We start from the raw sequence: 57671 nt of genomic DNA on the forward strand, positions 1-57671 counted from the left end.
CCAAAGACCTGTCTTCATTCCCGAGGCATAATTTCCAAAAACGGATGGTTCGCCGGTACTATGGAATTCCACATATTCTCCTACAGGAATCCCTAACTCAAAGGTTTGCCTTTTAGAAAGGCTTTTGTTTGGGAAATATTCTTCCCAAGTTCCCTCTGCAATCCCATTTTTATATTTTTCCAATCTAGCCATCCGGCCATTTTCATAAAAATAGGTCCAATCACCTGTCTTTTTCCCATATTGATCATAGGTCTCTACAGCTTCAAGTCTATTGTTTTCAGGGTAATACCTTTTCCAAGTTCCAACTTTTACTCCATTGGAATACTTGCCTTCCTCTATGGGTCTATTTGGATAGAAGTAGCGTTTAAAATCTCCGTCTAGCTGCCCATTTTTATAAGTAGCCTCTATCATTAATATTCCTTCTGGATCATATTCCAGGTAAGGGCCTTCTCTTTTGTTTTCTTTGAAATATTCAACTATGGCTGTTTCACCGAATTCATGGTAAGTAACCCACTGACCGGTTTTCATTCCGTTTTCATAGGAGCCTTCTCTTTTGACCTGTTTAAAAGGAATATATTCGGGATTACCTGTCTTCCCATAATATTCAGTGAATTGTCCTACCAATACACTGTCCTGAAAAATCATTTCTGTAATTAAAGCTCCATCCAAATCATATACTTTGGCGGGACCAAACAACTTTCCATCCTTATAGTCTGCCACGACTTTTTTCAGCCCCCTGGCATTATAGGAAGTCCAAGTTCCCTCTTTTTGTCCATTTTGATAATTTCCTTCAGAAAGTATTTGGTTTGTTTTAGGGTTGTAATATTTCCACAGCCCTTCTTTGCTAGTGCCTTCCATTACCCCTGTTGCCATAATTGTAGAATCAGAATTATATAGCTTCACTATTGAAGATTGTTGGGCAAAAAGGGAGAATGAAAATAAGGTTGCACCTAGAATCAGGATAAATTTCATATATATACTATTCTTTCAGGAAATTGTGAATTGTAGGTAATAACTCAAAATAAGAAAATAAAACCAGCGATTTATCGATTGTGATAAGTTTACGTCAATCTCAAATTTCAGGTTTGTTTTGTTCACTAAATCGTAGAAAGATAATTGACAATCAATTGTATTTCTTCTGCGATTTTAGTGGTGATTTCATGGTTGTTTCCCTCAACTTCAATTTCTTTTATCCAGACATTTAAAGATCCGGGCTCAATCATTTCAGGATGTTGGGACTTTATTTTTTGGTTTTCAAGAATTAATCCTGGGTAATCCCAGGGACTTTCTGTAGTTCCAAAATAAAAATTATTCTCGTAAAGAAACGATGAAATCTTTTGGTAATTTTTCTCTCCAGCAAGAATGATCAAAAATAATCCATTGCCAAACCAGTTTAAAACTCGAATATTTAGACCTGTTTCAGGGTCGAAATTCCGGATGATGTCTAATACATGATAAGGCATCCCCAATAAGTCATTTCCTCTGGAAAGTTTTTTTGATTTATGTTTCAAGGAAATTGCCCTCAAGTCTTCATCAGCAATGGTCTCGGCCACTTGGGAGAATATATCCCAAAATTGAAGTTTAAGACGATGAAGCTTTTTTAATAACTGTTGGTCTTTCCAAAGCTCCAGGTCAGGATGTTGGTCAGGTTCGTTCATGTTACCATGTTAATAATGCTGATGCCCATGTGAAACCTGAACCAAATGCTGCTAAACAAACTAAGTCACCTTCTTTGATTCTACCCTGTTCCCAAGCTTCACTCAAGGCAATTGGAATGGTTGCGCCAGTGGTATTTCCATAATACATGATATTGTTGAACACTTTTTCATCAGGGAAGTCCAATTTTTGCTGGATGTATTGGCTAATACGCAAGTTGGCTTGATGAGGGACCAGTAAATCTATTTCTTCTTTGGTTTTACCGTTTGCCTCTAAGGCTTCATTGATCACTTCTATGAACCGGACGATGGCGTGTTTGAAAACCACATTTCCATTCATCTTTAAAAAGAAACTACCGGAATCAAATAATTCTTTGGAATAACGATCTTCTCTGGAACTGCCTGGGTCTTTGCAATAAAGTTCCTCCGCAAAATTTCCGTCAGCATGTAAGTGCGTGGAGAGAATACCTGAATCTTCTTGATCAGTTGCACTCAAAACCACAGCACCAGCTCCATCAGCAAAAATCACCGCACTTGACCTGCCTTCATTGCTTTTATCCAATCCTGAAGATTGAATTTCTGCTCCCACTACCAATATGTTTCGGTACATGCCGGTTTTGATAAATTGGTCTGCTACTGACAAGGCATATATAAATCCTGAGCAGGCATTTCTGATGTCTAAGGCTCCAATACCGGGGATTCCCAGTTCACGCTGTAACAGGACTCCATTCCCTGGTACATAATAATCGGGTGTAACTGTCGCAAAAACGATGAAATCCAAGTCTTTTGCTTCTAACCCAGCTCTTTTTAATGCCATGATTGAAGCGTCTTTGGATAAACTGGTGACGGTATCTACTCCTGGTGTAAACCATCTTCTTTGTTCAATTCCCGTACGTTCTACAATCCAATCATCATTGGTATCCATCATACCTGATAATTCCGTATTGGTCACAATCCTTTCAGGCAAGGAATGGCCCACTCCTAAAATTTTGGATTTCTTCATCTCTCCTTGGGTTTATTAAAAATGAGTTCAAATATGAGGATATGATCGCTCTCTTACAAAATACTCAGATGAACAATAAAAAGTTTAGAATTAGCCAAACAAGGTGTAATTTCCATGTTGGTCCATCGGAGATGTTTTTCGCATGACCGCAGGGGTATCATTCTGAACAGAATTCACCAAAGGTGAGACAGTGTAGCTTAAGAGGAAATCGGAAGATATCGGCTCAAAAAGGCTTTTTAGGTCTTCAACTTTGGAGTAACTATCCAACCATTTTTTTTCACCTTCTTTGTTCAAAATGACTGGCATTCTATCATGCACATCGGAAACAACCTCATTTGGGGTGGTCGTCAAAATTAAGAATGTATGTTGGGTTTCTCCATTTACAGATTCGTACTCCTCCCAAATGCCTGCCATGGAGAACAATTCTCCTTCTCTCATGGTAAAGCGGTAAGGGATTTTTGTTTTTTTACCGAGTTTTTTCCATTCATAAAAGCCGTCTGCAGGAATTATACATCTTCTTTTTTGGAAAGAACTTTTAAAAGAAACCTTTTGATCTACAGTTTCGGATTTGGCATTGATCAATTTCAATGCGACAGGTTTGTTTTTACCAAACTCTGGTGTAATTCCCCAATAAAAATAAGAAAAACCATTTGGGCTCGCCGAGGTGATGACTGGTACCAACTGGGTAGGGGCGATGTTATATCTGGGATGAAAATCAGAAAGCATCTCAGCCTGGAACCTTTCTTCCAATTCAATTTTACTTTTGCTTAATGAATAACGTCCACACATATAGAATATAACTTGATTAGCAAGCTGGAAGTTAGATATCCTTGGTTATAAATTCAACAGCCCGAGACTCAGAATAATAAGGTTTTTCAGAATTTGCTACTGTGAAACCCACATGGCCTCCTTGTTTTGGGAATTCAAAGTATACATTGTCCAGATTTTTGGCAAGTTGGTAAGGGTAGCATAAATCACTAAGAAAAGGATCATTTAATGCGTTTAGAACGAGTGTGGGCACTTTTATGTGTTCTAAATAAAAGAGGGAAGAGTTGATAAAATAATATTCTTCGGCATCGGCAAATCCATGAAGTGGTCCTGTTAAATAATCATCAAAATCTGCCAAAGTTTTTATGTTTTTCAACATTTCGACAGGGATTTCACCTGGATGGGTCTTTGATTTTAGAATAACCTTTTCTTTTAAGGTTTTTAGAAAACGCTTGGAGTACAAGGTGTTTTCTACTGAGGAAATTTTTTTACTTGCACTGCTTAAGTGCAACGGAACTGAAATGGCTACTCCTTTTCTTAGTTTATCAGAGACCATTTCTTGTTCACCTAAATATTTTAAGATAAGATTTCCTCCCAAAGAAAAACCTACCAGTGAGATTTCATCATAGTCATGTTCAGCATGCTTGATGACTGTGTTTAAGTCATAGGTAGCACCAGAATGGTAGAAAATAGGCTGTTGGTTGAGTTCTGCTCCGCAGCCTCGATAATTCCAGGCAAGCACGTCAAAACCATTTTTTATAAAAATTTTACACATTCCCAGGATGTAGGCACGGGAACTATTTCCTTCCAGGCCATGGTTTACGATTATCAATTGGGAGCTGCCTTGTTTGTACCAATCTAAATCGAGAAAGTCTCCATCTATGGTAGTAATTCTCTCACGAATAGGCTTTTCTAGCTCTACTTTCCTGAATATGGCAGGATAAATAGTTTCCAAATGACGATTAAAAAGCCATCTTGGTCTTTGGTAAATGCTGTCTGTAATTAAAGGCATATCAGGGGATTGGTGAATAAAGGCTGAAATGCAGGGGGAAAATACTAGTTTTAAATTTGAATAAAGACATTATAAAAACTATTTTTGGACACTTTAAAAACGAATAGAGCGCAATAACTCATGGCCGAAATTATTAGAATGCCTAAAATGAGCGACACCATGGAAGAAGGTGTGATCGCTGCATGGTTGAAAAAAGTAGGGGATACTGTTAAACCAGGAGATATTCTGGCGGAGGTTGAAACTGACAAAGCAACAATGGAGCTTGAATCCTACGACGAAGGTGTGCTTTTATATATAGGAGTAAAAGAGAAAGATTCTGTACCTGTCAATGGCGTTATAGCTGTGATAGGTGAAAAAGGAGAAGATTATGAACACCTTTTGAAAGGTGCTGATAGTTCATCCGATAAAAAAGAGGAAGCTCCTAAATCAGAAGAAAAAGCTCCAGAACCAGCAAAAGCTGAGGCTCCTAGCGAAAGCATTGATACTTCAAATATTAATGCGACGGTAATTACCATGCCTAAAATGTCCGATACTATGCAAGAAGGTACGATTGCCTCTTGGCTGAAAAAGGTTGGTGACGAAATTAAGTCTGGTGAGATCATCGCTGAAGTGGAAACTGACAAAGCAACCATGGAGCTGGAAAGCTATGACGATGGAACGTTGCTTTACATCGGGGTAGAAGCTGGAGATAGCGTGCCTGTAGATGGAGTAATCGCTGTGATAGGTGAAAAGGGGGCCGACTTTGAAACTCTTTTAAAAGCTCAACAACAAAGCTCATCAGAACCTGCGCCTGCACCAAAAGAGGAATCCGCACCTGCACCAAAAGCAGAGCCAGTTGCTGAAACAAAATCTGCACCTGCTTCAACTGCACCTGCAGCCACTACTGCAAATGGAGAAAGAGTAAAAGCTTCTCCGTTGGCTAAAAAGATTGCTGAAGAAAAAGGATTGGATATTCGTCAAGTGAGTGGGTCTGGTGAAGGAGGAAGAGTTGTCAAAAAAGACGTAGAAAACTTCGTTCCAGCTGCAGCTCCTCAAGCAGCACCTGCAAGCGCAGGGGCTCCAGCAATTGGACAGGAAAGCTATAAAGAGGAAAAAGTTTCTCAAATGCGTAAAGTAATTGCTAAGAGACTTGCCGAAAGTAAATTTGGTGCTCCTCATTTCTATCTGACCATGGAAATCAACATGGATAAGGCGATAGAAGCTAGAAAGAGCATGAATGAAATCGCATCTACCAAGATTTCATTCAATGACATGGTAATCAAAGCTACTGCAGCAGCTTTACGTCAACATCCAAAAGTAAATTCAAGTTGGTTAGGCGATAAAATCCGATACAACGAGCATATCCATATCGGTATGGCAGTAGCGGTAGAAGAGGGATTATTAGTTCCTGTGATCAGATTTGCTGACAACTTATCTTTATCTCAAATTTCTGCTCAAGCAAAATCTTTGGGAGGAAAAGCGAAAAACAAAGAATTGCAACCTAAGGACTGGGAAGGAAACACCTTCACTATTTCTAATCTAGGGATGTTTGGTATTGAAGAATTCACTGCGATTATTAATCCACCAGACGCTTGTATTTTGGCCGTTGGAGGAATTAAGGAAACCGTTATTGTGAAAGATGGTCAAATGCAAATTGGAAATGTCATGAAAGTGACCTTGTCTTGTGACCATAGAGTTGTGGACGGTTCAGTTGGTTCAGCATTCTTGATTACCTTAAAGAATCTTTTAGAAGATCCTGTTAGAATCTTAGTATAAAAATCTAAATACCTGTCAAAAAGTCCTGTTTTCAGGACTTTTTGCTTTTTGTATGGTTATTGTCAGAAAGCAACCTTAAAAATGCTATTTGCTTTGAAAGTGATTTTTCCAAGTGAAGCATTTTGAATCATCGCTTTGTTAATGAATAGAGAATCATGGAAAGAATTAAATCAACCACAGTCGTAGCAATTCGCCATCATGGAGAAGTAGTGATCGGTGCCGATGGCCAAGCTACACTAGGAAATACCGTTGCAAAAAGCACCGTAAAAAAACTGAGAGTGCTTCAGGGAGGTAAAATTGTGACTGGCTTTGCCGGGTCAACTGCTGATGCCTTCACCTTGTTGGAGAAATTCGAAGAAAAGTTGGGCGCTTTTGGCAATAATATGAAAAGAGCAGCTGTGGAACTTGCTAAAGAGTGGAGAACGGACCGGATGCTGAGTAAGTTGGAAGCAATGATGATTGTGGCAGATAAAGAAGATATTTTGATTATCTCTGGAACAGGCGATGTGATTGAGCCAGATATGGAGATTGCTACCATAGGCTCAGGAAGTATGTATGCCCAATCTGCCGCTAGAGCAATGAAACAATTTGCTCCTCACTTGTCAGCTGAAGAAATGGTGAGAGAAAGCTTAAATATTGCTGCAGATGTATGTATTTATACCAATCATAATTTGGTGATTGAAAAAGTAATTTGATCACTTGAAAATAGGAAAATGAGGCCGGAGTGAATTCTCCGGTTTTTTTGTGCCTAATTTTAAACCTGTTGGCTCGTTTGTCTGTTATCTATAAGATAATTAGCTACAACTTATGACAACGACCGCAGCAAAAAAGAATACAAAAAAAGATTTTAAAAAAATTATCCCTGATGCATTTAAGGAATATGTCTTAGAACATGGGGGGTCACCGAAATCGGTATTCAAATTTTCTAAGGACTTAAAAATGAAAGAGGAGGAGTTTTATACCTATTTCACCTCTTTTGAAGCCATTAAATCAGCCATTTGGGTAGAGATGTTTGCAGAGACATTATCCCAAATCGAGGCTCAGGAAGTGTTCAATGAATACTCTGCGAGAGAAAAATTCTTGGGATTTCTATTTACATGGATTGAAGTTTTGAAAAAAAACCGATCCTACCTGCTTAGCCTTTATGGAAGCAACTCTTCCCAAATTACCTCTTTGCCAAAAGAAGCATCTGAATTTAAAGACAAGTTTAAAGATTTTGCCAACGAGATCATTTTGGAGGGAAAAGAGACGGAGGAAATTGCAAATCGTCCATTTATTTCCGAGAAATATGATGAGGCAATGTGGATTCAACTTTGGTTCGTTTTTCAGTATTGGTTGAAAGATCAGTCACCAAGATTTGAGAAAACAGACGCAGCCATTGAAAAGTCCGTCAATTTAGCTTTTGACCTAATGGGTAAAAGTGCTCTTGACTCCTTTCTTGATTTCGCAAAATTCATGTATCAATCCAAATAAGTCATGACAGGAAATTTAAACGAACAGGAGTCTATTCCAGTTTCCAAAGTTCAGAGAGCGGCAAAATTCATCTCTACAGGCGCAAAAGTAGGAGGGAATTATGTGAAGCATTATGCAAAAAAGGTAGTGAGACCTGGTTTGGATAAAGAAGAGCTTCATCAGAATAATGCCTCAGATATTTATAATTCTTTGAGTCAATTGAAGGGTTCAGCGTTGAAAGTGGCTCAGATGATGTCCATGGATAAGAATTTATTGCCAAGAGCATATCAAGACAAGTTTACGATGGCTCAGTATTCGGCTCCCCCACTTTCTTATCCTTTGGTGGTAAAAACTTTCCAGAAGTATTTCGGGAAATCTCCTGACCAGATGTACGATACTTTTACCAGGTCAGCGGTCAATGCAGCTTCTATTGGACAGGTTCATCAAGCTACAAAAGATGGCCAAACCTTGGCTGTAAAAATCCAATATCCAGGTATTGCAGATTCGGTAGGTTCAGACTTGAAATTGGTTCGGCCATTTGCGCTTCGATTATTAAACATGAATGAGCGGGAACTGGATCATTACATGGAAGAAGTGGAGGAGAAGCTCTTGGAGGAAACGGATTATCATTTGGAAGTACAGCGATCGAGAGAAATTTCTTCAGCATGTGCCCATATTCCAAATCTCAAATTCCCTAATTACTATGATGAGTATAGTTCCGACCGAATTATCACCATGGACTGGATTGAAGGGAAACATTTGAAGGAATGGTTGGAGACAAATCCTTCTCAGGAGGCCAGGAATAAAATTGGTCAAGCCCTGTGGGATTTTTACCACCACCAAGTCCATAACCTCAAGCAAGTACATGCAGACCCACACCCTGGGAATTTCATTGTCCAGGATTCGGATCAATTGGGAATCATTGATTTTGGATGTGTCAAAGTGATACCTGAAGATTTTTATTCAGGATACTTTGCATTGATTAAAAAGGATTTGTTAATAAAACCACAGGAGTTGGATCAAATCTTTTTTGATCTCGAATTTATTTCTGAAAAGGATACCAAAGAGGAGCAAGCGTATTTTAAAGGAGTCTTTAGAGAGATGATTTCATTATTAGGGAAGCCATTTCATGTGGATCGTTTTGACTTTTCAGATGATGGATTCTTTGAACAAATTTTTCAGCTAGGAGATAGAATTTCCAATGATAAGATGTTTAAGAAATCCCGTCAGGCAAGAGGATCCAGACATGGGCTCTATATCAACCGCACTTATTTTGGGTTGTATAACCTGTTGAACCAATTGCAAGCAGAAATTGATACGACCAAGCCAGATTGGCTGAAATAAAAAAGGGAAGCAATTTGCTTCCCTTTTTGGTTTATTCCGCAGAGTTGTAGGTGACTCTATAAATAACTCCCGCCATATCGTCTGAAATCAGCATGCTTCCATCTGGAAGCTCCTGAACATCGACTGGTCTGCCCCAGGCTTCTTGACTGGCCTCATCGAGCCAACCTTGGATAAAGATTTCCTCTCCAGTTACATTGGAGTTTCCGTCTAATTTCTCCACTGCAACCACATATCCTGATTTTTTGCTTCGGTTCCAAGAACCATGCTTTGCTACAAATATGGAGTTGTCATAGCTACTAGGAAACATTCCTGCTTCATAAAAACGCATGCCTAGGGGAGCATTGTGGGGTCCCATTAGTGCGGCAGGAGCGATGTAGTCAGATTGAGCACCTCCGGCATCTCCAAACTCTGGATCTTTGACATCACCTGCATGCCAATAAGGATAACCAAAATGCTGACCAACTGCTGTGATTTTATTGAGTTCGCAATTGGGAATATCATCGCCCATCATATCCCTTCCATTGTCGGTGAACCACATATTTCCTGTTTGGGGATTCCAGTCAAACCCTACCGTATTTCTAACTCCATGGGCATAAACTTCCGGCTCTGGATTAGCTGCATTGACATCTAAACGGGTAATACTTGCAAAAATATCCTCTTCTGGGTCACAAATATTACATGGAGCACCCACTGGTACATAGAGTTTACCATCAGGCCCGAATGCAATGAATTTCCATCCATGATGTGTTTCTGTTGGGTAACCATCATACACCACCTCATAACTTGGATTGCCCAGATTATTTTTGATGTCTTTGAATCTTAAAATTCTACTTACTTCAGCCACATACAAATCCCCATCTTTATAGGCTACACCATTTGGCATTTGTAAACCTTCTGCCAAGATGAATTTTGAATCAGCTTTGCCATCGCCATTCTCATCAATCACGGCATAAACTTTATCTTCTTGCCTGTTTCCTACAAACACAATCCCTTCCTCTGTAATGGTCATGGCTCTGGCATTTGGAATATCCGCAGCCCAAACATCGATTTTAAAATTGGGAGGCAGGGTAAGTTTATCCAATTGTACTTCCGCCGTTGCCTGAGAAATATCTCTTTTATTGGCAGAATTTACAGTTTGTATGGGTTCAATTTTCACTTCCTTCTTTTGTTCACAGCTCATCGTCATCGAGGCTGTTGTCAAAAGCACAGATAATGTTAATGTTGAAATGGTTTTCATGATATTTTATTTTCTACAAGTTAAGTAATCTAAACAATTTCAGAATGTTCAACTTTCAAAGGTATATGAACGGGTTAATCTTTATTTTTGGGGCATGTTATCGATTAGTAATCTCTCTTATTTCATAGGCGGACGTCCTTTATACGAAAATGCCAACCTTCATATCAAGCCAAAAGATAAAATTGGACTGGTAGGACAGAATGGTACAGGTAAATCTACTCTCTTGAAAATTATTTCCGGAGACTATCAACCTACATCAGGAGAAGTCCAAAAAGCCAAAGATTGTTCCATTGGGTTTTTAAATCAGGATCTGCTTTCTTATCAATCGGATGAAAGTATTTTAAATGTGGCCTTGGCAGCATTTAAAGAGACCTTGGATCTTCAAGATGAAATTGATCAAGTTCTCAAAGAAATGGAAACCGATTATTCGGAAGAAATCATGAATCGGTTGGCAACCTTGCAGGACCGCTTTGAGGCAAACGAAGGGTATACCATCAAAGCAAAGGCAGAGGAGGTATTGGAGGGAATTGGTTTTAAGACCTCGGATCTTCAAAAGCCACTTCGAACATTTTCCGGAGGTTGGAGAATGCGGGTCATGCTAGCCAAACTTCTATTGGAAAAGCCATCTCTATTGATGCTAGATGAGCCAACAAACCACTTGGATTTACCATCCATTCAATGGGTAGAGAACTACCTGAAGACTTATGAAGGTGCAGTGGTAGTGGTTTCTCACGACCAAACCTTTTTGGACAACTGTATCACCAGTACGGTTGAAGTAGCCAATCATACGTTGACGCTTTACTCTGGGAATTACTCTTTCTATAAAGAGGAGAAGAAAGAGCGGATGGAGATTCAACAGAATGCGTATGAAAATCAGCAGCAAATGATCAAACAAACGGAAAAGTTCATTGAACGATTCCGTGCAAAAGCCACCAAATCCAATCAGGTCCAATCTAGGATCAAGGCGCTGGATCGGATGGAACGTGTGCATGAAGTAGTCAATGACGAAGTGTCTGTAAACTTTAAGTTTAAATTTTCAAAGCAATCGGGAAGGGACGTCGTAACCTTGGATAACATCTCAAAAGCCTATGGAGATAATGTTATTTTGAAAAATACTTCAGCGCGAATTGAGAGAGGGGATAAGATTGCTCTGATTGGAGCGAATGGGAAAGGAAAGTCAACCTTACTAAGAATCATAGATGGCTCAGAAAAGGGAATTACCGGAAGGACTGAAGGCTATAATGTCATCAAGTCATTTTTTGCTCAGCATCAACTAGAAGCCCTGACTTTAGACAATGAGATCATTCAGGAAATGTCCCAGGCAGGTAGCGCAAAAACTGAAATGGAACTTCGAGGGGTTTTAGGCTGCTTTTTGTTTTCCAATGAGGAGGTGTTTAAGAAAATCAAAGTCCTTTCCGGAGGGGAGAAGTCCAGGGTGGCTTTGGCCAAAACACTGATTTCAGAAGCGAACTTTTTGCTGTTGGATGAACCTACCAATCACCTGGACTTTCAGTCTGTCAATATCTTAATCCAAGCACTGCAGCAATACGAGGGTACTTTTGTCACTGTTTCTCACGATCGGCATTTTATTAAAGGGGTGGCGAATAAGATTTGGTATATTGAAAATTATGAGATTAAAGAGTACCCTGGAACCTATGAGGAATATGAGTTTTGGAAATCTCAGCAAGTAGAGGAGAAAGAAGCTGATACTCCCAAACCAGCCAAGAAAGAGAAACCTGCTCCCACACAAAGCCAAAATGAAATAAATCAGGCCAAAAAAGAGTTGAAGAAGTTGGAGGAAAATCTATCTAGGGTTGAAAAGGAAATAGAAAAGCTGGAGTCTCAGAAAACGGATGTGGAGCTGAAAATGGCTGATCCTGCATTGTATGCCAATGAAGATGAGTTGAAAAAAGTGCAGGATCTTCATCAGTCTATTCATCGAAAAATGGATGATTTGAATTCAGAATGGGAGGTATTGGTAGATGAAATATCGGCTCTTCAAGAAGTCCTGGCTTAACAATTAATAATTACATACCAAAAAGGAAAAACATGAAGTATGTCCCTGTTTTATTTTTAGCGATTTTATTGGTTTTTAGTACCTATGTGGATGCCCAAGTGGAGGATAAGGTATATAAAGACCATATTCAATCTGTAAGAATATTTCCTTTGGGGCCGACTACTGGGAGCCAATTGGATGCACCTGTTGTTTCAATTTTGGGAGGAAAACAACTTGTTCTGTTATTTGATGATTTGGCTTATGATCCTGAATTGTATTCAGCAACTTTGATTCATTGTGATGCAGATTGGAAACAGTCAGATTTAAAAAACAATGACTTTCTGGTTCCTTTTAATGAATTTAATATTCAAGATTATGATTATTCGATAAACACCCGAATACCCTATATCCATTACAAGTTTCTCATTCCCCAAGTGACCAAATCGGGGAATTATGTGGTCAAAGTTTATCGCAGAAGAGATCCGGATGATGTGATCCTAACCAAGCGATTCATGGTTTATGAGGATTTGTTGACAGTAGGGGCGGGGATAGTACCTCCATCTCAAACAGCCAATATCCGGGGGCAGCAGCAAATCAACACAGTGGTAAATTATTCAAAGGTGGAGGTTATGAACCCCGAATCACAGGTTAAAGTGATTATTAGGCAAAATCAGCGCTGGGACAATGCCAAATACCTGACTAAGCCTACTTTTATCAACCAGAGCTCAAAAACGCTCCGATACGAGGATTTTGATGGCGGGAATGCATTTGATGCCAGTAATGAGTTTCGATTTGTGGATCTCAGGTTTATGAGAGCCACTGGACAGAATGTTGGTGCCATGAGAGTAGAGGAGGATGCAGTTTTTGGCGAATCCTTGGCAAATAAACCAAGGCGGAATGAGGCTTACTCCCAATATTTGGACTTGAATGGCCAGTATATTGTGGATACAAATGATCGGCCAGGGGGAGACCCAGAACTGGAAAGTCAATATGTTTACATGACTTTTAATGTAGATGTTCCCAAAGGAACTGAGCCCATCTATTTGTTAGGATCTTTGACCAATTGGGGGAAAGCTCCAGAAGCTAAATTTGAGTGGGATGAGAAGTTTCAGATCTATAGAACCTCCTTATTGCTCAAACAAGGTTGGTACGATTATCAGTTAGGTTACCTGAAGAATGGCGTATTTGTAACGGAATCATTCGAGGGGTCTCATTTTGAAACTGAAAACGTATATGAGGTCTTTGTGTACCTCAGAGCATTAGGATCAAGATATGATCAATTGGTAGGCTATTCAGTATTGCAGCCTAATCGAAGGAGGTTATAAAAAAAGCTCCCAGGTTTTGGGAGCTATAGTATATTAATCTTCAGATTCAGTTTCCGAATCATTCTCTTCTGCTGGAGGTGCTACATTTTGCCTTACTCGCTCATTTGGCTTATAAGGGACGAAGCCTTCTCTTTTAAATTTGTAAGTTTTTGTTCTTGCTCCAGGAGGATGAGTCGCCAAATCCAACATGCCAAAACCTTTATGGGTAAAGGCACCAAGACCACATTTGAAGACGAAATCCTGTACCTCAGGAGCTGCATATAAAGTAAATGGTAGGGTGTAACCACGTACTTCATATTTTACATCCATGTCGTACACTGCATAGATTCTTGCAAATTTCTTCTGCTGTTCTTTCAGTTTATTCACATAAACCATATCAGGAACCACTTGAAATTTGAAGAAAGACTCCATTTGTTCCGGAGTATACCAACCAGAACGCTCCATACGAGTCAATGTAGATTCGTACAATAGGTCAGAGAACTCATCACTGTCTGGACTGATAAATCGTTTACCAGCTTCTTCATTGAATGCTGGGATGATCAGTACCAAAGGTGAAATACAAACAAACTTATTCGAAGTCTCCAATTCTGGTTCAACTTCAATTTCAGTATACTCAGGGACTAAGATTAAGTTTCCAAGCTCTACTTTTGGAGTAGCAAAAACTTGCTCTAATAGATAGTCCATGAAATCCTCACTTTGCGAAGATAGTACAAGAGTGACAAGACTGGAATAATAGTGAAGACCGCTTCTGCTTACTTTGGTCTGTCCTTTTAGTCCAGAAAAGTTAAAGAAGTTGTAATTGTAAAATTCTTCTCGTCCACCTTTTACGATCAGTCCCTTTAGGAATTGGGCAAGGATATACTGATGATGGAAAGGCAAATAGGAGCCTTTGTTTTTTAGGGAAAATATAAGTCTAACTCTCACGGTGATTTAAAAATAAATTGAGACAATAGATAAATTAAAATATTTACGTTTTTGGGTGATTAAGAGGCAAAATTACAATTTTTTTCAAGAAAATGTTAAACATTGAATCTAAAATGCATGATATCGCCATCTTTGACCACATATTCTTTTCCTTCTATGGAAATTTTTCCATTTTCACGGCACCCTGCTTCTGTTTTGAATTGTTGATAATCAGCTAGTTTAATGACTTCAGCTTTAATAAAACCTCTTTCAAAATCCGTATGGATTACCCCTGCGGCTTGTGGGGCTTTCCAACCTTTGACAATTGTCCATGCCCTCACTTCTTGAACACCGGCAGTAAAGTAGGTGATTAGGTTCAATAACGAATAAGCGGCAGCTATTAGTTTATTGAGTCCACTTTCTTCTAAACCATATTCACCTAAAAACAGTTCTTTTTCTTCCAAATCTTCAAATTCTGCAATCTGAGATTCAATAGCTGCACAAAGAACGATTACTTCCGCATTTTCTTCTTTTACATTTTCTCTTAACTGATCCACGTATTTGTTACCAGTGAGAATGCTGTTTTCATCCACATTGGCTACATACAATACAGGCTTGATAGTCAATAAATGTAGATCTTTAACTGCCTCTAAGTCTTCTTTCTCTACTTCTACTGAACGTGCATTTTTACCAGAGGTTAAGGCTTCTTTGAAAAGTGTCAGGGTTTCTAACTCTTTTTTAGCTTTGGCATCCCCTGATTTGGCAATTTTCTCAGTCTTTAAGATTTTCTTGTCGATGGATTCCAGGTCCTTCAACTGAAGCTCCGTGTCGATCACTTCTTTATCAAAAATCGGATCAACACTTCCTGCTACATGGACGATGTTTTCATCCTCAAAACATCTGATAACGTGAATGACAGCATCTACTTCACGGATGTTTGCAAGAAATTTATTTCCTAGTCCTTCCCCTTTACTAGCCCCTTTAACAAGGCCAGCTATATCCACAAACTCGATAACAGTAGGGAGTACTTTTTGAGGATTGACCAGTTGTTCTAATATTTTAAGTCTATTATCAGGGACTGTGACTACTCCTACATTAGGTTCGATGGTACAAAAAGGGAAGTTAGCAGCTTCTGCTTTTGCACTGGAAAGAGCATTAAATAAAGTGGATTTTCCAACGTTTGGAAGTCCTACGATGCCACATTGTAAGGCCATTAATTAATTATTTAATTTTAAAGATTCTATAGGATTTATACCCTTGATAGAATTCTAAGATAGATACTCTAAAAATGGTATAAACTGGGATGGCAAAAATCATCCCGGTTACCCCGGCGATTTTTGCACCCGCAAAGATAACAACAAAAATTTCAAGGGGATGCGCTTTTACAGATTTAGAAAAAATCATGGGTTGTAAGAATACATTGTCTGTCATTTGTACGACCCCAAAAACCGATATAATTTTTAATAAAAGGAAATTCAGTTCATGGTTTTGTGTGTAATCTCCAGTTGATATCCCTACGATAATTCCAAATGATGCACCGAGGATAGGGCCTGCATAAGGAATAAGATTGGCTACAGCTGCAAATAAGCCTATGGTCAAGGCATAATCTACCCCAACTAAAGTAAGTCCAAAACTCGCGATGGAAAAAATAGCCAGCATTTGGAGTAAAAGTCCAGATAAATAATTTGAAAGTAGTTTTTCAACCTTTGTGAACGTGGCTACAGATAATTCGAAATAGGGATTCGGGATTAAATTGAGCAAGTTTCTTCTTAAAAGCCCATTTTCTAAAAGGAAGAAAAAGGTGATAAATAAGACCGCCATCAAACCGATGAATAAACTACTGGTAATGTTTAATACATTGGATATAAAGGCTCCAAAATCAATTCCTTTGATGGTTTCTAATAATTGGGACCTTAGTTCTTCAAATAAATAGCCAGGTTGACTTTCGATAAGCTGATATCGGAATAGGAAATTTTCAATTTTTGAAACAGGGCCTCGGACTTCCTGATAAATAGTATTTAAATCCAGATCACTCAGGATGATTACTTGGTTATTGATAAGGGGTAAAAACAGAAAACTTAACAATACCAATAACAGGACAATGGATGAATAGGAAACCAAGATGGCCATCCACCTAGGTATATGTTGACCCAAAAGGTGAAAATCATTCAGTTGGTTCGTCATCGGACGAAGTAGTGCGGCCAGGATAAGAGAAATAACCAGGTATAGGGTAATATTTGAAAAATACCATCCAAATAGTAGGAAGATGGCAATAAATAGAATCAGATAAATAAAAAAGCGCTGCATATCCGGTAAATAAAAAGGAGGCAAAAGCCTCCTCTAATATACTATTTCTGTCCTACAAAAACTTTTGTAAAACAGTTTCTATTCCCATTTTAACTCGTTGGAAGATTCTTCTTCCTCTTTTTCATATTGATCAAAATCAACATCTGGCAGTAGTTCATTTTTAACATGGTCTACTGACTCATTCAATGCTTCAACGAATTTGAAAAAATCTTCTTTATAAAGGAAAATTTTATGCTTTTCGTATGAAAAAGAGTCTCCGTTAACTCTTCTTTTACTTTCTGTAATCGTTAGATAATAATCGTTAGCACGGGTCGATTTGATATCGAAAAAGTAGGTTCTCTTTCCTGCCTTCACTTTTTTCGAAAAGATTTCTTCCCTGTCGTAACCTCTTTGATCTTCCACAGTTCTTCTATTAATTAATTTTTGATAAAGATAAAATACGACCTAAGATAAGACAATTCAGAGATAGAAATCAAAGCTATTTTGGACTTTTTTTCTAGAATTGGCCGATTATAGGCGTAATAAGTTAAAAATCAGGGCTCAAATTACCCCTTGAAATCCTAACTTATTACTTTATTCACCATGCATTAATGCTTTTTTTGCAAGCAATTCTTCCTCTGTCTCGACATGATCAGGGTCATCCACACAACAATCTACTGGACATACTGCCGCACATTGGGGCTCTTCGTGGAAACCATTACATTCTGTACACTTAGCAGTTACGATGTAATAAAATTCATCTGAAACAGGCTCCTGTGCTTCATTCGCATCTACAACCGTACCGTCTTCCAAGGTTACTTCTTTAAGAGATGTTCCTCCTCCCCAAGTCCATTCTACACCGCCTTCATAGATTGCAGTATTTGGACATTCAGGCTCGCATGCACCACAGTTGATGCATTCGTCAGTAATCATTATTGCCATAACTCAAATATTTAAATCCAAAAGTAACAAGCCTGACTTGAAGAGACAATAAAAAAATGATATGGTATGGAATTTATATTCATTCTTTCCTGCTCCTTCCTCCTAAAATCGGTAAATTCGCAGTTTTAAAATACCCTTATGATTTTATCCAAGAGAATAGAAGCATTTATCAAATTAGGACGAACCATTCAGAATTTGGATGAAGAGGCGAAAGAGGAGCTATACTGGAGATCCCAAAATGGGAATAATTGGTTTACTCAAGAATCAGTTTCTTCCTCCCTGGAAGGAATAGTATTCATGCTTCAAGAAGATAAGCTGAAAAAATGGCTTGGTGAATATGAGATAAAAGAAGAGGTGGAACCAAAATCAGTAGGAGTTCTGATGGCTGGAAATATTCCGTTAGTAGGTTTTCATGATTTGATGACCGTATTGATTTCAGGGAATAAGGCTTGTGTTAAATTAAGTTCCTCGGATACCATATTGATGAATTGGGTGATTAATCAACTTATTCAGATTGAGCCGGAATTCAAGTCCTTCATTTCGGTAGAGGAAATGCTCAAAGGAAAAGATGCTTATATCGCAACTGGAAGTGATAATTCAGCAAGGTATTTTAATTATTACTTTGGAAAATACCCTAGTATTATCAGACAAAACCGAACTTCGATCGCGATTCTTTCTGGAGAAGAGACTCCTGAGGATTTGAAGAATTTGGGGAAAGATATTTTTAAATATTTTGGACTGGGATGTAGGAATGTTTCTAAGATTTTTGTGAAATCTAAAGAACAACTCGAGGATTTATTGGATGCTTTAGAAGGATATGCTTCCATCGCGAATCATCATAAGTATCACAATAATTATGAGTACAATAAATCCATCTACCTGGTCAATAATGAACCTCATTTAGATAATGGTTTTCTGATTCTTAAAGAATCTAAAGAGCTTGTATCACCTATTTCGGTCCTTTATTATGAGATCTATGATTCCAAAAATGACCTGTTGAAAAAATTGGAATCTATAAAAGAAAAAATTCAGTGTATTGTCGCAGATTCTTCTTATTGGGGTGGTGGAGTTTTTTTTGGTTGCGCCCAGCAACCTGAACCTTGGGATTATGCTGATGAGGTGGATACCATGGAGTTTTTAATCGGATTAAATTAGGAAGGTTTTGTTCCAATAGGGAGTTGAATGCAAAACGTGGTGCCTTTTCCTAATTCTGACTGAACATCCAAAGAGCCATGGTTTTTGGAAATGTATTCATTCACTAAAATAAGTCCCAACCCAGTACCTGATTCATTGTGTTGACCTTTGGTTGTGAAAGAGATCCCGTTTCGAAGTTTAGTAAGGTTTTCTTCAGATATTCCTGATCCATTATCCTCGATACAGATAGAGACGTGTTGATCTTCGATTTTAGTGGACATCTTTATGATTCCATGAAGGCCTGAAAACTTCACCGCATTGTTGAGCAGATTTCGAATTACCAGTTCAATCATGTTTTTGTCGGCCAGCACCCAAGCTTCTGATTCTCCTTCCAAGGTGAATTCAAGTTCTTTTTCCTGAGCAATTCTTTCCAATAGATTTTTTTGCTGAACCAAAACTGGAAGAACATTAAAATCAGATAATTGCAAGAATTCACCGCGGATTTGAGAACTGGTCCATGCCAAGAGGTTTTCAAGGAGTATCGCCACATTCTCCATGTTTTTTGAAATTTCCGGCATCATGGTCATAAACTCTTCCTGAGAAATTACCCCACTTTGGGTGAGGTGAATTAGCTCTTTAACTCCAAAAATTGGGCCTTTAAGATCATGGGAAATGATGCTGAAGTATTTGTCTTTGAGGTCGTTTAGCTGCCGTAATTCCTTTGCCTGTGTCTGCAACTTTTCTTTTGTTAATACTTCTTCACTAATGTCCTCAAAGAGTAAAACGGATCCACTTAAAGATGACTTTCTTTCCAAAATGGGGATGCATTCAATCCTTATCACTTTCCTTTCATCAAAAGTTTCATCTTGAACCTCAATGGTTTTGGCTTCATTCGATTGAATTAAATCAAGAACAACCTGATAATCTTTTAAAATCAGTTTGAGATTTTCTCCTGTCTTTATAGACTCTGGGTTTTTATAAAATGCTTTAAGTGCAGGGTTGAAATCCACTATGTTCAAACTGGAATCGATAACTAACACCCCTCGTGTAATGGTTTCGATAATTCTTTCTTTTGCAATAGGTTTGATACTAAATAAGTTGAATCGAATGATTGCAAAAGCTAAAATCAAATACGTGAACAAGAATGCATATGGGGTCAAATCAATTTCTGAATAAACCCGAATGATGTCCAGCTGGTAAAAAAGGTTAATAATAATTGGAACTATACCAGCTACAAAAATGAATTTTGTCTGAGTTTTGTAAAGAGGATCAGCATTTTGAAATCGTGTCCAAAGTATGATCAATCCTATTACAAATGTGGCGTAGGAATAAAAAATGTTCACCAAATACCAAGGCCCAATAGTAATCTCTAGGACAGGAAAAGGGCCTTGGTCATTAACTGCGGTTTGTGCATAATGTAGATGATGGAAGTCATTGGTTAGTAATATCAAGTAAGAAACTGCTGGAATAGCTCCAATTAAAAAGTAGATTAGTTTTAAAAATTTGGATCGCATTCCTGTATATTTCATACAGAAAATCAGCCAGAAAGCAGGGGTTGATAAAATTCCTAGGTATTCGAATTTTATGAACAATAGCATTGCTTCTTGTGTATTGCTCGATAATTCCAGCCCATAAAATAATCCCCAAATGGAAACAGAAAGCATGGTCAGAGCGATCCACCTTGTAGAATCCCCTAGTTTAATTGCTATAAATGTGGATAGCATTCCTACTAGAGCCCCTGAGAAAAGAAGGGTAATCGAAAATGGATTTAGTACAAGTTCCATCTTGTGAGTCCACTGGAATACCTGTCAGCGGTTTTTTGGGTTTTGGTGGTGATTAATAGATAATATTAAGTTTTAAATTTAAACTAAAAAAACAATCTTAAAATTGAATCAACCTAATAAGCGACATATTTTTCCAACTCCCTTTGTTTTGGTTATTGGACTGACAATATTTTGTTTTAGTTGGGTAGTAATTTCAGAAGGGGAATCGAATCAGACGTTTGGAGAAAAACTATATTCTGCACTAGATTATTGGCAATCTGGATTTTTTGGCCTGCTAGGTTTTACAGTTCAAATGATGATGATCTTGGTCTTTGGATATGCCTTGGCCATTGTTGAACCAGTGAATAGATTTTTAAAAGCAATTGCTTCTATTCCTACAAATTCTACTCAAGCTGTTTTTAGTACTGGTCTGATCACCATGTTAGCAGGTTTATTTAACTGGGGCTTTGGTTTGATTATAGGAGCTTTGTTGGCTCGCTATATGTCTGTTGGATTAGCTGAAAAAGGATTGAAATCCAATACTGCATTATTGGCCTCCGCAGGATATTTGGGAATGGCAGTTTGGCATGGGGGACTTTCTGGATCTGCCCCGCTGAAAGTAGCTGAGCCAACCCATTTTTTAGTGGATCAAATTGGGGTAATTGGAATGGATCAAACGGTGTTAAGCATTTACAACATAGGGGTTACCGCAGGATTGATCATCGTATTCCTTGGAGTGTTATTGGTTTGTGATCAATTTTTTACGGCAAGCCTTGGGAAAACCAAGCCTAAGCCCATGATACCCATCAAACCGGGGAAAACGTATCAACTCGGTGGTGTTTTAGGAGGAGTAATGTTATTGGTTTTGGGGATCAATTATTTTTTAAGTTCTAATCCAGAAAATTCCTCCATCAACTTAAACTTGGTGAATTTTTTCCTTTTTGGATTGACCATGTTGGTATATAAATCATTCAAACAATTTACCAAAGCAGTGGCCTCCGGATTAAAAGTTTCAGCGGATATTTTTATTCAATTCCCGTTTTATGCGGGGATATTAGGGCTAATGACCCAATCAGGCTTATTGGTTCAGTTCTCAAATCAAATTGTTGATTTTTCTAGCTCAGCCAATCTTCCTGTGTTCACTTTTTTTTCGGCCGGATTAGTGAATGCGTTGATTCCATCAGGAGGTGGGCAATGGGCGGTTCAAGGGCCGGTGCTCATGGAAGCAGGAAAAGCCCTTGGAGTCTCTTATGAAAAGTTGATTTTGGCCTTTTCTTATGGAGATCAACTCACGAATTTACTTCAGCCGTTTTGGGCCCTGCCATTGTTGGCTATCACGGGAGTTAAGCCAAAGGAGATGTTTAAATATTGCTTTTTACTATGCTTGGTTGGAACTATTTATCTGACTGTTGTCCTTTATATTATTCATTAATTGAATCAATAAGGTTTATAATGGTTTTAAATTAGGATAAACCCCTGTCTACAGCTTGTCTGTGGCTACCGATTATTGGGCTATATTTCTATATTTGCCTTCGATAAAACAGAACCTTTTAATACAACATAAAATACCTTTACAAATGGCATTTGATATAGAAATGATCAAGGCAGTGTATGCGAAGTATCCTGAGCGTATCGCAGCTGCCAGGAAGGTGGTGGGAAAGCCACTTACTTTAGCTGAGAAAATACTTTATGCTCACCTTTGGGAAGGAGATGCTACACAAAGCTTTGAAAGAGGGAAGTCGTATGTAGATTTCGCTCCTGATAGAGTTGCCATGCAAGATGCAACTGCCCAAATGGCGCTATTGCAGTTTATGCAAGCTGGAAAAGAAAAAGTGGCAGTTCCTTCTACTGCACACTGTGATCACCTGATCTTGGCGCAAAATGGAGCGAAAGCTGATTTGAAGAGCTCTCTTACAGCCAGTGGTGAGGTGTTTAACTTTTTGGAGTCAGTTTCCAATAAATATGGAATAGGGTTCTGGAAGCCAGGAGCAGGTATTATTCACCAAGTGGTATTGGAAAATTATGCATTCCCAGGAGGAATGATGATTGGAACAGATTCACATACTGTAAATGCAGGTGGCCTTGGAATGGTTGCGATAGGTGTTGGTGGTGCTGATGCAGTGGATGTGATGGCTGGCATGGCTTGGGAGTTGAAATTCCCTAAACTGATTGGTGTGAAGTTGACTGGAAAAATGAATGGCTGGACTTCTGCCAAAGATGTAATCTTGAAAGTAGCTGGAATCTTGACTGTAAAAGGAGGAACCGGTTGCATCGTAGAATACTTCGGAGAAGGTGCAAAATCACTTTCTGCTACTGGTAAAGGTACCATTTGTAACATGGGTGCTGAGATTGGAGCAACTACTTCCACTTTTGGTTATGATGAGTCTATGGAGCGTTACTTGAAAGCTACGGATCGTGCAGATGTAGCTGAATTAGCGAATGCGGTAAAAGAACATTTGACTGGAGACGAAGAGGTTTATACCCACCCGGAGAAATACTTTGATCAAGTTATTGAAATTGATCTTTCCACTTTGGAGCCACATATCAATGGTCCATTTACTCCAGATAGAGCAACTCCAGTTTCTCAAATCCGTGCAGAAGCGGAAAAGAACGGATGGCCAACAAAAGTAGAGTGGGGTTTAATCGGTTCTTGTACCAACTCTTCCTATGAAGATTTGTCAAGAGCTTCTTCCATCGCTCAACAGGCGGTAGATAAAAAATTGAAAACCAAAGCTGAATTTGGAATTAACCCAGGTTCTGAACAAGTAAGATTTACAGCAGACCGTGATGGACTATTGAAGATTTTTACTGATTTAGATGCCACGATCTTCACAAATGCTTGTGGACCTTGTATTGGACAATGGGCTAGAGCAGGTGCAGATAAAAAAGAGAAGAACACCATTGTTCACTCTTTTAACAGAAACTTCTCAAAACGTGCGGATGGTAATCCTAATACCCATGCATTTGTGACTTCCCCTGAAATGGTGGCTGCAATTGCTATTTCTGGTGACTTAGGTTTTAACCCACTTACAGATACACTGGTCAATGCTGACGGGGTAGAGGTGAAATTGGATCCACCAAAAGGTGATGAACTTCCAGAAAAGGGTTTTGCAGTTGAAGATAATGGATACCAGGCTCCAGCAGAAGATGGAAGTGGGGTTGAAGTAGTGGTGAAGCCTGATTCCAATCGTCTACAATTGTTGGAACCATTTGCTCCATGGGATGGAAAGAATATCACTGGTGCCAAATTGTTGATCAAAGCTTTCGGAAAATGTACTACCGACCATATTTCTATGGCTGGTCCTTGGTTGCGTTTCAGAGGTCACTTAGATAATATTTCAGACAATTGCTTGATCGGTGCTGTCAATGCATTCAATGAGGCAACCAATTCTGTAAAAAACCAATTGACAGGAGAATATGGTCCTGTACCTGCTACTCAAAGAGCTTACAAAGCAGCTGGTGTTCCAACCATCGTGGTTGGGGATCACAATTATGGCGAAGGATCTTCTAGAGAGCATGCGGCCATGGAACCAAGACACCTAGGGGTGAAAGCAGTTTTGGTGAAATCTTTTGCGAGAATTCATGAAACCAATTTGAAGAAGCAAGGTATGCTTGCCTTGACTTTTGCAAATGAATCAGATTATGATAAAGTTCAGGAAGATGATACCATCAACTTCTTAGACTTGGATCAATTTGCTCCAGAAAAGCCATTGACCCTTGAGTTTGTTCATGCTGATGGTTCAAAAGACATTATTGTTGCAAACCATAGTTATAATGATGCTCAGATTGATTGGTTCAAGGCAGGTTCTGCATTAAACTTGATTAAGGCAAAAGCTAAGTAAGAGAACTTCTAAAAATCCGAAACCGCAACATATCATGTTGCGGTTTTTTTGTGCTCAATATTTCTTATGAAATTAGTTTTTGCTTGTTCCCTTTCTATTTAAACTAAATTATTTCCATTTATCCTTGAATTTTGGTTTCAGATTCTGAAATCAAAATTTTTTATGCAAAAAAATGTATTTATAAGACGATTTATTTGTTATGAAATGCAAATTGATGTATGTTTACGACAGATAAGACTGTAAAAGTCTCAGCTTTGAAAAAAAAGGCATACACCCAAAAAGCGATAAATTATTCAATGCAAGAAAGAGGTATTAATAGCACCTTTAAAAAAATCATTTACGAATCTTCGGAAATGGTGTTTCTTGCTGATGATACATTTCCCTATAGTATTTTCTATGCGAATGAATCATTTGAAACGCTAATTGGAGAGTCACTCCAAGAGAAGACCCTTGCTGGTCTTGGTTTGGACATCAATGCCTATATCTTTAAAGAAGAACTGATTCTTTCCCATGGAGGTAAAGATTATAGCTTCCGGTTAGAACTTCCACATGAGAATGGTTCTAACTATTTTCTTTTCTACAAAGGAAAAGAGGTAAAGACACACGGATTGCCGAATAACCAAGAAGCGCAACAGTTTTTTAAATCCAACCTTGATATCATTGCAATCGGTCAACATGATTACTTTACTTATGTGAATGGATCTGTATTACCAGTATTAGGGTATGAGGTGGAAGGATTGTTAAATACCAGTTTATGCAATTTGATCCATCCTCAAGATTTGGATCTTGTCAAGTCTACTTGGAAAGAAAACGCTGGTCAGGAAGGGAATGCTTTCTTTGAAGTTAGGGTAAAGAGTAAGCAGGGCCTTTATAAAAGTATTGAATGTTCTGTCCAGTTTACGCCGGACAGATTTTTTATTATAGGCCGGGATATTTCTGAAAGAGTAAAAGAGGGAGAAGTATTAAGTCAAATCGAGAAATTGAAAATAGCTTCTCCAACCATGGCTCCATCAGGCTCTTGGAGATATAACAAGAGTACTCGAATCATTCATCTGGATTTAATAGCCTCCAACTTATTAGGCTTTCCTCAAGTTATTGACTTGAATAGAATAGACCTCCATGAACCCATACAGGAATTCAAGTCCGTTTGGAGTGCTGTCTTTGATCAACAGGAGCCTGTACAAGGAGAACTGGAATGTGAATTACCAATCAAAAGTCTAGAAGGGAAGCATATTCAACTTAAAGGAATACAAGTAAGTGACGATAATGACCAATTTGCAGGTGTTTTATGGGACGATTTTGAAATAATTCAACAAGCAAATCGTACAAAGACGCTGGAGCAACTTTTGATGGAATCTCCTGAGCCAGCGATGGTCGTCTATCCAGATGGAGAAGTATACTTAGCAAATGCAGAAGTCAATCGACTTTTTGGTATGGATAAGGATATTACCCATCTGTCTGACCTAGGAGTTTTGTTTGATGATCCAGAACTTTGGAAAGATTGGATCCAAACAGAAGATAATACCAAACATACCCAACGATTCTCTTCCTTGTTGATCAATGGGCAGGGGAAGCAATTGACATTAGAAGTGGCTTCTAAAGTGGTTTTGACTTCCGAAAAAAGTTTGATTAGTCTTTCTTTTAGAAATATTTCCGAGAAAGTAACACTAGAGAAAAACCTAGAGGAAAGCAGTAACTTCTTGATGAACTTAACAGAGCAAGTTCCTGGTGGATTGTACCAGATGTTGCTGGATAAGGAAGGTAAAATGAAGTTTTCATTCCTTTCCAAGGGAATCAGTTCTGTGCTTGGACTGAATCCGGAGGAGATTAAAGACTTTGAGGATATTTCTTCGGCCATTTCCAGAGTACATCCTATGGATTTGCCACAGGTGATCATGAGTTCTGTAGCCTCAGCACGTAAACAAGAGCCTTGGCAATGCCAATTTAGGGTCAAAACCAACTCTGAAAACAACGAATATCGTTGGGTGCTAGGAGCTGCCAGGCCCCAGTTGTTATCTAACGGTGATATGGTTTGGTATGGATATCTGACCGATATCAGTAATCAAAAGGAATTTGAAGCTAAACTGGATGAAGCGAGGAAGACTGCAGAAAAAGCCAGTCAAATCAAATCTGATTTCTTGTCCATGATTAGTCATGAGTTAAGAACTCCTTTGAATGCCATTTCAGGTTCCACCTACTCATTACTCCAAGAGCAGCCTACTGATTCCCAAAAAACAGCTTTAAATACCATAAACTTTGCGGTAGATAATTTGATTATCATGATCAATGATCTACTGGATTTCCAGAAAATTGAAGCTGGTAAACTTACCATTGAGAAAGCACCTTTCCATTTCGAAAATCTGATCAATCAAATTATTAAGGGATTATCCTTCCATGCACGAGACAGCAAAAATAATTTAAACCTGCACACCTCGGAAGGATTGGATAAATGGTTGAAAGGGGATAAAACCAGGTTGTCTCAAATTTTGAATAACCTGATTACAAATGCCCTGAAATTCACAAAAGAAGGGGATGTAGATGTTTCTGTTTTATTGAGAAGTCAAGATTCAGAAAAAGTAAGAATCTATTTTGAGGTGAAGGATAGTGGGATCGGAATTGCTAAAGAGAATCAAGAAAAGATTTTCAATGATTTTGACCAGGTGAAACCTACGTTTAGCACTAAGTATGGAGGGACCGGTCTTGGGCTTTCTATTACTCGTAAATTATTGGGTTTAATGGGAGGGAAGATCCAATTGGAATCCGAGGAAGGTAAGGGAAGTAGGTTCTTTTTTGAATTAGAATTTGAGGTTTCCGAAGATCAACCTTTATCCCATGTTTCTGCTAAAGAAGTACAGAAGGATCCCAAAGTATTAAATCTGTTGATGGCAGAGGATAATGATGTAAATGCATTGGTATTAGGTAAAATTATAAAGAAGTGGGGCTTCACCTATGAACGCGTTTTGAATGGCCAGGAAGCCGTGGATGCTGTCAAGTCGAAAGACTATGATTGTGTACTGATGGATATTCAAATGCCTGTAATGGATGGGTTCGATGCAACCACCGCCATCAAATCATTTTCTACTATCCCTGTAATTGCATTAACTGCTGCCGCAAAGCTTGAGATCATGGAAAAGATAGATCACTGTGGCTTTGATGGGTTTGTAGCCAAACCGATCGATGCAGCAGAGCTATTGAAGAAAATAAGAGAAGTCGTTTCCGGCGAGAGTTATAGTGCCTGAGCTTTTTGAATGTATTCCGCTACCAAATCCATGTCTGGATAATTTTGACTTAGCTCAGCCAAAAACTGCATAGCAGTGACTTTATCCCCTTTCATTACATAATAGATTCCTTTATTTCTTAGGGCAAATGGATTATTTGAATCCATTTTTAGACTTTGGTTGACCAACTCTAGACCTTCTTCCAATTTCCCCAAATACATCAAGTATAGGCCTTTATTGTTGTAATAATAGGCTTGAGAATTATTGATTACAATCGCTTTATCTACTGCATTTAATGCATTTTCGTAATCTCCTTCATCAAAATAGATCATGGATCTCAAATTGTGAAGATTAGGTTCCATTGGATTTACTAATTCAGCTTGATCCAAGATTTCCATGGCTTCAGCAGACTTATTCTCATAATAAAGTAGGGTTGCTTGATTGACCAATAAATCAGAATTCGTAGGGTCTAAGCTTACTGCTTTTTCGAAAGAGGCCAGTGCTTTTGGATAATTGTTCAATTTCTCTTCCACCAGGCCAGATAAGAAAAAAGATTTCCAGGATTGATCATCTAAACTGATGAGTTTCTCTGCATCCTCTCTTGCCTTGTAAAACTCTCCATTGTCCAAGTATGCCAAGCCTCTTTGGAAATAACCTTCAAAATTGGAAGGATCGATTTTTAGGGCATCATCCAATGCATGAATGGCCAAATCAAGTTGATTGATTTTTAAATGAGCCATCGCTTTATTGAAATAAGCGTCAACGTAATTGCTGTCTAGCTTGATGGCTTCTTCGTAGAAAGAGATCGCCGATTTAGGGTCGTTTTCTTCAATTTTCTCATTCCCTTTCAACAGGAACCTACCTTTTTTATCCTCCACGGTGTCGCAGGAATAAATCCCTAAAAAGGCAATCATCACCATGGATTTAATCGCTATCCTCTTTTTTACGCTCAATTTTTGCATGATCTTCTTCTTCACCTAATAGTAAGGCAAATGGGCTAGTCTGGTCGCTTAATTCAAATATTTCTCTTAGAATTGCTAAGGTAGGAATAATCAAAACCATTCCGGCAATCCCCCAAATGGAACCACCAATTAATAGTCCTAAGAACGTGATGAAAGGATTCAAGTTGACATTTCCGCCCACAATTTTTGGAGTTAAGAAATTACCCTCTATCAGCTGTATTATTTGATAAGAAGCTAATACTGCCAAAGGGTAGAAAAGACTATCCTTGGTCAAAAATGAATAAATCATGGGCATCAATGCGCCAATAAAAGGACCTACATAAGGAATGATGTTTAGAAATGCCGCTATTATCCCAAAGAAAATTGCATGCTTGATACCAAGGGCACTAAATGCAGAAACATTTAGGATCGCCAAGATTCCCATCACCTTTACCACGCCTATAATGTAATTTTGAAGCAGTTTCCTGAGGCTGGTAATTCTCATTTTTACCAACTGAGGGTCTTTATCCCGGTAGATTCTGATCATCACTTCTGTCAGGTGATCCCTGTAAAGGAGAAAGAAAAACATGAAAACAGGAATAAGAATTGCGCCGGAAAGGGAGCCAACAGTTCTTAATGCAAATCCAGTAATGTTGGCACCATGTTGTTGTAATAAGGTTTTAATGTAATCATCACTGGCTTTCTCTTCCAGGTTTTCGTCTATTCCAAAATTACTATAAGTCCAATCATCAATTTCTTTCGCATAATTGGAAAGCTTTTCAGAAACATTGTCAAAATCATTGGTAAAATTAGAAACCGTGGTGATAATAAATGATAAAAAACCTACGACCATCGCGATATTAACCAATAAGGATAATATACTAGAAACGGTCCTTGGGATTTTTTTCTTTTCAAACCAATTAGACAAGGGAGTAAAAAGGACTGCGAAAAAACCTCCCATAAATAAGGGGACTAGGAGACTTTTGCCAACAATAAGAAAAAAGACCAACACAATGATGAAAATCAGCACTGACAGGGCTTTTAAATAAGGGGGTAAAATAAAACCTTTCTCTTTCATTTATGTGACTTTAGTTGTTCCTAATCTCTACTTAATATAGGAGATTTTCAATAATATTTATTCTATCATCATTAGGATTCTATTAAACCAGCCCGCTTTAATAAAGCATCTGTTTTAGGCTCTCTTCCTCTGAACCTTTTATAGAGAACAGATGGATGTTCGCTTCCACCTGCTGATAGAATATTCGTTTGGAAAGAAGCCGCCGTAACCTCGTCAAAAACCCCTTTTTCCAAGAATAAATCAAATGCATCCGCATCTAAAACCTCAGCCCATTTGTAGCTGTAGTAACCTGCTGAATATCCTCCTTGAAAAATATGAGAGAACGAGGTTGCCATTAAAGTCTCAGGTACTTTAGGAAGTAAGTCAGTCCTTTTCATGGCCTCTTGTTCAAAGGCTGGAATATCGGTAATTGTAGATGCAGGAGCACTATGGAATGCCATATCTAGCAATCCAAAGCTAATTTGTCTAACAGTTTGATAACCTTGTTGAAAATTTGCTGCCTTTTTTAATTTTTCAATCAGGTCCGATGGAATTTTTTCACCTGTTTCATAGTGGTCTGCAAAGAAGTCAAGGCATTCTTTCTCGTAACACCAGTTTTCAAAAATCTGAGAAGGCAATTCCACAAAATCCCAATAAACACTTGTTCCGGACAGAGATTCATAAGTAGTATTGGCAAGCATCCCGTGAAGCGCATGTCCAAATTCATGGAAAAGCGTTGTTACTTCATTGAAGGTTAGTAAACTAGGTTTGGTTTTGGTAGGCTTTGTAAAGTTGCAGACAATGGAGACGTGAGGCCTATTGTTGATGTCACCTTGCATACTTTGACCACGGTAACTGGTCATCCAGGCACCATTTCTCTTTCCGGGTCTTGGAAAGTAATCTGCATAATATACTGCCAAATGTTTCCCGGATCTATCTGTTACTTCATAGGCTTTCACATCAGGATGATAAACCGGAATTTCTGGATTCTGTTTAAAATCTATTCCAAATAATTTGTTTGCAGTTTTGAAAACACCTGAGACAACTTTTTCCAGTTGGAAATAAGGCTTTAGTAATTCATCGTCAATCGCGTATTTCTCTTTTTTTAATAATTCAGAATAGTAAGCGAAATCCCATTTTTGTAATTCGGATATTCCGTCTAGTTTTTTGGCAAATGCGGTCAACTCTTCTACTTCTTTCTCAGCTTTTGGCCTTGCTTTCTCCAGAAGCGATTCTAAAAAATTGATTACTTCTTTAGGGCTTTTTGCCATGCGCTCTTCTAAAATAAATTCCGCATGATTTGCATATCCCAATAGCTTTGCCCTCTTTTCTTTCAGAATCAATATGTCTTTGATGATTTGCTGATTGTCCAATTCATCTCCTTTGGAGCATTTTGTATTGTATGCTAAGAAAAGAAGCTTTCTCAATTCCCTGTTTTTCGCATAGGTCATCGCAGGAATATAACTTGGATAGTCCAAGGTGAATGCCCATTGGCCGGGCTTATTTTTTTCTTCAGCGATTTGGGCGGCCGCCTCTTTTATTCCTTCAGGCAGGCCTTCTACGGCACTTTCTTCTGTTTCAAAATGAACAAACTTATTGGTTTCTTCCAGCACATTCTCACCGTACTTCAGACTTAACTGAGCTAGTTCTTGATCAATATTTCGCAGAATCTCACCTTCTTCAGACGTTAATTTTGCGCCATTTCTCACAAAAGATTTATAGGTTTTTTCCAAAAGCATATTTTGCTCTGGTGTCAAGGTTAGCGCTGATTTGGAATCAAAAACTGAAGCTACTTTTTGGAATAATACCTGGTCCAACAAAATGTCATTAGAATGCTGTGTTAAAAGAGGGGAGATCTCTCTAGCCAGTTTTTGTAATTCAGGGCTAGTTTCTGCAGAATTTAAATTGAAAAATATAGAGCTGATAATACCAAGCTTTTTACCGGATCTATCCAATGCTTCTATCGTGTTTTCGAACGTGGGTTGATCCGCCTTCTTGATCTCCTCAATCTCTAATTTGGCTTCCTCAATGGCTGTTTTAATGGCAGGAAGATAATCTTCTGTTTTAATTTTAGTAAATGGAGCTGTATCGAATGGAGTGGCAAATTGAGCCAATAATGGGTTTTGCATATACTTAGAAACTATAGTTTTTGGTTTAGCTGATGGATTTCGGTAGGAACCATCAAATGACCTGACTTTTTCAATTCAGCCTCTAATCTACCAATTTGATCTGTAAAGCTCTCTCCGATCCAATAGGGATGTGATATTTTTTGCACTTTAATTTCCCGCAATTTCATTTCAAATGGCTCTATCTCAAACCATTCGAATTCTTGACGCATACAAAGTCACTTAGCGATTTTATAATAGGGAATTTGGGGAATGGGATGGTAAACATGACCTACCAATTCCGATGGCACAAAAATGAAAAAAGCAGCCTTAACATTTAAAGCTGCTTTTTAAGGATTAGTTAATTCGTATCCTTTTAATAATCAAAATCGCAAGACATAGAATCGGAACCAATTGGAGAACCATCAGGAGCCTTTAACGTTTCCTGAACAGTTAATTCAACTGGTAGTTCTAAAAATGCATTGATTTTTTCAGTGAGGTACTCAGAATGTTGGGAAAGCAGTCCAGAAGTTACTCTTCCTGAAAGCTTGTTACTTCCGTTGGCTAGCTCATCTAACTGAGCTCTGGTGATAGCTCTTACCGTATTGGAAGCATTTCCATTCTTGGCTAAAGCAATCATATGATCAACCAATTTTGTTTCAGTCATCAACTTGATTTCTGTTTCCAATCCAGAAGGAATAGTAGATGAGAATACTTGAGAACTAACTTGATCCAATACAGACTGGTAGCTAGGTAAGCCGTTGTCTTGTAGATTTTGAAGATAAACTCTATTCATTCTAGCATCATCCAACAGGAAGGAGAAAGTTAGATCAACCACTGTTTCGGCTGGTGCAATTGGGTCGAAAATAGGTCCAGTTCTTGAAACAAAAGTTTCTCTGGTTCTTCCATACCCATAAGGTCTTGGTGGAATCAAAGCAAGAATATGTGAAGGAACCGCCAATTGGCTTGGGGATACAGTCAACAACAAGGCATCAAGAGCTTCTAATTGCTCTTTGGCAGGTACCCATTTGTGATTGGGTTGATTGTCTCCCTTCACTTTGTAGTTGTAATCCATGCCACCTACCAATTTGGTGGTAGCTTCCACTTGATACCGATGCATTAAGTATAGCGGTACAAGCACCTCCTCCAGCATTGCTTCTGGGGTACCAGTAGGAATCGCATTTAAGCCAAAAGATTGTAATTTATTTGCTCTCAATTCCAACATTCTTTTCAACTCTTCTGGAGAAGAAGCACCGTTATCCCAAAGGTGGGATCGAGGATGAGCTCCACTTGGGTCTCTGGAATCCGAATCAGTAATGAACTCATAGCCTGCTGAATAGGTGTCCTGAAGGGTTTTTTCTAAATATTCTTCTTCGGTCATGCCTGGAGGAACTGTGCCATATCCAAATTTAATCGCCCACTTATCCCATTCTCCAATTTTTTGATCATAAGCCACAGAAAGATCTAATTCTCCATTGGCATTTTGAGTGATTACAGGATAAGGATAGTCCATCACAGAAGATCTGTTTTCTGCAGATGTTGCATAGCTATGGGATATTCCCAAGGTATGACCAATTTCATGGGCAGAGAGTTGTCTTAATCGGTCCAATGCTAATTTCAGCATTTTTGGATCGGGCTCTGTTCCATTTTCATATGGCTGGATTAGTCCTTGAGCAATTAAGTAATCCTGTCTTACACGAAGAGATCCCAAAGAAACATGACCTTTGATGATCTCTCCAGTTCGAGGGTCTCTAACGCTGCTACCATAAGACCAGCCTCTGGTAGATCGATGAACCCACTGCACTACATTGTATCGAACGTCCATAAGATCCATTCCTTCTGGAGCAAGTTCAACTCTATATGCGTTTTTAAAACCTGCTGCTTCAAAAGCCTGTGCCCAATAATTTCCACCTTCAATTAAAGCGGATGCAACAGGCTCAGGTGTGCCTCGATCTAGATAATAAACGATGGGCTCTACCACTTCTGAAACAGCAGCAGTTGGATCTTTTTTCTCTAACCGATGTCTGGTGATAAATCGCTTTACAATTGGTTCAGTGATTGGAGTAGTAAAGTCCATATAGGAAATGGCATTAAAACCACCTCTTGGATCAAATTCACGCTTTTGATAGTCTAAATCAGGAAGTTCTATAAATGAGTGTCTTTGACGCACTGTTACCGCATCTGAGCCAGGGGTCACCGAGCTTAGCTCTCTACCTGTAATTTGTCCTGTAAGTGTAATAACCGCTTCTACTTCCGTGTTTTTAGGGAAGTTTTTGATGGTAGGATAATATAAACTAGATCTGCTTGCATCGGTACGGAAGGTTCCTTGACGGCTCCTGGATAGTCTGCTTCCTACACCATGGGTATCTTCCATGTAGAATTTGGTCGCTTCTACAATGAAACTACCGTCATTTTCCTGTGCCACCTCAAATCCCCAAAGAGTGGACTCCGCAAAGGCATCGCGGATGGATTTTACTTCGGCAGGGTTTTCTGAATAAGCTCGATAATCATAATTCTTTTGAACCAAAAAGATTTTATTTCCTGTCTTTCTGAATTCCACAATTCGAGTTTGTCCAAGTTGGCCTCGATCCAAGCCCAGATCGTTGGATCCTACTCCGGCAGTAAGTGAACTGACATATAGAAATTCCTTTTCTAAATCGTCAATTTCCAAATAGATCTTTCCATTTTCCTCATCTAAATAGAAATCAACAAAGCCCTCCATTTTATTGAATTTGCTCAGATCCAGATTTTGAGCAAAGACCGATAGGGTGCTTAGGAGTACAATGATAGTTGTATAAAGTGTTTTTCTCATGGATTAGTGGTTTGTTGACAAATTATTAAAAAAACTGCCTCAACATTGCACCATTGATGGAAAATTATCGATGTATCCTATAGCTACTTAAAAAGGTACGCTCGGTTTGATAAGAGAGATTAATAGTTTGAAGTCCAGAGCTGATGTGTTCACGATCAACATCACCGGTTCTGGCAAATCTTAATTAGGCAGATATTCGGGAGTGGAACTTGTATGGTCCAAGTTTGTAATGTAGCCATCCCTGGCCAGAGAATGCAGGAATGGAAAATGTCCAGCGTACGATGTTCTCATTTGCATACTGTCTATTGTAATGGATTTCTATGTTAAATAATACCCCTCTTGCAGTGATTTTACAATGTCTTGTCCATGTTGGAGGTCTTGTAGGATCATAGACCCTTCAAGAAGTCCTTATGGTTCGACCGCAGCCTCAGCAAAGAGCATGGGATATCGGGTACCTCACTCCAATTTTGTTCAAAGTGGACCAAGTGTCAGGAAGATTAACGTGAAGGCTTCCCATGCCTTGACTTCTGGCACCATAGGCTTGGGTCAAATGGTCCGTTTGAGGAAAAGCTGTAGAACAAACAAAAACAGCGAAGCAACAAAAAACAGCTTCTTCCTTTCTCAAAAACTTAAATGAACCATGAATTAAATAAAATTCATTTGCTTTGAAATGAGAACTAAATATTTTTTTATTAGAAAGGTGTTTTAAAGTTGAAGAAAAAGTTGCCTCCCCCAGTGTTGTTTAGGGAATATTCAAACCTTAATACCGCATCGTAAAAACCAACTAAATCAATGCCGAGTCCATACCCAAAGAGGTATTTGTTAGTCAGTCGAGCATTAGCAGGAATTTCATTTCTATCTTTTACAAAGCCATGGTCAAAGTTTGCACTGAGGTATAACCTGACCGGAATGGTACTGAATTGGTCAAGAGGAACAGTTCTAGATATGTCGAAATCATAGTCAAAAAACTTCCATCTAAAGCTGTTTTTGTGAACATACAACTGTTGGCCCTCTATGACATTTAATTCATATCCTCTAATGAAGTTTGGATTATATCCTATACCTCTAACCAAGGTATAGGGTTGGTTTTCACTAAGAAACCAGTTGGCTGTTAATCCAGTGTTAAAATGGAATTTATCGTTGATTTTGAAATACTTATTGGCAGTAAGATTTACCTCTATCTCATCTAGTTCTTTGGTATAGAAGACTCCATATTTCGTAGCTGAAAGGACAAGTAATTCTCCATCTGTAGCATAGGCTACATTATCCCTTCGATCATGACGGAATGTATAAGTCAGGTATAAATAGCGTAAGGTATTGGAGCCATGCTGGAAGTAATTGGGGTTTTCTTCCAGAACTGATGGGTTTATCCAAGTATGATTGAATGCGAGGGTTACAAAATGGAAATTGTAAAAACTCCTTCGGTAGGTATACCTGATTGCGGCAGCAATATTTTTTCTTAAAACATTTTCTTCTGGGGAGGTATAAAAAACCTGTCGGTTGTTTTCAGATTTAATAGCAAGGGTTTTATTGTTGTAAAAGGTGAATTGAGCAGCCAATCCATGCTTTTGTTTTTTGTCTATATAAGGTTTGCTGTATTGAATATCCAATGCTTTTGTAAACCCTAACTGGCCAGCAAACTTCAATTTTTCATTTCTTCCGGCCACATTATTATGGCTCAATCTCATTCCAAAGTTTACTCTGGAAAAATCTCTACCTTGGTTGGTCCACCATTCTGCAAAGTTTCTGTCTGCCAACTGGAAAATAATGGAAGGAAGAATGTACCACCTTTCTTTGACAGTGATGACCACTTCCGCTTCATCTTCTCCAGTTAAAAGTGGCGTGATTTCCACCTCGGTAAATAAGCGAAGGTTATAGATCTTTTTTTGATCTGCCTGGATAATTTCTATAAATGTATCCCAATCGTAGTAATAGTCTGTGGTGAAGTCCAGCTCCCGAAGGATGATACTCTTTTTGGTTTTTTCATTCCCAATGATAAAGATATTGTTCACCTTCACTTTTTCCGGAGTTCCTGTATTAGCCGGACTAAATGAGGTGTCTACCTGCGCATAGACACTTTCAGGTCCTAAACCGAAGCTTAGAATCAGTGTAACTAGCACTACAGGAATGAAATTTATGATCTTATTGGGCAAGAGGGAATTCAGATTGAGTAATTTTGGTTTAGTAATTAAATCCTACTGAGTTTTCAGATGACGTTCAGATTATTAATTCGAAAGATAGCCATATTTCCCGTTTTGGTATACCAATACACAATATCTCCGTTGTTTCCTTCAAGTTGTCGTTATACCCCTACTTGTAGTCAATATACCAAAGAAGCAATTCTTAAATACGGGATCTTCAAGGGAGGTTGGCTTGGATTGAAGAGAATTGCAAGTTGTAATCCCTGGGGAGGTCACGGGCATGATCCTGTTCCTTAATTTTTTTCAGGTTTGATTCCATTACTTAGGGCACGTACTACAAGTATGATTCCTATAATTACTAAAGGTATACTTAGGATTTGCCCCATATTTAGCGCCATATTTTCCTCGAAGTCTACCTGAACTGCTTTGAAATATTCCCAAACAAAGCGCATTCCAAATACGGCAATCAGAAATAATCCTAGCAGAAGTCCATCCGGTAACCTGGATTTATACTTGTTCCATAATCCCAACAAAATCAAAAAGATGAGGAAGTAGGAAATGGATTCGTAAATCTGCGTCGGATGTTTTGTTCTGCCATAGGTTTTTACTGTCGCCAAATAATATTCTCCTTTATCAGAAATAGTCAGGTCCAGTGGACTTTCTTCGGGTTCTGCTAAATACTCTTGAGAGGACTTAAATTGGGTCAAAACATACTTTAAATCCCTTCTTAAAGTGGATTCTAAATCTGTTAGGCTATATCCTCCTTTATTGATTTCTATATCAAAATTAACGGGGACTATCCCATTATTTTGAAGTTCAGATTCACGATCTGTAGGCTTATAGGCCTCGATGGATTCAATGGGAACTCGCATGGTCCCCATGATGTCTTTGGTATCCCAAGCATATACAAAACCATAATCCGTTCCTGTGTCTTTACCGCCGATTTCGGAGTTCATCAAGTTTCCAAAACGAATCAATGCTCCAGTCATGGCTGTAACAATAACAATCCTGTCAACTACCCAAAGGTAACTTTGACCTGGAGTCCTTTTGGCGTATAACCAAAGGGCAAATAAGATGGCAATAGCAGCGCCATGACTGGCAAGGCCACCTTCCCAAACTTTAAGGATTTCAATGGGATTGCTGAGGTATTTTTCTGGCTCATAAAACAGGACATGTCCCAGTCTAGCTCCAATGATGGTTGCCAACACCATATAGATGGTAAGCTTGTCCACCAACAATTCATTTTGACCTTCTTTCTTGAAAAAGTAGACCATAAACTGTTGAGATATAATAAAGCCTAAGGCAAATAATAAACTGTACCATCTGAGCCTTTCAAATCCTGAGAAAACAGCAGGGTTCGGGTCCCAAACGACATAATTCAGCAATGATTCAATCATATTTAAAGTTGATCTAATTGTTCAAGTTCTTCGGCAAATCCTCCAGATAAAATTGGGAAACGATACCAGGTTTTTGGGTCCACATTGAATTCGTCCAAATGAAAAGAAGGAGCCAAACGTTCCCTTTTCCATTGGTTTCTTGACCACAGTCTAAAGAATTTTTTGATATAATCCTTCAAAACGCTGCTTTCAAGTTGAAGTTCTTCATGAAGTATTAAAAAAATGTCCATTGGAGATCGTTTGTCCCGAATGGCCAATTTTTCTATTTCCACAATGACGGCATAGGGCATCAAATCTTTTTCATCCGTCTGTGTTCTTTCCAAAGGCCTAAGTTCGGCCGTCGGTTGAAGGGAATTGACCAGCTGCAAACCTGGCTGTTTTAAGTTTTTTTCAGCCCAATTGAGCCAATGCAAAATGAAATATTTGTCAACCGCTGCGATAGGAGAGATACTTCCACTGGTATCCCCATCCATGGTGGCATACCCTACATCACCTTCACTTCGGTTGGAAGTAGAAAGCAACAGTGAATTCTTAATATTTGCCAGCATCCAGATAATAGGGGACCTAGATCTAGCTTGAATATTTTGTAAAGTGATATCATCCTGCTCCCAAGTCAGTGGTCTTCCGATGGCTTCCTCTATTTTCTTGGTATAGGAGAATACCTCCTCGTCGATGCTCCAATGGTAAAACTTTGCCCCAATGCTTTCTGCCAATGTTTTGGCACTTTGAAAGGTATCATTCGAAGAGTTTTTGGTGCCTTGGTATGCAGTAGTCAATAATTCACCAACCAAAAATTTGTCGGCATTTTCCTCTTTTGGAGGAAGTGGTAAATTTAATTTGTTGCAAAAAAGAACGATACCTAAATCCTGTATCCCTCGTTTGACCATTTCAGAAACCAGAATAGCAATGGTAGATGAATCTGCTCCTCCACTTAAAGAAAGTACAAACCCTTTACTTTTGCTTTTTCGGAGGTAGTCAAATAATGCAAGAGAAGCGGCTTGAACAAATTCTTTTTCTTTTTCTAAAATGGGAGCGATGTCCTGTTTTTTGGGCTCTAGGTAAAAACTTTTTACCTGAAAATCCTGAAAGGATAAGAGTTGATTTCTACCTAGGATTTCACCTGATTTGCCCAACATCATCTCACCATCGAAAATCATTCTTCCTGCCTCATTTCCAAGCAGGTTTGCATAACAGTAATAGCAGTCAAAGATTTTGCTACTCTCTTGAATTAATTGGTAGCGTTCACGGGTTTTACCCATGGCAAAATGGCTGGCACTTGGGTTAAATATTAAATCAACATTTCTTTCGGCTAATCTATACCCTGGGCGCATAGTTCCTCTCCAGGCATCTTCACAGATTTCGAATCCATATTTTATTCCTTTATGCTCAAAAATCTGATCTCCTAGAGGGTAATTTTCACCTTGAAACTCAAAATCAATCACCTCATTTGCTTGCCAGGGAGTGAACCATCTGAATTCGTAATGTACTCCGTCAATGGCAAGGTATTGTTTGGCTACAAAGCCCTTTAATATTGCATTTTCTATGACCGCCACACAATTGTAGACGTTCTCCTGAATTCGGATAGGTAAACCTACTGCTACGGTGATATCGGTACATTCAGGGATTAATAATTCCAGTTGTTTTAGCGCTTTTTGGGGAAACCAATAGCTTAAAAACAAATCTTCACTACCATAGCCAGTGATAGCCAATTCAGGTAAGCAAAGAATTTCTGCTTTTTCAGATTTTGCTTCTTTTACTGCACGAATAATTCTGTCCAGATTACCTTTCCAATCCAAAGGGGTTTGATTGACGGTACCAGAAGCAATTTTTATGGGGGACATGGTAGATTAGAATTGAAAATGAAATTTACTTCTAATAAGTAATATTAAGCGAGTCACAAGCATTTTTTGAAGCTTCCTGTTCTGCTTTTTTCTTGGTACTTCCTTTACCTTGGGCTACTTCTTCTCCATCCACCTCTAGTGCAACGATGAATTCTTTGAATCGCTGGTTCCCATGTACATGAAGTACCTTGTATTCGATTGCCTTATTTTCTTTTTGGGACCATTCGATGATTTTACTTTTATAATTGGTGACTGTAGCGATCATTCCCTCCAGGTCAAAATGGAGTAAAATCCTTTTTAGGATAAATTTCTTGGTAAAATGATAACCCTTGTCCAAGAAAACTGCACCCAGGAGGGCTTCTAAAACATCTCCGTAGAGGGATTTATTTCCAATGAACGTGCGGTCCCCAATTTCCAGATTGAGTACTTTTTTTAATCCAATTTTTATTCCGGTAGAATTTAATGATTCTCGGTTAACAAGTTTGGAACGTGTTTCAGTCAAAAAGCCTTCGTCTCTGTAGGGATATTTTTGGAATAAATATTCTGCTACGACTGCTCCTAAAATGGCATCGCCCAAATATTCAAGTCTCTCATTGGAGATTTTGAATCCTTTTTGGGTTTCTTCTGCCAGTCCGGAAGGAGTTAAGGCCAGTTTATACAGCGCAATGTTAAAAGGCCTGCTGCCCAACATCACTTTGATGGAGGCAGCAAGCCTTTTATCTTTTTTGCTAAAGAAGAGAGTGTTGATTCCGAGTCTCTGAAGGATTTTCAAATTCGGTTCAATTATATTTTTTGAAAATGACAGAACAGTTATGACCGCCAAATCCAAAGGTGTTGCTCAACGCGTAATTTATTTCTCTCTTTTGGGCTTTATTGAAAGTTAAATTCAATCCTGGATCAAAACTCTCATCATCCGTAAAGTGATTGATCGTAGGAGGAACTATACCATTTCTTATTGCAAGGATCGATGCGATTGCTTCAATAGCTCCTGCAGCACCTAGCAAATGCCCTGTCATAGATTTTGTACTGCTGATATTAAGTTTGTAAGCATGATCACCAAAAACAGTTCCTATTGCTTTGGTTTCACCTACATCACCTAATGGAGTAGAGGTTCCATGCACATTGATATAATCAATGGCTTCAGGCTCTAAGCCAGCATCTTCAAGGGCCATTTTCATAACCGAACTAGCACCTAATCCTTCTGGATGTGGAGCAGTGATATGGTATGCGTCAGCAGACATACCTCCACCTACTAACTCAGCGTAGATTTTGGCCCCTCTTGCTTTGGCATGTTCGTATTCTTCTAAGATTAAGGCTCCAGCTCCTTCACCTAATACAAATCCATCTCTGTCCTTGTCAAAAGGTCTGGATGCTGTCTCAGGAGAGTCATTTCTTTGTGAAAGTGCTTTCATTGCGTTAAACCCACCGATTCCGGCTTCAGTTACCGCAGCTTCAGATCCTCCACTGATAAAAATGTCAGCTTTGCCTAATCGAATGTAATTAAATGCATCAATAAGCGCATTTGTTGCAGATGCACAAGCAGATACGGTTACAAAGTTTGGTCCTCTGAAACCATATTTAATGGAAATAAATCCTGCGCTGATATCTGCAATCATCTTCGGAATAAAGAATGGATTGAAGCGGGGAGTACCATCACCTTTGGCAAAATCCGTCACTTCATCTTGAAATGTCTTTAATCCTCCGATCCCTGAACCCCAAATTACACCAGCACGAGATTTATCTATGGAATCTAAATCGAAACCTGCATCATTCATGGCCTCTTCTACAGAGATCATTGCGTACTGTGTGAAAGGATCCATCTTTCGGGCCTCTTTTCTGTCAATGAACTGTTCGAGATCAAGATTTTTGACTTCGCAGGCAAATTGAGTTTTGAATAGAGAGGCGTCGAATCTGGTGATCGGTGCAGCACCGCTCACCCCATTAACCAATCCGGTCCAGAATTCTTCTGCCGTATTGCCTATTGGGGTGAGGGCACCAATACCTGTTACAACAACTCTTTTTAAATTCATAAAATGAATTTATGGGTTATTATTTAACGTTAGCCTCAAGATAGGTAACTGCCTGTCCCACCGTACCGATTTGCTCAGCTTGATCATCAGGAATCGAGATATTGAATTCTTTTTCGAACTCCATGATCAATTCTACGGTGTCCAGAGAATCAGCTCCTAGGTCATTGGTGAAGCTTGCTTCTAAAGTCACTTCAGACTCTTCTACGCCAAGTTTGTCAACAATGATGGCTTTTACTTTTTGTGCAATTTCAGACATTTTGTGATCAGTTTAGTTAATAACACTTCGCAAAGAAATATATTTAATACCTAATTGGCAAAGAAAAGATCCAAGTAAATTTTATTATAAATGACTCTTCTGTTAGGTTGCGTTTAAATTTTTAACTTTGTCTCCATCTATTTTCTTCCTAAATGAAGAAGGCAAAATTACTAATTGAACATACATATGATTTTGAGCTTCTTGGCCTACAGTCTCCTGTAAAAGACTATAAAATGGCCTGGCTGATCAATCGTGACCTAGATTTAAACTTGGTCCGGAAAGAAGATCTAGAATTAGAGTTTCTTACCGCTCCGAGTCTGAAAATATCACAATATTTCCTTTCTTTACCACATGGTTACATCCAGCTTTTGAAAAATAAGGCTTTAAATAATGAGCATCAAGTCACCTATCTTATTCCAGAGCTTCGATTTATGGATTATTTCCTTTTGGTACAAGATGATACCTTTCAGACGAGTATTCATACATTTGTAGATCAATTGGCTAAAAATTCATTTGTTCAAAACGTTGTCAAACTGGATATTTCAAAATTAAAATCAAAAGAGAACCTGTTAACTTATTAATATTCCAATGAGCTATACTCAATTTAACAAGACCAAAATTCTTGCAACAATCGGCCCTGCATCAAATAACTATGAGACTATTTCCAGTCTTGCTGCAGCTGGTGCGAATGTTTTTCGTCTAAATTTTTCTCATGGAAGCCACGAAATCCATAAAGAAGTAATTGAAATTATTCGAAAAGTAAATAAAGAAAATAATTTGAACCTGGGTATCCTGCAGGATCTACAAGGGCCTAAAATCAGAGTAGGTGAAGTAGAAAACAACGGAGTAGAAATCAAACCAGGAGAAAAAATAACGATTACCAATGATCCTGTAGTGGGTACGAGTACGTTGGTGAGTACCGTTTATCAAAATTTACCAAACGATGTGGTTACTGGAGATAGAATTTTAATTGATGACGGTAACCTAGAAGTGGTGGTCAATGATACGGATGGTAAAAATGTAAACTGTACAGTGATCCACGGCGGTATTTTGAAATCTAGAAAAGGAATTAACCTGCCAAACACCAAAGTAAGTGCGCCTTCCTTAACAGAGAAAGACATTGAAGATCTTCAGTTTGGTCTATCTCAAGAAGTGGATTGGATTGCTTTGTCTTTCGTTCGCTCTGCAGAAGATATTGACGATTTGAGAGAAAGAATTCAAGCTGCAGGAAAAGTTTGTAAAATCGTTGCAAAAATTGAAAAGCCTGAAGCGCTTGAAAATATTGATTCCATCATCGAAGCTACAGATGCAATCATGGTAGCAAGAGGGGATCTTGGAGTGGAAGTTCCAATGGAAATCGTTCCTCTTTGGCAAAAGAAAATTGTTGAGAAATGTAAATTGGCCTGCAAGCCAGTAATCATTGCTACCCAAATGATGGAGAGCATGATTGTGAACCCAAGACCTACAAGGGCTGAAACCAATGACGTCGCCAATGCAGTGCTGGATGGTGCTGATGCAGTGATGCTTTCTGCTGAGACTGCTTCTGGAAAATACCCAGTCAATGCAGTGAAGGCCATGAGTAGTATCATCGGATATCTCGAGGCAAATGCTGAGATCTACCATAACCTGTATAAGATTCCGGAGGATGATGAGACATTCCTAAGTAATAATTTAATTTTGATGGCTTCCAGACTTTCCCGTAATGTGAAAGCAAAAGCAATTGTGGGGATTACATCTTCTGGATTCACAGGATTCCGAATTGCTTCCCACAGACCATTAGCCAATATCTTTGTGTTCACTAGCAAAAAATCCCTGATCACCCAAATGTCTTTAGTATGGGGAGTAAGAGCTTATTATTACGACAAGGTCGTTTCTACGGATGCTACTTTTGAAGACATAGAAAATATTTTGAAAGAAGATGATCACGTGAATACTGATGACATCATCATCAATACGGCAAGTATGCCTTTGAAGGTGGAAGGTAGAACCAACATGTTGAAAATACACGTGGTGCGTTAATCTAAATGAAATTATAATTCTTAAAGCCCTCCTTGTGAGGGCTTTTTTTGTCCATATTGAATCGCTTGCTTTCTAAAATTCAAATCTGATATTACACCATTCATCCCTTTAAGAATAAGAAAAGAGGTGGGTTTGAACTATCATTAATTGTAGCTGTATAGGTTCAAAAAGGAACATCCATATTAAGGAGTTGAAATTTCATCGTCAGGGCCTTTTGGGCTGACCATGATTACTTTTTCACGATCCACTTTGACGGAGCCCGCAGGAGATCCCTTAACTTTTCGGACATATTTAGCTTCTGTATAAATCACTGGAGCCAAGGATTCATTTTTGTGCTTTGAATAGAATGCAGCCAGTTCGGCTGCTCTTTCCAAAACACCATTTGGAATGGCTGAATGGCCTTTCATTTTGACCACTACATGTGAACCGGGTACCAGCCTAGCATGCAACCAAATATCGTCTTTATGCACAAAGCCTCTGAGCATTTCGTCATTGTCTTTGGATGATTTACCCACCCATACCGGAAAGCCTTCCACTTCGAATGATTTAAAAGGAAGGGAAGTGGTGGATTTAAGTAAAGATTTTTCGGGCACGTCCAGCTTTTTGAATGCTTTTAACCCTTTGAATTCATGGATTTGCTCCAGTTTGGAAATTTGATCTAAAAGTTCTGTCTTTAAGGCTTCTTTATTTTTGATGGTTTTTTCAATCTGCTGCCATTCCAATTTTCTGTTTTTATTCTTTCTATACAGTTGGGCTGCATAATCTTGTGGTTTCTGCTGAGGTTTTAACTTCACTTTGACCATTTTACCGGAGTAAAAGTCCATCAACTCCACCTCTTGTTTATCAGAGGAAAACTCATGGAGATTTGCCATAATGACATCTGCCAATTGAGAGGGAGGGGGCGAGTTTTTTAACTCATCAAGTTTGGCAGAGGCCTTAGTTAGATAGGAATTGGTTTTTTTGAGTTGATCATTGAGCTTCTTCAATAGCTCATTTTTCTCCTTTTCAAAATTACCTTTAACGATCGCTAGATAAAAAAGCTGATTGACAGCTTCAATGGGATCTGAGTAAAGGTATAATGGGTTTTCTTCAGGCAATAAACTCAGGTGTACTCCATCGGAATTTTCCACCAAAGCAAAAAGGGGGGCTTCTAGGATATCAATGATTTCTTCCATCAAAATCCATTTTTTGTCAAGGTCAGCCTCGGGATATCCTCGTTCTTTGAGCCAAGCTCTGGCGATTTTCCCGAGCGTAGGTAAAAACTGAGATGCATTTCCGTTTAACTCATCAAACCTTGATCTGCTTAGGTCTTGGTGAACAGGCAGGCTTTTCCAGTCCAATATTTTATCTTCCTGAATCTCATTTCTGAAAACCTTGGTAGGTAATTCCTCTTGATCTTCATAATAGATCACATTACTCCGGTTTGCATGAAGCTTAAATAGCAACAGTTTACCGGAAGTAAGATTCAAGATAAAAGAACGTTCAAAATCCAATACTTCACAGGAAAGGATGGTTTCTTCCAATAGTTCAGGAAAGAGATTGATGCTGTTCCTTTTAGCTCTACGGAATTGATCCGGAAAGCTGAGGTAAATCTGTGGAGTTTTCAGGTGGGCTCTGATCCAACATTCTCCTTTTTCACCAAGCGTTTCAATAATTAGCTCATCCTTACTTTGGGAAAAGCAGGACACAATTTTTTGACCTTGAAATCGCTGGTTGAGTGCAGGGCAAAGGAATTTAAGAAAATGATAATTCAGGTGCATTAGGGCAAAGTTACCTCAAGACCATCGTAGGCCAAAGCAATTCCCGGAGGTAAATCTTTTTCTACTTCACTATGTAAGCCCAGTTTATGTGAAATATGGGTGAAATAAGTTTTTTCTGCCCCTAGTTCTTTCGCCATTTCTATAGCTTCATTTAAAGTGAAATGTGAAATATGTGACTCTTTCTGAAGCGCATTGAGAACAATGACTTTACTTCCTTTAATAAGTTCTTTGGACTCGTCTGGAATGAAATTGGTGTCCGTGATATAAGTAAAGTCCCCAATTCTAAATCCCAATACTGGAAGTTTATAATGTAATACTGGAATAGGAGTGATGGTATGACCTTGAATAGTAAAAGGCTGGTCGGTTATTTCAACAGGTTCAATTTGAGGAACTCCAGGGTATTTTTTGCTCGAAAACACATAGGCAAATTCTCTTTTGATTTGCTCTAAGACGGGTTTCCTTGCAAAAATGGGCATGTCTTTCTTTTGCGCAAAATTGAAAGGACGGATGTCATCCAAACCAGCAGTATGATCTTTATGCTCATGGGTGAATAATACGGCGTCCAAGTGATTAATTCCTGCAGATAAGATTTGACTCCTGAAATCTGGACCCGTATCTACGACCAGACTTAGATCTCCTAAATCAAAATAGATGGATGAACGGAATCTTTTGTTCCGAAAATCCAATGAATTGCAAACTTCACAAGTACAGCCAATGACAGGGACACCCTGTGAAGTTCCTGTACCTAAGAAAATAGCTTTCAAAATTTTAATGTGGTTTGCCTTAATTCACGAAGGAAATCTTGATTGCTTTTCTCTGAAAAGTCTTTGGGATTGAAATCAAGTTCTGCAATGATGTCTATCAATGCATTGATTTTACCTTCTATTGGGAAATATTTATTGATGATGACGATTTTGGTATCTCTAAGCACACAATATCCAGATTTGAAGTTGCCTTTTTCATAGCGAAGCACGTAATCAGATGCTGCAAAAAGGTTTTCTAGTTTATCCAGGTAATGTTTGGTGTACTTGACAGCCATTTTAATTCAAATGTTTTTTTACAGTTGCAAGAACTTTGTCGAAGTCCAGGGGTTTTTGAATGAAATCATCAAATCCGAATTTGCGTAATTCATCCATGGTGTAATTATGGACATTGCCTGATATCGCAATGATTGGGATTTTGGATTTTTTTTCATCCTCCAACTTTCTGATTTCTTGTGTACACAAAGCACCATCCATGACAGGCATACTAATATCCATCAGTATTAAATCAAAATCTTCCTTGTCCAGCATGTCCAACACCTGCTTGCCATTTCTGGCAGCTTTCATTTGGTAATTTTCAAAAGCAAGAACACTTTTCGTCAAATTAATAATCACCGAACTGTCTTCTCCGACAAGGATTTTTTTTGTATCGCTCATGACTCAAAAATAGTTTCTTCATTTAAATATTCTCTGAAAATAAGAATTTCATTTTGCAACTGTTGAAGAATTTTTTTTGTTTCTCCCCAATTTGAATTTTTAGCGAGCAATTCTCCCTTTTGCGAAAGCTTGAAAATCTTATTAGCACCCAGAGTTCCGCTGTTACCTTTGATGATATGTAGGTGATCTTCAATAGCTTGTAAATCACTTGTGGAAAAGGAATTTTGAGACTCTTCTACCAATTTTTCACATTCATTCAAAAAGTCCAAGTATACATTTTTTATAATCTCAGTGCTATTATATTTCATGAGCTGCTTTACCACTTTGACATCTAGGACAAGATCAGAAAGTGTTTCAGCAATCGGTTCGTCTTTAGTATTTGAAGGGGATGGGTTACGGTTTAAGGCATCTTTAATACTTTCTATGAATTCTCTAGGCCGGATTGGTTTTACAATGAAATCATCAAATCCTTGATCTAGAAAATTGTTTTTGTCTTCTAATTCCGCGAATGCAGTCACGGCTATGATTGGACTTTCAGAAAGTTTTGAAACTTTAATTTGTTTCATAGCTGTCATTCCGTCCATTTGAGGCATTTGGATATCCATCAAAATCAAATCAAAATTTTCGACTTTAAGAATGTCTAAAGCTTCTAAACCATTTTTCACACTTTTAAAACAACATAATTGCCCGATGAGATTCTCAAAAAGTTTACGATTGAGGTCATTATCATCAACAATAAGTACCCTTTTGCTTTTCATTTGGTAAGTTTGGATTTTAGATTTCCGCCTAAGCAAAGAAACCATTGGCAACACAAAATTATTTGATACTCATAGTTGGCCCCACTGCAGTTGGAAAAACTGAATTATGCCTAAATCTAGCCAAAAAATTTAATTCAGAAATCATCTCCTGCGATAGCCGTCAATTTTATAAAGAAACAAATTTGGGGACTGCTAAACCTTCTAAAAATGAATTAGAACAAGTTCCCCATCATTTTATAAATAGCCTTTCTGTGGAAACATCCTACGATGTCAAAATGTTTGAAAAGGACGCAATCAATTTGATAGAAAAACTGTTTTTCAAACATCAATTTTTGATTCTGACAGGAGGTTCAGGACTTTTCGCAGATGCGGTGATCAATGGCTTGGATGAAATGCCAGAGATCGATCCTGAATTTAGGAAGGAAGTTATCGCGGAGTTTGAAGAGAAAGGGTTGGAGTTTTTACAAAATGAAGTTGAAAAAAACGATCCGGAATATTTTCAACAAGTGGATATCAATAATCCTCAGCGATTGATGAGAGCAATTGAGGTATTTCGTGGGACAGGTAAACCCTTCAGTACTTTTCGGGTAAAGAAAAAGGCAGAACGAAACTTCAAAACCATTAAAATTGGTCTTACTAGAGACAGGGAAGAGTTGTATAAGCGAATTGATGACCGAATGGACCTAATGATTGAAGCAGGGTTATTCGAGGAGGCAGCAAGCTTATTTGATAAAAGACATTTAAATGCCTTACAGACAGTTGGCTATTCAGAGATCTTCGGATTTTTAGAAGGGAAATATGACAAAGAAGAAGCGATTCGTCTTCTGAAAAGAAATTCTAGAAGATATGCCAAAAGGCAATTGACATGGTTTCGAAGAGATTCTGAAATCACCTGGTTTCATCCATCCGAGGAGTCAAACATCATTTCTTATATCAATTCTCAAATAGCAGAATAGCCTGAGATTTTGGCAACCCAATTATAGGGTGCTTTTTTAATCAGCTGGTTGTATTGAAGCTTGTTGATTTTGAGTGCTTTAATTTGTTCTAAAGTTTTCTTTGGAATTTTTTTATCAGCGTGAACTTCCTTCCATTTTTTGGATATGAGTTCCGGGTCGGCAATTTCGCCAAGAAAAATATCTAATTCCGGATGGTTGATGCCCAATTTTGAAGAAATTTCCCGTTGAAGATTTACCTTTCTTTGCAAGGTAGTGCGGACAGTAAGAAAAAATAGGAGGCAAGCGCCTCCCAAAGTCAAGAAGATCGGAATGAACCCCATATTAGATACTTAAAATTTCCATCAATTTAAGATGCTCATTACTTAACGGCTTTTCTTTTCCGATGCAATCAGCAAAAGGGGTATAAACTATTTGCTGGTTCATCACGCCTGCCATGCAGTTCATTTTTCCGGCAATCAATCCTTCCACAGCTGCCATCCCGCATAAGCTTCCTAATACTCGGTCCCTGGCTGTAGGGCTACCTCCACGTTGGATATGGCCCAAAGTAGTTACTTTAAAATCTTTATTTTCGTCTTTGATGCGTTCTTTTACTTTGTTCATAATGACCTCTGCATTGCCTTCCTCATCACCTTCAGCAACCACCACGATACTGGAAGTTTTGCTTTTTCGAAGGTTTTTCATGCTTTTGACCACTTTGTTTAGATCTGTTTTGGTTTCAGGAACCATCACGAATTCTGCTCCACCACCTATTCCACAATCTACTGCTATAAATCCAGCATCTCTTCCCATTACTTCTATAAAAAAGATTCGGTCGTGTGCCGCTGCTGTATCACGAATCTTATCAATAGCTTCTAAAGCGGTATTGACTGCAGTATCAAAACCGATGGTATAATCTGTTCCATAAAGGTCATTATCGATCGTGCCTGGGCAACCTACCGTTGGTATCCCGTATTCTTCCTGAAATATTTTGGCACCTGTAAAAGTCCCGTCTCCACCAATGGCAACAATGCCTTCTATTCCATTGGCTACCAAGTTTTCATAGGCTTGCTTTCGGCCTTCGGGAGTTTTAAACTCCATGGATCTGGCAGATTTTAAAATTGTTCCACCTCGTTGAATAATATTGCTAACGGAATGAGAATACATCTTTTTGATATCACCCTCGATCATTCCTTCATATCCTCGATATATTCCGTACACATCCAGTCCCTTGTAAATTGCTGTTCTGACAACTGCTCTAACACAGGCATTCATACCAGGACTATCTCCACCAGAAGTAAAAACTGCGATCTTTTTCATTTTAATAGGTTTAAGGTTTCAAAAATAGGGATTAATGAAGGAATATTTAAAAAGGTTGATTTTAAAAGCAGAAAAAAATAGGCTTTATTACAAAACAAGATATTTAGGTTAAAAACAGGTTAATTTTTTATGAAAATGATCAAGCTTTCTTCTTCTGAGGTTCAAATTTCTTCAATTGGTTTAGGTTGCATGTCTCTTCCTGAAGATGATGGGTTGAGCCAAAAAATAATAGATGCAGCTATTTCAGGGGGAATCAATCTTTTAGACACTGCCGATTTATACCAGAAGGGGCTCAATGAAGAAATGGTGGGTAAGGCTATGAAGGGCAAAAGAAATCAAGTGGTTTTGGCCACCAAAGTCGGAAATCAATTGCGTCCCGATGGGAATGGCTGGGATTGGAACCCGAGGAAATCCTACATTTTGGAAGCAGTTGAAAGAAGTTTGAAAAGGCTACAAACTGATTTTATAGATCTTTACCAGTTGCATGGAGGTACGATTGATGACCCTTGGGAAGAAACTTTGGAAGCGTTTGAACTACTAAAAGAACAGGGGAAAATACGTGAGTTCGGTATTTCTTCCATCCGCCCCAATGTGATTCGAAAGGTATTGTCAGACGCAACGCCTGCTACCATCATGATGCAATATTCTCCGTTGGATAGGAGGCCTGAGGAAGCTGCTTTTTCTTTAATTTCTACAACTGAAACGAAGGTGTTGGTACGAGGTAGTTTTGCCAAAGGGATCCTTATCAGCAAGCCTGCAGGGGAATATTTGGATAGGTCGGCAGAAGAAGTAGAAGAAATGAAAGAGTTTATCCATGATTCTGGGTTTTCTCCGGAAGCCTTTTTAATCAGATTTGGACTGATGCCGGCTGCAGTAGGTTCTTTGATCATAGGGGCAAGTTCCGTGGAGCAAGTTCAAAAAATGTTGAAAGGGTATGAAGAAAGTTTGTCTATTCCAGAAAGGATAATTTCTGATTTTAAAGAAAATTTTAGTCCAAATTATTATCAGCAGCATCGATAAAAATTGAGTTGCCCACTGAAAACAAATAGTTTATTTTCGGCAACATGGATAGCTTTCCGTCAAACCACCCAAAATTAAAACACAGATGAAGTTTAGATTACTCTATTTGGCATTACCACTATTGGTAGTTGCCTGCCAACCCAAAGAACTGACAGAGCATGAACGCTGGGAGTCCACGGCCGAAAAAGTGGAAATTATCCGAGATGATTTTGGAGTTCCCCATATTTATGGAGAAACCGATGCTGATGCAGTATTTGGAATGCTATATGCACAGTGTGAGGACGATTTTAGAAGGGTGGAAAGAAATTATGTCTGGGCTACTGGAAGGTTGGCGGAGTTAGAAGGAGAGCAAGCAATTTATTCAGATTTGCGGGCGAATTTATACATGACGGAAGCTGAAGCCATAGCAGCATATGAAGCTGCCCCCGATTGGCTAAAGGAATTATGCATTGCCTTTGCTGATGGAGTGAATTATTATTTAGCAACACATCCAGAAGTCATTCCTCAAGTGATTACTCATTATGAGCCATGGATGCCAATGTTTTTCTCCGAGGGTTCCATAGGTGGAGATATCGAGCAGATTCCTACCCGAAGAATAGCTGCTTTTTATGGGGATGATCAATCCTTGGCTTTGAATGAATTCGGGAGTGGTTTGGACCCGATTGATTTAACCGAAGAACCTAAAGGTTCCAATGGATTTGCAATTTCCGGAGAACTGACTGAATCTGGAAATGCCATGTTATTAATCAACCCGCATACCTCTTTTTACTTTAGACCAGAAATTCATGTGGTCAGTGAAGAAGGCTTAAATGCTTATGGAGCGGTAACCTGGGGGCAGTTTTTTGTATATCAAGGTTTTAACGAGAAAACCGGATGGATGCATACTTCCACTGGCGTTGACTTCATTGATGAATTTGTGGAAGATGTGAGTGAAACTGAGGGGAAATTGACCTATAAGTATGGAGAGGAAACTAAGAATGTATCTGAGCTACCCATCACATTGAAGTATAAAGAGGGAAATGAATTAAAGGAAAAATCATTTACCATGTACCGTACCCATCATGGTCCGGTAACCCATAAACTGGATGATCAATGGGTGGTGACCAAAATCAATTGGGATCCCGTGAATGCTTTGACTCAGAGCTTTACACGAACCAAGTTGAATAACCATGCTGAGTTCAAGGAGATGATGAATATTCGAACCAACTCCTCCAATAATACGGTCTTTGCCGATGCGGAAGGGAATATTGCCTATTTCCATGGGAATTTTATTCCTAAACGAAATGAAGAGTTTGATTTCTCAAAGCCAGTAGATGGCTCTGATCCCAAAACAGATTGGTTGGGATTACATACCGTAGATGAAAGTATTGTGATCTTGAATCCGGCGAATGGATGGATTCAAAATTGTAATTCGACTCCATTTACGGCGGCAGCAGAATATAGTCCTAAGAAAGAGGATTATCCTGCCTATATGGCTCCAGAATCGGAAAATTATAGAGGAGTGCATGCAGTCAAAGTATTAAGTGATGCCAAAGATCTGACTATTGATAAACTCATTGAGTTGGCCTATGATCCCTATTTGCCGGCATTTGAAAAATTGATTCCTATGCTATTGAAAGCGTATGATCAAAAAGGAATTGCTGACCCTGAATTGACGGAACCTATGAAAGTTTTAGAGGATTGGGACTATCGAACTAGCAAAGAATCTGTGGCGATGTCCCTTGCTCATTTCTTTGGAATGAATTTCATGCGAAACCATGGAAACATCAATAATTTGCTGGAATTCAATGAGGGTAGGGGGACAGTGCCATCTCCCAATGCTACTGAATTGATAGCAACGTTTAAGACTACTTTGGAGCAAATGAATGCTGATTTTGGAACCTGGAATACTCCATGGTCCGAAATCAATAGATTTCAGCGCTTAACCGGTGATATAGATTTGAAATTTGATGATAATAAACCTTATGTACCGGTTGGTTTGGCTTCAGGTACTTGGGGAGCATTAGCTGCATTTGGAGCTAGATCTACTCCAGAAACCAAGCGCTTGTATGGGTATAGAGGAAATAGTTTTGTGGCAGTGGTAGAATTTGGAGAGAAAGTGAAGGCCAAGTCCATGTTGGCAGGAGGGCAGAGTTCTGATCCGAATTCTCCTCATTTTGATGACCAAGCCCAGCGATATGCTGATGTGGAATTTAAAGAGGTAGCTTTTTATCGAGAAGATATTGAGGCCAGAGCGGAGGAGACTTATCAGCCGGGGAAAAGAGGTTTATAGTAGGAACTGGTAAGTAGGAAGTATGGTAGAACTACTGTTGAAATAGGCTCACCCCCTGTGGCGGATCGCAAAATAAATCAAGATAGCCTTTCAGGCAGACATTATTGAAGATAAGGCTAAAGCCTAGATATTTCGCCTTAGGCGTATTTCAGGAGCGAAGCGACTTTATCTCGCCGCAGGCATATCTTTAGATAAAATCAAAAAAACCGGGAAAGATATTCTTTACCCGGTTTTTAGTTTAAAACAGAAGTCAATTTTAGAATGGCAAATCATCTTCTGTCTCTTCTGAATTGCCGGAAACACTTGATTTTTTATCCCCCATCAACAAAATATTTTGGACGATCACCTCGGTCACATATCGCTTGTTGCCTTCCTTGTCTTCATAGGAGCGATTACTGAGTTTGCCTTCGATGGCGATCTCTGAACCCTTATCAGTATACTTGTCCAATAGTTCTGCTTGCTTTCCCCAGGCAACTAAGTTGTGCCAGGTGGTTTCTTCCACTCGTTCCCCTTTTTGGTTTTTGTAGTATTCATTGGTAGCTAGGAATACCTTTCCGATGGTTTTGTTTCCATCTAGATTTTTGATTTCTACTTTGGATCCTAGACGTCCGATCAACTGTACTCTGTTTCTTAGCGTGTTCATAATGTGTATTGTTTTGTGTGAAAAATTGATTTGTGATTTCGCTAGAGGAAAATCGATAAGCCAAAGTTGGAGGATGGCAGGGAGCGTAGTCGGGAGTTAGTCGTTTGTATCCGTTTGTAGTCGTTTGTTGTCGGATAATCAGGTTTTAGAGACTATATGGGCTGATTATTTAATCAAAAAAGTTTAGTAGGTTTAGTGGGTAAAAAAAAGCTCCTTACATAAAATCGTGAGATAAATTTTTTAAAAAAATACCAATTCCTATCCATGGACATACAAAAAGAAATAATACGAATTACTTCAGAATATTTTGAAGACAATCTTGATTACCACAAATTATCTATTGCTTCAAAAGAATATAAACTCTTATTAAATAAGATTTGTGGGCGAAATATAGATATTGAAAAAGGAAGGGATGATATTGGCTTTGATAATGGATGGGCCTTAGGAACTTTTTGGGCGGCTCTTTGTCTTGATGATTTGATTAGAACCAGACAATTTATTCGAGGAATAAATAAAGCCATTCAGGAAAAAATTAAAAAGCAAAAGTCTCTTCATATTCTATATGCTGGGACTGGGCCATTTGCAACACTTATTCTTCCTATAATTTTTAGGTATTCAAAACAAAAAATTAAATACACATTTTTAGAAATAAATCCATTAAGTTTTGAAATTCTTCAAGGTGTAATTTCAAAATTAGGATTGAAAGATTATAACATAAAATTAGAAAGGGAAGACGCGACAAAATATCAAATAGATTTTAATGATAAACCTGATATAATCATCAGTGAAACTATGCAAAATGCTTTAGCAAAGGAACAGCAGGTTTCAATCTTTTTAAATTTGATGAATCAGGTTAATGAGGGTACAATCTTTATTCCTGAAAAAATTGAACTATCTATCGGTCTTAAAAAAGCAGGCATTTCCGAAGAAGAAACTCAAATTAAGCATTATCAAAAAGAGGAAAAAATATTTGATCTGAGTAAAGAAGCAATGTTCCATTTAAACCCGATAGAAAGTAAGTTGAATGGAGAAATTTTATTTGATAAGAGACAAACCACTTTGGATGAAAAAAGATTTAGGGGTTTTTCTCAACTCTTAATCCTTACTGAAATACAAGTGTATAAGGATGAAAAAATAGGGATTAATAAAAGCGGCTTAACTACTCCAAAAATAATTAAAGATATTCCGAGCGATTTAAAAGGATCTATTATAATTAATACACAATATAAAATTTCTGCTCAACCAGAACTTGAGTACATCATAACTTTGCCTAACCCTAGGTAAAAATTAAAAACCAAGAGATGAATAATTGTGCATATGGTATAAGTGATTTTTGAATGTCTTACAACTATTTCAATTTACAATAGTCTTAACCATTGCTATTTTTGGAGGCTCTTGGTCCAAAATTTCTTCCCGATTTGATATGTACTTTAGTCTATCCTAAAAAACTCAAGTCCGCTCTTTTTTGAAGAATTTGCGCCGATAATTTTAATATCCTTTCAAACATTTTTCAGGCCGATCAGCTTTATCTAAGTAGAAATTAATTCAAAGGAAATAGGTCTTTCCAATTCCAATTTGAAGAAGAATTTTATATGACCGATAGAGAATTAGATCGAATTATAGAAATGGCTTGGGAGGATAGAACTCCCTTTGAAGCCATCGAATCCCAATTTGGACTTTCCGAGTCTCAGGTAATCAAACTCATGAGAAGAGAATTGAAAGAAAGTTCTTTTAAAATGTGGAGGAAGCGGGTGAATAGTGGGGTTAGCCAAAAACATTTGAAAAAAAGAAGTGAGGAAATCACCCGGTTTAAATGTTCCAGACAAAGAAGTATCTCCCTAAATAAGATTACCTAGTGCACTCTTTTCCAACCAAATTAACAGCTATTGAGCAACGGATTCAGGAAATTGAACCTGTAAAATATGCGTCCACCCGAAATTTCAAAGATGGAGCAGTCACCCGCTTGAGCCCTTACATTTCCAGAGGAGTAATTTCCACGAAACAGGTACTGGATCATATTTATTCCCTTCAACTTCCATCTTCTCAAACAGAGAAATTGATACAAGAATTAGCCTGGAGGGATTATTGGCAGCAAATCTGGATCTCTAAAAGAGAGGTGATTTTCCAGGACTTAAAACAGATTCAAACACCCGTGTCAAATTGGAAAATCCCACAAACCGTTATTCAGGCAAAAACCGGTATAGAGGCTGTGGACCAAGCTATCCTCGAATTGTATGAAACCGGTTACATGCATAATCATATGCGAATGTATGTGGCTTCTATTTGTTGCAATATTGCCCAATCTCATTGGCTGGAACCTGCCCGTTGGCTATACAGTCATTTGTTGGATGGGGATTTGGCAAGTAACCATTTAAGTTGGCAATGGGTGGCGGGATCAAATTCCAGTAAGAAATACTACGCAAATCAGTCTAATATCAATAAGTACTTCCAAAGTGATCAGGAAGGAACTTTCTTGGATGTGGACTATGCGGATTTTGAGGGTTTGAAAATTCCTTCTATTCTTAAAGATACCGTGCCTTTTAAAGCAGAATTCAAGTTACCAGAGGTGGGAAATCCTCCATTAGATTCTTCATCCGCCACCTTGGTCTATAATTATTACAATTTGGATCCTTATTGGTATCAGGGAGAGAATGTCCAGCGAGTTCTCCTTTTGGAACCTTCCTTTTTCGGAAAATACCCTATCCAACAAAAATGCTTGGACTTTGCCTTGGGACTCAGTCATAACATTTCGGGAATACAGGTGTTCGTAGGGGAATATGCAGACTTGATGAAACTTGTAGAGCCTAAAAACCTGATTTTCAAAGAACATCCAACCAACTTGCATTACCAAGGAAAAGAAGAACCAAGAGATTGGATGAGTTCTGTTAAAGGATATTATCCTTCCTTTTTTGCCTTCTGGAAGAGATGCAAGAAGGAATTTTCCCGAAACGCTGATTTTGTGAAGTAATAGCTAATAATACTAAGAAAACATGCAGTTAACTAAAGAAGAACTGGACCAAATGGATCGGAAGTATCGGTTGAACTTGATCAACTCGATTTCCGGGATCAAACCAGCAAACTTAATAGGTACTAAGTCTGTGGACGATCAAGAAAATGTTGCAATATTTTCCTCAGTGGTTCATTTAGGGTCCAGTCCTGCACAACTGGGGTTTATCATGAGACCTCAAACCGAAATCCCCAGAGATACTTATCCGAATATCATGGAGACTGGTTATTACACCATCAACCATATTTCGGAATCCTTTATCAAAAAAGCACATTTCACCTCGGCTAAATTAGGAAGAGGAGAATCG

The 57671-nt window shown here is 38.5% G+C and carries 51 protein-coding genes (2 of these 51 running past the window's edge); 20 read left to right on the top strand and 31 right to left on the bottom strand.

Annotation, left to right across the window (positions count from 1 at the left end; all coding sequences use genetic code 11):
* From BUR11_RS03855 to BUR11_RS03875, 5 genes are all read right to left on the bottom strand, one after another.
* Window positions 1–972, bottom strand: the 5' portion of a protein-coding gene (locus BUR11_RS03855; RefSeq protein WP_074223491.1) for a toxin-antitoxin system YwqK family antitoxin. It extends 603 nt beyond the left edge of the window; 972 of the gene's 1575 nt are visible here — the first part of the coding sequence; the start codon lies at window positions 970–972; its stop codon lies off the left edge, out of view.
* Window positions 973–1097: 125 nt separating this feature from the next.
* Entirely contained in the window at window positions 1098–1658 is a 561-nt protein-coding gene (locus BUR11_RS03860) for a hypothetical protein (protein ID WP_074223492.1), read from the bottom strand.
* A 1-nt stretch (window position 1659) separates the two neighbouring features.
* Window positions 1660–2658 carry a 3-oxoacyl-ACP synthase III family protein gene (locus BUR11_RS03865; protein WP_074223493.1) on the bottom strand — a complete coding sequence of 333 codons (999 nt, stop codon included), beginning with the start codon at window positions 2656–2658 and terminating at the stop codon, window positions 1660–1662.
* A gap of 90 nt (window positions 2659–2748) precedes the next feature.
* Window positions 2749–3447, bottom strand: a complete 699-nt coding sequence (locus tag BUR11_RS03870) for an SOS response-associated peptidase (RefSeq protein ID WP_074223494.1) — start codon at window positions 3445–3447, stop codon at window positions 2749–2751.
* A 31-nt stretch (window positions 3448–3478) separates the two neighbouring features.
* The gene (locus tag BUR11_RS03875) at window positions 3479–4438 is read right to left on the bottom strand and encodes a YheT family hydrolase (RefSeq protein WP_074223495.1); all 960 of its coding nucleotides are present in this window, start codon (window positions 4436–4438) and stop codon (window positions 3479–3481) included.
* Between the two features lie 120 nt (window positions 4439–4558).
* Here BUR11_RS03875 and BUR11_RS03880 point away from each other — a divergent pair, with 120 nt between their 5' ends.
* The 4 genes from BUR11_RS03880 (at window position 4559) to BUR11_RS03895 (ending at window position 8989) form a co-directional block, all read left to right on the top strand.
* Window positions 4559–6193, top strand: coding sequence for a pyruvate dehydrogenase complex dihydrolipoamide acetyltransferase (locus tag BUR11_RS03880; protein ID WP_074223496.1), 1635 nt, complete (start codon window positions 4559–4561; stop codon window positions 6191–6193).
* 155 nt (window positions 6194–6348) lie between these two features.
* Complete coding sequence (gene hslV, locus BUR11_RS03885) at window positions 6349–6888, top strand: ATP-dependent protease subunit HslV (RefSeq protein WP_074223497.1); 540 nt, start codon at window positions 6349–6351, stop codon at window positions 6886–6888.
* Between the two features lie 112 nt (window positions 6889–7000).
* A complete protein-coding gene (locus tag BUR11_RS03890) occupies window positions 7001–7666 on the top strand; it encodes a TetR family transcriptional regulator C-terminal domain-containing protein (protein ID WP_074223498.1) in 666 nt (221 codons plus the stop codon).
* A gap of 3 nt (window positions 7667–7669) precedes the next feature.
* On the top strand, window positions 7670–8989 hold the full coding sequence (locus BUR11_RS03895; protein WP_074223499.1) for an ABC1 kinase family protein: 1320 nt from the start codon (window positions 7670–7672) through the stop codon (window positions 8987–8989).
* Window positions 8990–9020: 31 nt separating this feature from the next.
* Here BUR11_RS03895 and BUR11_RS03900 read toward each other — a convergent pair whose 3' ends face one another.
* On the bottom strand, window positions 9021–10226 hold the full coding sequence (locus BUR11_RS03900; protein ID WP_074223500.1) for a PQQ-dependent sugar dehydrogenase: 1206 nt from the start codon (window positions 10224–10226) through the stop codon (window positions 9021–9023).
* Window positions 10227–10320: 94 nt separating this feature from the next.
* Here BUR11_RS03900 and BUR11_RS03905 point away from each other — a divergent pair, with 94 nt between their 5' ends.
* The gene (locus tag BUR11_RS03905; protein ID WP_074223501.1) at window positions 10321–12243 is read left to right on the top strand and encodes an ABC-F family ATP-binding cassette domain-containing protein; all 1923 of its coding nucleotides are present in this window, start codon (window positions 10321–10323) and stop codon (window positions 12241–12243) included.
* A 32-nt stretch (window positions 12244–12275) separates the two neighbouring features.
* Window positions 12276–13547 carry a type IX secretion system plug protein gene (locus BUR11_RS03910; RefSeq protein WP_074223502.1) on the top strand — a complete coding sequence of 424 codons (1272 nt, stop codon included), beginning with the start codon at window positions 12276–12278 and terminating at the stop codon, window positions 13545–13547.
* Between the two features lie 33 nt (window positions 13548–13580).
* Here the strand turns inward: BUR11_RS03910 and cas6 are convergent, their stop codons facing one another.
* The 5 genes from cas6 to BUR11_RS03935 all read right to left on the bottom strand — a co-directional run bounded on the left by cas6 (window position 13581) and on the right by BUR11_RS03935 (window position 17678).
* Window positions 13581–14471, bottom strand: coding sequence for a CRISPR-associated endoribonuclease Cas6 (cas6, locus tag BUR11_RS03915; RefSeq protein ID WP_074223503.1), 891 nt, complete (start codon window positions 14469–14471; stop codon window positions 13581–13583).
* A gap of 95 nt (window positions 14472–14566) precedes the next feature.
* Window positions 14567–15664 (bottom strand): redox-regulated ATPase YchF, encoded by a 1098-nt coding sequence (ychF, locus tag BUR11_RS03920; protein WP_074223504.1) that lies wholly within the window; start codon window positions 15662–15664, stop codon window positions 14567–14569.
* A 7-nt stretch (window positions 15665–15671) separates the two neighbouring features.
* Window positions 15672–16757: an AI-2E family transporter gene (locus BUR11_RS03925; RefSeq protein ID WP_074223505.1), complete on the bottom strand. Its 1086-nt coding sequence runs from the start codon at window positions 16755–16757 to the stop codon at window positions 15672–15674.
* A gap of 78 nt (window positions 16758–16835) precedes the next feature.
* On the bottom strand, window positions 16836–17159 hold the full coding sequence (locus BUR11_RS03930) for a DUF3276 family protein (RefSeq protein ID WP_074223506.1): 324 nt from the start codon (window positions 17157–17159) through the stop codon (window positions 16836–16838).
* A gap of 171 nt (window positions 17160–17330) precedes the next feature.
* The gene (locus tag BUR11_RS03935) at window positions 17331–17678 is read right to left on the bottom strand and encodes a 4Fe-4S binding protein (RefSeq protein ID WP_074223507.1); all 348 of its coding nucleotides are present in this window, start codon (window positions 17676–17678) and stop codon (window positions 17331–17333) included.
* Between the two features lie 138 nt (window positions 17679–17816).
* Between BUR11_RS03935 and BUR11_RS03940 the strand changes: the two genes are divergently transcribed.
* On the top strand, window positions 17817–18833 hold the full coding sequence (locus tag BUR11_RS03940) for an acyl-CoA reductase (protein WP_074223508.1): 1017 nt from the start codon (window positions 17817–17819) through the stop codon (window positions 18831–18833).
* Here the strand turns inward: BUR11_RS03940 and BUR11_RS03945 are convergent.
* Window positions 18830–20596 (bottom strand): sensor histidine kinase, encoded by a 1767-nt coding sequence (locus BUR11_RS03945; RefSeq protein ID WP_074223509.1) that lies wholly within the window; start codon window positions 20594–20596, stop codon window positions 18830–18832. The two genes, BUR11_RS03940 and BUR11_RS03945, sit on opposite strands and share 4 nt — an antisense overlap.
* 103 nt (window positions 20597–20699) lie before the next feature.
* On the opposite strand from BUR11_RS03945, the gene BUR11_RS03950 reads away from it, so the two are divergent.
* From BUR11_RS03950 to BUR11_RS03960, 3 genes are all read left to right on the top strand, one after another.
* Window positions 20700–22007, top strand: a complete 1308-nt coding sequence (locus tag BUR11_RS03950) for a TIGR00366 family protein (RefSeq protein WP_084560855.1) — start codon at window positions 20700–20702, stop codon at window positions 22005–22007.
* Window positions 22008–22152: 145 nt separating this feature from the next.
* Entirely contained in the window at window positions 22153–24417 is a 2265-nt protein-coding gene (locus BUR11_RS03955) for an aconitate hydratase (protein ID WP_074223511.1), read from the top strand.
* A 218-nt stretch (window positions 24418–24635) separates the two neighbouring features.
* On the top strand, window positions 24636–27656 hold the full coding sequence (locus BUR11_RS03960) for a PAS domain-containing hybrid sensor histidine kinase/response regulator (RefSeq protein WP_234982082.1): 3021 nt from the start codon (window positions 24636–24638) through the stop codon (window positions 27654–27656).
* On the opposite strand, the gene BUR11_RS03965 is transcribed toward BUR11_RS03960, so the two are convergent.
* The 6 genes from BUR11_RS03965 to BUR11_RS03995 all read right to left on the bottom strand — a co-directional run bounded on the left by BUR11_RS03965 (window position 27644) and on the right by BUR11_RS03995 (window position 36703).
* Window positions 27644–28597 carry a tetratricopeptide repeat protein gene (locus BUR11_RS03965; RefSeq protein ID WP_074223512.1) on the bottom strand — a complete coding sequence of 318 codons (954 nt, stop codon included), beginning with the start codon at window positions 28595–28597 and terminating at the stop codon, window positions 27644–27646. The genes BUR11_RS03960 and BUR11_RS03965 overlap by 13 nt on opposite strands.
* Window positions 28560–29654 carry an AI-2E family transporter gene (locus BUR11_RS03970; protein WP_074223513.1) on the bottom strand — a complete coding sequence of 365 codons (1095 nt, stop codon included), beginning with the start codon at window positions 29652–29654 and terminating at the stop codon, window positions 28560–28562. Before BUR11_RS03970 ends, BUR11_RS03965 begins: the two co-directional genes overlap by 38 nt.
* A 71-nt stretch (window positions 29655–29725) precedes the next feature.
* Window positions 29726–31762, bottom strand: coding sequence for a M3 family metallopeptidase (locus BUR11_RS03975; RefSeq protein WP_074223514.1), 2037 nt, complete (start codon window positions 31760–31762; stop codon window positions 29726–29728).
* 11 nt (window positions 31763–31773) lie between these two features.
* Window positions 31774–31971 carry a hypothetical protein gene (locus tag BUR11_RS03980; RefSeq protein ID WP_074223515.1) on the bottom strand — a complete coding sequence of 66 codons (198 nt, stop codon included), beginning with the start codon at window positions 31969–31971 and terminating at the stop codon, window positions 31774–31776.
* A 143-nt stretch (window positions 31972–32114) separates the two neighbouring features.
* Complete coding sequence (locus tag BUR11_RS03985; RefSeq protein ID WP_074223516.1) at window positions 32115–34550, bottom strand: zinc-dependent metalloprotease; 2436 nt, start codon at window positions 34548–34550, stop codon at window positions 32115–32117.
* A 692-nt stretch (window positions 34551–35242) separates the two neighbouring features.
* Window positions 35243–36703 carry a POTRA domain-containing protein gene (locus BUR11_RS03995; protein WP_234982084.1) on the bottom strand — a complete coding sequence of 487 codons (1461 nt, stop codon included), beginning with the start codon at window positions 36701–36703 and terminating at the stop codon, window positions 35243–35245.
* A 57-nt stretch (window positions 36704–36760) separates the two neighbouring features.
* Between BUR11_RS03995 and yidD the strand changes: the two genes are divergently transcribed.
* Window positions 36761–36988 carry a membrane protein insertion efficiency factor YidD gene (gene yidD / locus BUR11_RS04000; protein ID WP_074223518.1) on the top strand — a complete coding sequence of 76 codons (228 nt, stop codon included), beginning with the start codon at window positions 36761–36763 and terminating at the stop codon, window positions 36986–36988.
* Here yidD and BUR11_RS04005 read toward each other — a convergent pair.
* Genes BUR11_RS04005 through BUR11_RS04025 form a run of 5 tightly spaced genes read right to left on the bottom strand, consistent with a single transcriptional unit; the run spans window position 36985 to window position 42215 of the window.
* Window positions 36985–38088: a prolipoprotein diacylglyceryl transferase gene (locus BUR11_RS04005; protein ID WP_074223519.1), complete on the bottom strand. Its 1104-nt coding sequence runs from the start codon at window positions 38086–38088 to the stop codon at window positions 36985–36987. The genes yidD and BUR11_RS04005 overlap by 4 nt on opposite strands.
* Before the next feature lie 2 nt (window positions 38089–38090).
* Window positions 38091–39929: an NAD(+) synthase gene (gene nadE / locus BUR11_RS04010; RefSeq protein ID WP_074223520.1), complete on the bottom strand. Its 1839-nt coding sequence runs from the start codon at window positions 39927–39929 to the stop codon at window positions 38091–38093.
* 31 nt (window positions 39930–39960) lie between these two features.
* A complete protein-coding gene (rnc, locus tag BUR11_RS04015; protein WP_074223521.1) occupies window positions 39961–40701 on the bottom strand; it encodes a ribonuclease III in 741 nt (246 codons plus the stop codon).
* A gap of 7 nt (window positions 40702–40708) precedes the next feature.
* Window positions 40709–41959: a beta-ketoacyl-ACP synthase II gene (gene fabF / locus BUR11_RS04020; RefSeq protein ID WP_074223522.1), complete on the bottom strand. Its 1251-nt coding sequence runs from the start codon at window positions 41957–41959 to the stop codon at window positions 40709–40711.
* A 19-nt stretch (window positions 41960–41978) separates the two neighbouring features.
* Window positions 41979–42215, bottom strand: coding sequence for an acyl carrier protein (locus tag BUR11_RS04025; RefSeq protein WP_057940051.1), 237 nt, complete (start codon window positions 42213–42215; stop codon window positions 41979–41981).
* Window positions 42216–42367: 152 nt separating this feature from the next.
* Between BUR11_RS04025 and BUR11_RS04030 the strand changes: the two genes are divergently transcribed.
* Both BUR11_RS04030 and pyk read left to right on the top strand, forming a co-directional pair.
* Complete coding sequence (locus tag BUR11_RS04030) at window positions 42368–42796, top strand: IPExxxVDY family protein (protein ID WP_074223523.1); 429 nt, start codon at window positions 42368–42370, stop codon at window positions 42794–42796.
* A gap of 7 nt (window positions 42797–42803) precedes the next feature.
* Entirely contained in the window at window positions 42804–44234 is a 1431-nt protein-coding gene (pyk, locus tag BUR11_RS04035; RefSeq protein WP_074223524.1) for a pyruvate kinase, read from the top strand.
* Between the two features lie 182 nt (window positions 44235–44416).
* On the opposite strand, the gene BUR11_RS04040 is transcribed toward pyk, so the two are convergent.
* From BUR11_RS04040 to BUR11_RS04060, 5 genes are read right to left on the bottom strand one after another with little or no spacing between them, the layout of a single operon-like run.
* Window positions 44417–45994 (bottom strand): NFACT RNA binding domain-containing protein, encoded by a 1578-nt coding sequence (locus BUR11_RS04040; protein WP_074223525.1) that lies wholly within the window; start codon window positions 45992–45994, stop codon window positions 44417–44419.
* Window positions 45994–46758: an MBL fold metallo-hydrolase gene (locus BUR11_RS04045; RefSeq protein ID WP_074223526.1), complete on the bottom strand. Its 765-nt coding sequence runs from the start codon at window positions 46756–46758 to the stop codon at window positions 45994–45996. Before BUR11_RS04045 ends, BUR11_RS04040 begins: the two co-directional genes overlap by 1 nt.
* A complete protein-coding gene (locus BUR11_RS04050; RefSeq protein WP_074223527.1) occupies window positions 46755–47033 on the bottom strand; it encodes a hypothetical protein in 279 nt (92 codons plus the stop codon). The genes BUR11_RS04045 and BUR11_RS04050 overlap by 4 nt, the downstream gene beginning before the upstream one ends.
* 1 nt (window position 47034) lies before the next feature.
* Complete coding sequence (locus BUR11_RS04055) at window positions 47035–47412, bottom strand: response regulator (protein WP_074223528.1); 378 nt, start codon at window positions 47410–47412, stop codon at window positions 47035–47037.
* A complete protein-coding gene (locus BUR11_RS04060; RefSeq protein WP_074225107.1) occupies window positions 47409–48170 on the bottom strand; it encodes a response regulator in 762 nt (253 codons plus the stop codon). Before BUR11_RS04060 ends, BUR11_RS04055 begins: the two co-directional genes overlap by 4 nt.
* Window positions 48171–48232: 62 nt before the next feature.
* Here BUR11_RS04060 and miaA point away from each other — a divergent pair, with 62 nt between their 5' ends.
* The gene (gene miaA / locus BUR11_RS04065; protein ID WP_234982086.1) at window positions 48233–49126 is read left to right on the top strand and encodes a tRNA (adenosine(37)-N6)-dimethylallyltransferase MiaA; all 894 of its coding nucleotides are present in this window, start codon (window positions 48233–48235) and stop codon (window positions 49124–49126) included.
* On the opposite strand, the gene BUR11_RS04070 is transcribed toward miaA, so the two are convergent.
* Together BUR11_RS04070 and pfkA are read right to left on the bottom strand one after the other, a co-directional pair.
* Entirely contained in the window at window positions 49111–49446 is a 336-nt protein-coding gene (locus BUR11_RS04070; protein WP_074223530.1) for a hypothetical protein, read from the bottom strand. The two genes, miaA and BUR11_RS04070, sit on opposite strands and share 16 nt — an antisense overlap.
* 1 nt (window position 49447) lies before the next feature.
* Complete coding sequence (pfkA, locus tag BUR11_RS04075; protein ID WP_074223531.1) at window positions 49448–50422, bottom strand: 6-phosphofructokinase; 975 nt, start codon at window positions 50420–50422, stop codon at window positions 49448–49450.
* A gap of 129 nt (window positions 50423–50551) precedes the next feature.
* Here pfkA and BUR11_RS04080 point away from each other — a divergent pair, with 129 nt between their 5' ends.
* Together BUR11_RS04080 and BUR11_RS04085 are read left to right on the top strand one after the other, a co-directional pair.
* A complete protein-coding gene (locus BUR11_RS04080) occupies window positions 50552–51442 on the top strand; it encodes an aldo/keto reductase (RefSeq protein ID WP_074223532.1) in 891 nt (296 codons plus the stop codon).
* Window positions 51443–51527: 85 nt separating this feature from the next.
* The gene (locus tag BUR11_RS04085) at window positions 51528–53714 is read left to right on the top strand and encodes an acylase (RefSeq protein WP_074223533.1); all 2187 of its coding nucleotides are present in this window, start codon (window positions 51528–51530) and stop codon (window positions 53712–53714) included.
* Between the two features lie 256 nt (window positions 53715–53970).
* Here BUR11_RS04085 and BUR11_RS04090 read toward each other — a convergent pair whose 3' ends face one another.
* Window positions 53971–54357 (bottom strand): single-stranded DNA-binding protein, encoded by a 387-nt coding sequence (locus BUR11_RS04090; RefSeq protein WP_074223534.1) that lies wholly within the window; start codon window positions 54355–54357, stop codon window positions 53971–53973.
* A 264-nt stretch (window positions 54358–54621) separates the two neighbouring features.
* Between BUR11_RS04090 and BUR11_RS04095 the strand changes: the two genes are divergently transcribed.
* The 4 genes from BUR11_RS04095 to BUR11_RS04110 all read left to right on the top strand — a co-directional run.
* Window positions 54622–55641, top strand: coding sequence for an SAM-dependent methyltransferase (locus BUR11_RS04095; protein ID WP_074223535.1), 1020 nt, complete (start codon window positions 54622–54624; stop codon window positions 55639–55641).
* A gap of 308 nt (window positions 55642–55949) precedes the next feature.
* A complete protein-coding gene (locus BUR11_RS04100) occupies window positions 55950–56213 on the top strand; it encodes a TIGR03643 family protein (protein ID WP_074223536.1) in 264 nt (87 codons plus the stop codon).
* Window positions 56213–57325 carry an FAD-binding domain-containing protein gene (locus BUR11_RS04105; protein ID WP_074223537.1) on the top strand — a complete coding sequence of 371 codons (1113 nt, stop codon included), beginning with the start codon at window positions 56213–56215 and terminating at the stop codon, window positions 57323–57325. Before BUR11_RS04100 ends, BUR11_RS04105 begins: the two co-directional genes overlap by 1 nt.
* A gap of 22 nt (window positions 57326–57347) precedes the next feature.
* Window positions 57348–57671, top strand: partial view of a flavin reductase family protein gene (locus BUR11_RS04110; protein ID WP_074223538.1) — the 5' portion only. It continues 306 nt past the right edge of the window; 324 of the gene's 630 nt are visible here — the first part of the coding sequence; it begins with the start codon at window positions 57348–57350; its stop codon lies off the right edge, out of view.

Source organism: Algoriphagus halophilus (assembly GCF_900129785.1).
In the GTDB taxonomy this organism is placed as follows: Bacteria; Bacteroidota; Bacteroidia; order Cytophagales; family Cyclobacteriaceae; genus Algoriphagus; species Algoriphagus halophilus.

Excerpts from the sequence above, each read along its gene's own strand:
- BUR11_RS03875 (WP_074223495.1), bottom strand. The coding sequence starts at position 4,438 with ATGCCTTTAATTACAGACAGCATTTACCAAAGACCAAGATGGCTTTTT.
- pyk (WP_074223524.1), top strand. The coding sequence starts at position 42,804 with ATGAGCTATACTCAATTTAACAAGACCAAAATTCTTGCAACAATCGGC.
- BUR11_RS04100 (WP_074223536.1), top strand. The coding sequence starts at position 55,950 with ATGACCGATAGAGAATTAGATCGAATTATAGAAATGGCTTGGGAGGAT.
- BUR11_RS04005 (WP_074223519.1), bottom strand. The coding sequence starts at position 38,088 with ATGATTGAATCATTGCTGAATTATGTCGTTTGGGACCCGAACCCTGCT.
- BUR11_RS03940 (WP_074223508.1), top strand. The coding sequence starts at position 17,817 with ATGATTTTATCCAAGAGAATAGAAGCATTTATCAAATTAGGACGAACC.
- hslV (WP_074223497.1), top strand. The coding sequence starts at position 6,349 with ATGGAAAGAATTAAATCAACCACAGTCGTAGCAATTCGCCATCATGGA.
- BUR11_RS03935 (WP_074223507.1), bottom strand. The coding sequence starts at position 17,678 with ATGGCAATAATGATTACTGACGAATGCATCAACTGTGGTGCATGCGAG.
- BUR11_RS03970 (WP_074223513.1), bottom strand. The coding sequence starts at position 29,654 with ATGAAAGAGAAAGGTTTTATTTTACCCCCTTATTTAAAAGCCCTGTCA.
- fabF (WP_074223522.1), bottom strand. The coding sequence starts at position 41,959 with ATGAATTTAAAAAGAGTTGTTGTAACAGGTATTGGTGCCCTCACCCCA.
- BUR11_RS04050 (WP_074223527.1), bottom strand. The coding sequence starts at position 47,033 with ATGGCTGTCAAGTACACCAAACATTACCTGGATAAACTAGAAAACCTT.
- BUR11_RS03980 (WP_074223515.1), bottom strand. The coding sequence starts at position 31,971 with ATGCGTCAAGAATTCGAATGGTTTGAGATAGAGCCATTTGAAATGAAA.
- BUR11_RS03880 (WP_074223496.1), top strand. The coding sequence starts at position 4,559 with ATGGCCGAAATTATTAGAATGCCTAAAATGAGCGACACCATGGAAGAA.
- BUR11_RS04085 (WP_074223533.1), top strand. The coding sequence starts at position 51,528 with ATGAAGTTTAGATTACTCTATTTGGCATTACCACTATTGGTAGTTGCC.
- BUR11_RS03955 (WP_074223511.1), top strand. The coding sequence starts at position 22,153 with ATGGCATTTGATATAGAAATGATCAAGGCAGTGTATGCGAAGTATCCT.
- BUR11_RS03985 (WP_074223516.1), bottom strand. The coding sequence starts at position 34,550 with ATGAGAAAAACACTTTATACAACTATCATTGTACTCCTAAGCACCCTA.
- ychF (WP_074223504.1), bottom strand. The coding sequence starts at position 15,664 with ATGGCCTTACAATGTGGCATCGTAGGACTTCCAAACGTTGGAAAATCC.
- pfkA (WP_074223531.1), bottom strand. The coding sequence starts at position 50,422 with ATGAAAAAGATCGCAGTTTTTACTTCTGGTGGAGATAGTCCTGGTATG.
- BUR11_RS03870 (WP_074223494.1), bottom strand. The coding sequence starts at position 3,447 with ATGTGTGGACGTTATTCATTAAGCAAAAGTAAAATTGAATTGGAAGAA.
- BUR11_RS03865 (WP_074223493.1), bottom strand. The coding sequence starts at position 2,658 with ATGAAGAAATCCAAAATTTTAGGAGTGGGCCATTCCTTGCCTGAAAGG.
- BUR11_RS03960 (WP_234982082.1), top strand. The coding sequence starts at position 24,636 with ATGTTTACGACAGATAAGACTGTAAAAGTCTCAGCTTTGAAAAAAAAG.
- BUR11_RS03860 (WP_074223492.1), bottom strand. The coding sequence starts at position 1,658 with ATGAACGAACCTGACCAACATCCTGACCTGGAGCTTTGGAAAGACCAA.
- BUR11_RS04095 (WP_074223535.1), top strand. The coding sequence starts at position 54,622 with ATGGACATACAAAAAGAAATAATACGAATTACTTCAGAATATTTTGAA.
- BUR11_RS04090 (WP_074223534.1), bottom strand. The coding sequence starts at position 54,357 with ATGAACACGCTAAGAAACAGAGTACAGTTGATCGGACGTCTAGGATCC.
- BUR11_RS03975 (WP_074223514.1), bottom strand. The coding sequence starts at position 31,762 with ATGCAAAACCCATTATTGGCTCAATTTGCCACTCCATTCGATACAGCT.
- BUR11_RS03945 (WP_074223509.1), bottom strand. The coding sequence starts at position 20,596 with ATGGAACTTGTACTAAATCCATTTTCGATTACCCTTCTTTTCTCAGGG.
- yidD (WP_074223518.1), top strand. The coding sequence starts at position 36,761 with ATGACGTTCAGATTATTAATTCGAAAGATAGCCATATTTCCCGTTTTG.
- BUR11_RS04070 (WP_074223530.1), bottom strand. The coding sequence starts at position 49,446 with ATGGGGTTCATTCCGATCTTCTTGACTTTGGGAGGCGCTTGCCTCCTA.
- BUR11_RS03925 (WP_074223505.1), bottom strand. The coding sequence starts at position 16,757 with ATGCAGCGCTTTTTTATTTATCTGATTCTATTTATTGCCATCTTCCTA.
- BUR11_RS03905 (WP_074223501.1), top strand. The coding sequence starts at position 10,321 with ATGTTATCGATTAGTAATCTCTCTTATTTCATAGGCGGACGTCCTTTA.
- BUR11_RS03910 (WP_074223502.1), top strand. The coding sequence starts at position 12,276 with ATGAAGTATGTCCCTGTTTTATTTTTAGCGATTTTATTGGTTTTTAGT.
- BUR11_RS03890 (WP_074223498.1), top strand. The coding sequence starts at position 7,001 with ATGACAACGACCGCAGCAAAAAAGAATACAAAAAAAGATTTTAAAAAA.
- BUR11_RS03895 (WP_074223499.1), top strand. The coding sequence starts at position 7,670 with ATGACAGGAAATTTAAACGAACAGGAGTCTATTCCAGTTTCCAAAGTT.
- BUR11_RS04060 (WP_074225107.1), bottom strand. The coding sequence starts at position 48,170 with ATGAAAAGCAAAAGGGTACTTATTGTTGATGATAATGACCTCAATCGT.
- BUR11_RS04080 (WP_074223532.1), top strand. The coding sequence starts at position 50,552 with ATGAAAATGATCAAGCTTTCTTCTTCTGAGGTTCAAATTTCTTCAATT.
- BUR11_RS04040 (WP_074223525.1), bottom strand. The coding sequence starts at position 45,994 with ATGCACCTGAATTATCATTTTCTTAAATTCCTTTGCCCTGCACTCAAC.
- BUR11_RS04055 (WP_074223528.1), bottom strand. The coding sequence starts at position 47,412 with ATGAGCGATACAAAAAAAATCCTTGTCGGAGAAGACAGTTCGGTGATT.
- BUR11_RS03965 (WP_074223512.1), bottom strand. The coding sequence starts at position 28,597 with ATGCAAAAATTGAGCGTAAAAAAGAGGATAGCGATTAAATCCATGGTG.
- BUR11_RS04025 (WP_057940051.1), bottom strand. The coding sequence starts at position 42,215 with ATGTCTGAAATTGCACAAAAAGTAAAAGCCATCATTGTTGACAAACTT.
- BUR11_RS03900 (WP_074223500.1), bottom strand. The coding sequence starts at position 10,226 with ATGAAAACCATTTCAACATTAACATTATCTGTGCTTTTGACAACAGCC.
- nadE (WP_074223520.1), bottom strand. The coding sequence starts at position 39,929 with ATGTCCCCCATAAAAATTGCTTCTGGTACCGTCAATCAAACCCCTTTG.
- BUR11_RS04030 (WP_074223523.1), top strand. The coding sequence starts at position 42,368 with ATGAAGAAGGCAAAATTACTAATTGAACATACATATGATTTTGAGCTT.